The sequence below is a fragment of the Acinetobacter sp. YH12116 genome, assembly GCF_013418895.1.
GTDB classification, from domain to species: Bacteria; Pseudomonadota; Gammaproteobacteria; order Pseudomonadales; family Moraxellaceae; genus Acinetobacter; species Acinetobacter indicus.
Genome location: NZ_VPBE01000022.1, coordinates 1 through 40453, shown reverse-complemented (window position 1 = coordinate 40453; position 40453 = coordinate 1). Strand labels below are relative to the sequence as shown.

At 47.0% G+C, this 40453-nt stretch carries 37 protein-coding genes, 4 tRNA genes and 1 riboswitch; of the genes, 22 read left to right on the top strand and 19 right to left on the bottom strand.

Annotated features, from left to right (window positions below; all coding sequences use genetic code 11):
• Window positions 1-265 precede the first annotated feature (265 nt).
• A complete protein-coding gene (locus FTU54_RS12065) occupies window positions 266-721 on the bottom strand; it encodes a hypothetical protein (protein ID WP_005180018.1) in 456 nt (151 codons plus the stop codon).
• Window positions 722-904: 183 nt separating this feature from the next.
• On the opposite strand from FTU54_RS12065, the gene FTU54_RS12060 reads away from it, so the two are divergent.
• Window positions 905-1330: an RcnB family protein gene (locus FTU54_RS12060; protein WP_005180017.1), complete on the top strand. Its 426-nt coding sequence runs from the start codon at window positions 905-907 to the stop codon at window positions 1328-1330.
• A gap of 147 nt (window positions 1331-1477) precedes the next feature.
• Here the strand turns inward: FTU54_RS12060 and FTU54_RS12055 are convergent, their stop codons facing one another.
• The 4 genes from FTU54_RS12055 to FTU54_RS12040 all read right to left on the bottom strand — a co-directional run bounded on the left by FTU54_RS12055 (window position 1478) and on the right by FTU54_RS12040 (window position 6789).
• A complete protein-coding gene (locus tag FTU54_RS12055; protein ID WP_005180016.1) occupies window positions 1478-1975 on the bottom strand; it encodes a phosphate-starvation-inducible protein PsiE in 498 nt (165 codons plus the stop codon).
• A 148-nt stretch (window positions 1976-2123) separates the two neighbouring features.
• Window positions 2124-3905 carry an acyl-CoA dehydrogenase C-terminal domain-containing protein gene (locus tag FTU54_RS12050; protein ID WP_075168331.1) on the bottom strand — a complete coding sequence of 594 codons (1782 nt, stop codon included), beginning with the start codon at window positions 3903-3905 and terminating at the stop codon, window positions 2124-2126.
• A 173-nt stretch (window positions 3906-4078) separates the two neighbouring features.
• Window positions 4079-5881: an acyl-CoA dehydrogenase C-terminal domain-containing protein gene (locus FTU54_RS12045; protein ID WP_075168330.1), complete on the bottom strand. Its 1803-nt coding sequence runs from the start codon at window positions 5879-5881 to the stop codon at window positions 4079-4081.
• A gap of 296 nt (window positions 5882-6177) precedes the next feature.
• Complete coding sequence (locus tag FTU54_RS12040; RefSeq protein ID WP_168399784.1) at window positions 6178-6789, bottom strand: hypothetical protein; 612 nt, start codon at window positions 6787-6789, stop codon at window positions 6178-6180.
• 134 nt (window positions 6790-6923) lie between these two features.
• On the opposite strand from FTU54_RS12040, the gene baeS reads away from it, so the two are divergent.
• From baeS to FTU54_RS12025, 3 genes are all read left to right on the top strand, one after another.
• Entirely contained in the window at window positions 6924-8594 is a 1671-nt protein-coding gene (gene baeS, locus FTU54_RS12035) for a sensor histidine kinase efflux regulator BaeS (protein ID WP_005180006.1), read from the top strand.
• A gap of 15 nt (window positions 8595-8609) precedes the next feature.
• Entirely contained in the window at window positions 8610-9296 is a 687-nt protein-coding gene (locus FTU54_RS12030; RefSeq protein ID WP_005180005.1) for a response regulator, read from the top strand.
• Window positions 9297-9559: 263 nt separating this feature from the next.
• Window positions 9560-9826 (top strand): hypothetical protein, encoded by a 267-nt coding sequence (locus FTU54_RS12025; RefSeq protein WP_168399783.1) that lies wholly within the window; start codon window positions 9560-9562, stop codon window positions 9824-9826.
• 69 nt (window positions 9827-9895) lie between these two features.
• Here the strand turns inward: FTU54_RS12025 and FTU54_RS12020 are convergent, their stop codons facing one another.
• The 3 genes from FTU54_RS12020 to FTU54_RS12010 form a co-directional block, all read right to left on the bottom strand.
• Complete coding sequence (locus FTU54_RS12020; RefSeq protein WP_016658646.1) at window positions 9896-10276, bottom strand: MmcQ/YjbR family DNA-binding protein; 381 nt, start codon at window positions 10274-10276, stop codon at window positions 9896-9898.
• Between the two features lie 75 nt (window positions 10277-10351).
• Complete coding sequence (locus tag FTU54_RS12015) at window positions 10352-11797, bottom strand: YdiU family protein (protein WP_160242836.1); 1446 nt, start codon at window positions 11795-11797, stop codon at window positions 10352-10354.
• Between the two features lie 114 nt (window positions 11798-11911).
• Entirely contained in the window at window positions 11912-13078 is a 1167-nt protein-coding gene (locus tag FTU54_RS12010; protein ID WP_005179996.1) for an acyl-CoA desaturase, read from the bottom strand.
• Between the two features lie 228 nt (window positions 13079-13306).
• Here FTU54_RS12010 and FTU54_RS12005 point away from each other — a divergent pair, with 228 nt between their 5' ends.
• Window positions 13307-13798, top strand: a complete 492-nt coding sequence (locus tag FTU54_RS12005; protein ID WP_005179993.1) for an META domain-containing protein — start codon at window positions 13307-13309, stop codon at window positions 13796-13798.
• A gap of 62 nt (window positions 13799-13860) precedes the next feature.
• Here FTU54_RS12005 and FTU54_RS12000 read toward each other — a convergent pair whose 3' ends face one another.
• The 3 genes from FTU54_RS12000 to FTU54_RS11990 all read right to left on the bottom strand — a co-directional run bounded on the left by FTU54_RS12000 (window position 13861) and on the right by FTU54_RS11990 (window position 17239).
• Window positions 13861-14574, bottom strand: coding sequence for a glycerophosphodiester phosphodiesterase (locus tag FTU54_RS12000; RefSeq protein WP_005179990.1), 714 nt, complete (start codon window positions 14572-14574; stop codon window positions 13861-13863).
• Between the two features lie 118 nt (window positions 14575-14692).
• Window positions 14693-15301, bottom strand: a complete 609-nt coding sequence (locus FTU54_RS11995) for a cob(I)yrinic acid a,c-diamide adenosyltransferase (RefSeq protein ID WP_180074795.1) — start codon at window positions 15299-15301, stop codon at window positions 14693-14695.
• A 93-nt stretch (window positions 15302-15394) separates the two neighbouring features.
• Window positions 15395-17239 carry a TonB-dependent siderophore receptor gene (locus tag FTU54_RS11990; protein ID WP_180074794.1) on the bottom strand — a complete coding sequence of 615 codons (1845 nt, stop codon included), beginning with the start codon at window positions 17237-17239 and terminating at the stop codon, window positions 15395-15397.
• 37 nt (window positions 17240-17276) lie between these two features.
• A riboswitch (cobalamin riboswitch) is annotated at window positions 17277-17498 on the bottom strand.
• 145 nt (window positions 17499-17643) lie between these two features.
• On the opposite strand from FTU54_RS11990, the gene FTU54_RS11985 reads away from it, so the two are divergent.
• The 4 genes from FTU54_RS11985 (at window position 17644) to FTU54_RS11970 (ending at window position 21564) form a co-directional block, all read left to right on the top strand.
• Window positions 17644-18288 (top strand): phosphoribosylanthranilate isomerase, encoded by a 645-nt coding sequence (locus FTU54_RS11985; protein ID WP_218949503.1) that lies wholly within the window; start codon window positions 17644-17646, stop codon window positions 18286-18288.
• The gene (gene trpB / locus FTU54_RS11980; RefSeq protein WP_005179981.1) at window positions 18269-19513 is read left to right on the top strand and encodes a tryptophan synthase subunit beta; all 1245 of its coding nucleotides are present in this window, start codon (window positions 18269-18271) and stop codon (window positions 19511-19513) included. Before FTU54_RS11985 ends, trpB begins: the two co-directional genes overlap by 20 nt.
• Window positions 19514-19885: 372 nt before the next feature.
• The gene (locus FTU54_RS11975; protein ID WP_168399780.1) at window positions 19886-20404 is read left to right on the top strand and encodes a DUF1543 domain-containing protein; all 519 of its coding nucleotides are present in this window, start codon (window positions 19886-19888) and stop codon (window positions 20402-20404) included.
• 167 nt (window positions 20405-20571) lie between these two features.
• Window positions 20572-21564: a DUF2804 domain-containing protein gene (locus FTU54_RS11970; protein ID WP_005179978.1), complete on the top strand. Its 993-nt coding sequence runs from the start codon at window positions 20572-20574 to the stop codon at window positions 21562-21564.
• Between the two features lie 101 nt (window positions 21565-21665).
• On the opposite strand, the gene FTU54_RS11965 is transcribed toward FTU54_RS11970, so the two are convergent.
• A complete protein-coding gene (locus FTU54_RS11965) occupies window positions 21666-22544 on the bottom strand; it encodes a metal-dependent hydrolase (protein ID WP_016658655.1) in 879 nt (292 codons plus the stop codon).
• A gap of 120 nt (window positions 22545-22664) precedes the next feature.
• On the opposite strand from FTU54_RS11965, the gene FTU54_RS11960 reads away from it, so the two are divergent.
• Window positions 22665-23750 (top strand): AraC family transcriptional regulator, encoded by a 1086-nt coding sequence (locus FTU54_RS11960; RefSeq protein ID WP_160241008.1) that lies wholly within the window; start codon window positions 22665-22667, stop codon window positions 23748-23750.
• An 11-nt stretch (window positions 23751-23761) separates the two neighbouring features.
• Here FTU54_RS11960 and FTU54_RS11955 read toward each other — a convergent pair whose 3' ends face one another.
• Complete coding sequence (locus tag FTU54_RS11955) at window positions 23762-25093, bottom strand: Na+/H+ antiporter NhaC family protein (protein ID WP_160242839.1); 1332 nt, start codon at window positions 25091-25093, stop codon at window positions 23762-23764.
• A 364-nt stretch (window positions 25094-25457) separates the two neighbouring features.
• On the opposite strand from FTU54_RS11955, the gene trpA reads away from it, so the two are divergent.
• The 4 genes from trpA to FTU54_RS11935 are packed head-to-tail and all read left to right on the top strand — an operon-like array spanning window position 25458 to window position 29456.
• Window positions 25458-26261, top strand: coding sequence for a tryptophan synthase subunit alpha (gene trpA / locus FTU54_RS11950; protein ID WP_005179970.1), 804 nt, complete (start codon window positions 25458-25460; stop codon window positions 26259-26261).
• Window positions 26258-27154 carry an acetyl-CoA carboxylase, carboxyltransferase subunit beta gene (gene accD, locus FTU54_RS11945; protein ID WP_005179967.1) on the top strand — a complete coding sequence of 299 codons (897 nt, stop codon included), beginning with the start codon at window positions 26258-26260 and terminating at the stop codon, window positions 27152-27154. The genes trpA and accD overlap by 4 nt, the downstream gene beginning before the upstream one ends.
• Window positions 27151-28434 carry a bifunctional tetrahydrofolate synthase/dihydrofolate synthase gene (gene folC, locus FTU54_RS11940; protein ID WP_127799864.1) on the top strand — a complete coding sequence of 428 codons (1284 nt, stop codon included), beginning with the start codon at window positions 27151-27153 and terminating at the stop codon, window positions 28432-28434. Before accD ends, folC begins: the two co-directional genes overlap by 4 nt.
• The gene (locus FTU54_RS11935) at window positions 28431-29456 is read left to right on the top strand and encodes an SPOR domain-containing protein (RefSeq protein ID WP_104473719.1); all 1026 of its coding nucleotides are present in this window, start codon (window positions 28431-28433) and stop codon (window positions 29454-29456) included. The genes folC and FTU54_RS11935 overlap by 4 nt, the downstream gene beginning before the upstream one ends.
• Before the next feature lie 33 nt (window positions 29457-29489).
• Here FTU54_RS11935 and FTU54_RS11930 read toward each other — a convergent pair whose 3' ends face one another.
• Both FTU54_RS11930 and FTU54_RS11925 read right to left on the bottom strand, forming a co-directional pair.
• The gene (locus tag FTU54_RS11930) at window positions 29490-30071 is read right to left on the bottom strand and encodes a dual specificity protein phosphatase family protein (RefSeq protein ID WP_168399778.1); all 582 of its coding nucleotides are present in this window, start codon (window positions 30069-30071) and stop codon (window positions 29490-29492) included.
• A gap of 121 nt (window positions 30072-30192) precedes the next feature.
• Window positions 30193-30834, bottom strand: coding sequence for a peroxiredoxin (locus tag FTU54_RS11925; RefSeq protein WP_168399777.1), 642 nt, complete (start codon window positions 30832-30834; stop codon window positions 30193-30195).
• Between the two features lie 339 nt (window positions 30835-31173).
• Here FTU54_RS11925 and secA point away from each other — a divergent pair, with 339 nt between their 5' ends.
• From secA to FTU54_RS11885, 8 genes are all read left to right on the top strand, one after another.
• Window positions 31174-33891 (top strand): preprotein translocase subunit SecA, encoded by a 2718-nt coding sequence (gene secA, locus FTU54_RS11920; RefSeq protein WP_168408835.1) that lies wholly within the window; start codon window positions 31174-31176, stop codon window positions 33889-33891.
• Window positions 33892-34048: 157 nt separating this feature from the next.
• Window positions 34049-34402, top strand: coding sequence for a hypothetical protein (locus FTU54_RS11915; protein ID WP_005179954.1), 354 nt, complete (start codon window positions 34049-34051; stop codon window positions 34400-34402).
• 159 nt (window positions 34403-34561) lie between these two features.
• The gene (argJ, locus tag FTU54_RS11910; protein ID WP_016658664.1) at window positions 34562-35782 is read left to right on the top strand and encodes a bifunctional glutamate N-acetyltransferase/amino-acid acetyltransferase ArgJ; all 1221 of its coding nucleotides are present in this window, start codon (window positions 34562-34564) and stop codon (window positions 35780-35782) included.
• Between the two features lie 144 nt (window positions 35783-35926).
• On the top strand, window positions 35927-36994 hold the full coding sequence (nadA, locus tag FTU54_RS11905) for a quinolinate synthase NadA (RefSeq protein ID WP_005179948.1): 1068 nt from the start codon (window positions 35927-35929) through the stop codon (window positions 36992-36994).
• A gap of 154 nt (window positions 36995-37148) precedes the next feature.
• Window positions 37149-37225, top strand: a tRNA-Pro gene (locus tag FTU54_RS11900).
• A 41-nt stretch (window positions 37226-37266) separates the two neighbouring features.
• Window positions 37267-37343 (top strand) — tRNA-Arg (locus FTU54_RS11895).
• 34 nt (window positions 37344-37377) lie between these two features.
• A tRNA-His gene (locus FTU54_RS11890) sits at window positions 37378-37453 on the top strand.
• An 18-nt stretch (window positions 37454-37471) separates the two neighbouring features.
• Window positions 37472-37548 (top strand) — tRNA-Pro (locus tag FTU54_RS11885).
• 133 nt (window positions 37549-37681) lie between these two features.
• Here FTU54_RS11885 and FTU54_RS11880 read toward each other — a convergent pair.
• From FTU54_RS11880 to FTU54_RS11870, 4 genes are read right to left on the bottom strand one after another with little or no spacing between them, the layout of a single operon-like run.
• Window positions 37682-38161 carry an OmpA family protein gene (locus tag FTU54_RS11880; RefSeq protein ID WP_168408834.1) on the bottom strand — a complete coding sequence of 160 codons (480 nt, stop codon included), beginning with the start codon at window positions 38159-38161 and terminating at the stop codon, window positions 37682-37684.
• Between the two features lie 7 nt (window positions 38162-38168).
• Window positions 38169-39257, bottom strand: coding sequence for a sensor domain-containing diguanylate cyclase (locus FTU54_RS11875; protein ID WP_168408833.1), 1089 nt, complete (start codon window positions 39255-39257; stop codon window positions 38169-38171).
• Complete coding sequence (locus tag FTU54_RS15325) at window positions 39254-39397, bottom strand: hypothetical protein (protein WP_160242843.1); 144 nt, start codon at window positions 39395-39397, stop codon at window positions 39254-39256. The genes FTU54_RS11875 and FTU54_RS15325 overlap by 4 nt, the downstream gene beginning before the upstream one ends.
• Window positions 39390-39851, bottom strand: a complete 462-nt coding sequence (locus tag FTU54_RS11870; protein ID WP_257223818.1) for a YfiR family protein — start codon at window positions 39849-39851, stop codon at window positions 39390-39392. The genes FTU54_RS15325 and FTU54_RS11870 overlap by 8 nt, the downstream gene beginning before the upstream one ends.
• Window positions 39852-40453 lie beyond the last annotated feature (602 nt).

The window sequence follows — 40453 nt, the reverse complement described above, 5'->3', positions numbered from 1 at the left end:
ATCGAGTACAAGGCTAGCAGCTTCAACTTTAAACTCTGGAGTAAATGTACGTCTTGGTTTCATAAGCACCTCATTGGTGAATCTATTATCACCTAATTTGGTGTCCAACTTTATTAAACCACTACAGGAGCAATTTCCTTTTTCTTACAAGGGGAGTTAGGAACAATAGCTTTTTCTCCTCCTCGTAAGAGAAGGTTAGGGATATACGCTTTTCCTTAACCTTCTAGGAGAGAGTCAGGGAGAGGTCAGTACTAAGGTTTAACGCTTAGTTTTGCCCCGGATTCGGTGGTACCAGTTCATCCAGATCTTTATCAGACAGCTCATCCAGCTCGCTCAGGTCGGTTTTAATTTTCCACTGGCTTTCATCTTCAACCGGATTCGGCAAACGCGCTTCCAGCCAGTCGCAGACCACATCGGGCGGGAAATCGGCATGATTACACTGGATCACCCAAGACAGGAAGTCTTTGGCTTCACCATTCATATAAGGTGGTGGCGATACCGGTAAAAACTGCGTTGGCAAACGTTCATTCTTGGAAATATAGTTCAGCACATGACCCAGTTCCTGTACGGTTTGCCAGGCCAGTGGGTGTGCTACATTAATCTGAAATTTAAACCACCATGCCTGAGCACCATCTGTGCCATAGGCATCGATCAAGTTTTTTTGAACACTGGGTACTTTGCAGAAATATTCATAAAGACGATCAAAACTTAAATCAGACACAAGCATGAACCTAGTATGAAAAAAAGCGAGTGTAGCATAAAAGTAGGCCATTATTTTCACTGAGAAATACGGCCGATCTACCGCCATTCATCTAAAAAACTTGTATAAAGCATGCATGTTCATTTTTTATCCTTAATCCTGTTTTATAGTAAAATCAATAGGCTGATGTTTGGGAGTCGGGTAGTGAAAAGAATACAAGCAGGTTTATGGTTAGGCATTGGATTGTCTGCCATCTCGACATTATCGCTGGCCGATACCAATCGCTGGGCCAGTTATCAGGGTGTGGAGCGAAAATCGCATGCGCAGCATTATCCACAGCATCGCCCGTCTTATCCGCAGCACAGGCCACCACAATATTATCCGCCCCGTCCGCAATGGGGCCATCAACCGGTACGTCCGGGCATCAGTATTCAATATCAGGCGCCCACCACCATTTACCAGAATTCGCAAAGTTATAGCTGGGTCAATGGTGACCCGAATGTGGCCCGGATTGAAAGCAGCACGCAGACCATCATTACTGACTGGCGCCGTTTAGGTTTGCCGGCTCCGCCAAATGGCAGCTACTGGATTTATGAAAATGGTCGTTATATTTTGGTGCCAAACCGTTAGATCATCCGGAGCGCTCCAGCGCTAAGGAAAACTATTTGAACCAAACTGATGATCCGGTGAATCTTCACTCAAAAATCAGCGCGCCGTAGTGGTATCCAGGCGCGCTTTTTGTTCTTCAGATTTGAATGATGGATGTGATTTTGGTGTTTAGGCCAGTTCATCATCTTCCGGGCGTGGGGTCTTGCCTTGTGGCAACGGTTTTTCACTGTGTTTATCCCGAATTACCGATGGATAATTCCAGGAGGCAAAACGTACCACCAGAATCGCAAAGGCTAGAATCAGAATCGAACCGGTAATAATCACCAGGTCAATATCCGCTTTATGGTCGTGCTGGATATCGGAAATCAGCAGCCGGGTCAGGGCGGTAATGGCAATATAAATCAGGAAGCGTACTGGCATGTGGTTGGTTTTAAAGTAAATACCCACCATGGCACCGAGCTCCAAATAAATGAACAGCAGTAAAATATCATCAATCGTGGCATATTGTTTGACGGTCAGAATATCGACCACAGTATGGCCGGCCGACCAGATCACCATACAGCCAATCACGAACAGGGCAATATAGTGAAAACTTTCAACGGCCAGATTACCCAGCCGGTCGAGGAGGGTTTCTATTTTTTCTACTTTGGGATGCCGTGCTGTCATATGCTCCTCCTGATTCTGCTGAATGAATAAGAAAAACTCATGCAAAAACTGTGCACAACTACAGGAAAAGTGGTGTAAAAACAGCAGGCAAACATGGATGCTATAAAAAAACGCCTGACAGTGCAGGCGTTTTTGAGAGATAAAAAGCTTAAGCCTGATGAGTGAAATAATCTTCCGAGAATTTCATGATCACATCAGAACCGGCTTTGATACGGGTAATTCGCATTTCCAGCTCTGGCAGAATGCGTTGTACAAAGTACAGACCCAGCGCCAGTTTGTTCTGATAGAACTCACCCTGTTTGGCCTGCGCTGCTTGGGCAATACGGGCAAACATATAGGCAAAGCTGAGCAGACCAACCGCGTGTAAATAATCGACCGCTGCTGCATTCGGGAATTCTGCATTTTCAGACGCCGCATTCAGAATGTATTGTGTTACTGATTCGACTTCTGTAGCTGCATCTAAGGTCGCATCTTTAATGAAGTTCAGATCAGCATCTAACTGGTTGGCAAAGTCACGGATTTCAGCAATATATTCTGCAATATAGGCACCCTGACATTTAATGGTTTTACGGCCAATTAAATCTTGTGACTGTACGCCATTGGTACCTTCATAAATTTGCGCAATACGTAAATCACGTACACATTGCTCCATGCCCCATTCACGGATATAGCCATGACCACCGAAGCACATTTGCGCATCTAGGGTTGCCTGGAAGGCGGTATCGGTTAAATAGGCTTTGGCAATAGGCGTTAGCAGCGCCACACGGTCATTGGCTTTTTTCACCGCGTCTGCATCAGTCGAGAATTTGGTGATGTCCAGCTGTTGGCCGACATAGACTGCAAAGGCACGTGATGCTTCGTTGTTGGCGCGCACATTTAAGAGCATACGACGTACATCACCATGTACTAAAATGCTGTCAGCCGGTTTGTTTGGTGATTGTACACCTGAAGCGCTGCGGCCCTGTAAACGGTCAGTCGCATATTGTGCTGCATTCTGGTAAGCAAATTCAGAGGCGCCTAAACCCTGAATACCCATTGACAGACGTTCATAGTTCATCATCACGAACATGGCTGCCAGGCCTTCGTTTTCTTTACCGACCAGATAGCCTTTGGCACCATCAAAGTTCATGACACACGTGGCAGAGGCTTTAATCCCCATTTTGTGTTCGATAGAGCCTGGGCCAACCGGGTTACGTTCACCGAGTGAACCATCGGCATTGACCAGGAATTTCGGTACGATAAACAGCGAAATACCGCGTGAACCGGCAGGTGCATCTGGGGTTTTGGCCAGTACCAGGTGAATGATGTTTTCAGCCAGGTCATGATCACCACCGGTAATAAAGATTTTGGTCCCGGTAATGTTATAGCTGCCATCTTCGTTGCGTTCCGCTTTGGTTTTAATAATCCCCAAATCGGTACCGGCATGTGGTTCAGTCAGACACATGGTGCCAGACCATTCACCTGAATAAATTTTTGGTAAATAGGTTTCTTTTTGTTCCTGAGAAGCATAGCTGCTCAGCGCCATACCCGCACCAACTGACAGCAGTGGATACAGCATGAATGACGGGTTAGTAGCAAAAATCATTTCATCCGACAGAACGGTCAGCATTTTTGGCATGCCTTGACCGCCCCATTCTTCATCGGCACCCAGGCCAATCCAGCCGCCTTCGGCATATTGCTTGAATGCTTCTTTAAAACCGGCCGGTGTAGTTACGCTGCCATTGTTATATTGGGCACCTTCTTCATCACCAGTGCGGTTTAAGGGCAGGGTAACGTTCTGGGTAAATTTGGCCATTTCTTCAAGAATGGCTTCTGCGGTTGCAGCATCGAGGTGGGCGAGATTTTCGTTATTTTGCCAGAATTGTTCTGCTTGGAAGACATCATTCAGGATGAATTTCATATCGGCAAGCGGTGCGTTATAAATTGGCATAGTTCATTTCACCTGTTTCTTGTTTATTCATAGTGATCAGGTCAGTCTAAACGATGAGATTTCAATTGATTAGACGACGAAAGGTTAATATAGCGTGATAAATAGAGAAAAAGGACCGCCAACAGCTGGCCGTCCTTTTTACATCCATTACAAGTTACTACACATCACGTGCATTAGAAGGCGAAGTGTTCAGCATCAAGCGCCATCAATGGATCCAGGCCAGTCGCAATCACGTCAACATGCGAGCGTACACGTGGCAGGATCTTCTTGAAGTAGAAGCGTGCAGTGGTCACTTTGGCATTATAGAAGTCGACATCGGTAGTACCTGCAGCCAAGGCTTCTTGTGCAACCAGTGCCATACGTGCCCATAGGTAAGCCAGTGTCACATAGCCAGAGAAGTAGAGGTAATCGACTGCTGCAGCACCGACTTCTTCAGGGTTTTGCATCGCACGCATACCAATTTGCATGGTCAGGTCGCCCCATTCTTTGTTCAGCGCGGCCAGCGGTTCAACAAACTCTTTCATGCCGGCATTGTCTTTGTTGGCTTCTGCGAATTTGTGAATGATCTTGGTGAAGTCTTTCAGCATCGCGCCTTGCGTACCCAGAACCTTACGGCCAAGCAGGTCAAGTGCCTGAATTTCAGTAGTACCTTCGTACAGGCAAGAAATACGCGTATCACGTACAATCTGCTCCATACCGTGCTCGGAAATAAAGCCGTGACCACCAAACACCTGTACACCGTGTTTTGCAGCTTCTGAACCGGTTTCGGTCAGGAAGGCTTTGGCAATTGGTGTCAATAAAGACAGGATGTTGTCGGCAAATTTACGGTCTTCTTCCTCAGCAGCCTGCTCAACCACGTCTGCATATTGAGCCAATAGATAAACCAGCGCACGGCCACCTTCAGCAAATGCTTTCTGGGTCAACAGCATGTTACGTACTGCTGGATGCACAATGATCGGATCGGCTTCTTTTTCTGGTGCTTTCGGACCAGACAGTGAACGCATGGCCAGACGGTCTTTTGCATACGCCAAAGCGCCCTGGAATGAAGATTCAGATGCAGACAGACCTTGTACTGCAGTACCGATACGCGCCGTGTTCATGAAAGTGAACATACAGTTCAGACCACGGTTTTCAGGTCCAATCAAGTAACCTTTGGCGTTGTCAAAGTTAATCACGCAAGTCGCGTTACCGTGAATCCCCATTTTGTGTTCGATCGAGCCACAACGCACAGCATTACGCTCACCGATTGAACCATCAGCATTCAGGTTGAATTTCGGTACGATGAACAGTGAAATACCTTTGGTGCCTTTCGGTGCACCTGGTAAACGTGCCAGAACGATATGGATGATGTTCTCGGCCATGTCGTGCTCACCAGCAGAGATAAAGATTTTCTCGCCAGAAATTGCATAGCTGCCATCCGCATTTGGTTCCGCTTTGGTACGGATAATGCCGAGGTCAGAACCGGCATGAGATTCGGTCAGACACATGGTCCCGGTCCAGACACCTGATACCAGATTTGGCAGATAGGTATCTTTTTGTTCTTGCGAACCGTGGTGCTCAAGGGTACGTACTGCACCATGAGACAGACCCGGATACATACCCCAAGCCCAGTTTGCGGTACCGACCATTTCAGAAATGGTAATGCCCAGAGAGTTTGGTAAACCCTGACCGCCGTACTGTTCTTCGGCAGATAAAGACGGGAAACCCAGTTCGATATATTTTTGATACGCTTCTTTAAAGCCAGTCGGCGTGGTGACTACACCATCGTTCCAGGTACAGCCTTCGCGGTCGCCCACCTGGTTTAAAGGAGATAGTTCATTTTCACAGAAGTCAGCAGCAGCTTCTAAATATTGGTCAACCAACTCACGGCTTACGTTTCCAGAGAATGCAGGGAGTTTTGCATAATGTTCTTCAGCATTTAATAATTCATGCAAAACAAATTGCATATCACGTAGTGGCGCTTTGTATTGTGGCATATCGGGTTCCTCAATACTGGTTTAACCAGCGGTTATAATCCTAAATCAGTGAGTTCACGCGCCTTCACAGGCGCATCTTGAATGTTTTAATCGTGCAACATCTTCTAATTGGGTACAAGCATTTCAACGGCTTTTCTTGGTGACTGTAAAGTCAAAGATTTTTAACTTGAAATAGCTAAGTGTATTGAGTGTAAACAGATTTATCGGTATAGGAAGTGGACAAATAGTCAAAAACGTAAACAGATATGTCCAATAAAAAAGGCGCACCATGCGCCTTTTTTATTTGCTGACTTCGCTTAAGCCACTTTGGCCGGAATGGTCACAGCGGTATTCGGTTTAAAACGCAGGCTGCATTGACCATTGACCGATTTATCCCCCAGTTTAATCTGGACAGTCTGACCGGCTATTTTACCGTTACAGGCATTGGCCATAGCCTGTTGACGGGCCTGACGCTGTGCTAGGCGCTGATCATACTGTTTCACCAGTTCGGCACGTTTGGCATCGGTTAAGGCACCCGTCTGAGCAGCATACTGTTTAAACTGGCGTACATCGCCACGCATTGGACGATGTTCACGGCTGTGTTTAAGCTGCTGGCGTTCCGGCGTAAATATTAGGGTACAGGTCCCATTCACGGTTTTTTCACCGGCTTTGACCTGAACCACCTGTCCGGCAGCTTTGCCTTCACAGGCCGTTTTGATCTGCTGCATCATCTGGCGGCGTTCAGTACGCAGCTGCTGCCATTGTTCACGCTGTTCCGGGCTTAGGCGTGCATGTTTGCCGTGCATGGAATGAGCCATACGGCCTTCACGTTCCGGCGTTGCTGTACTATTGGTTGACTGACAGGCTGTCAGTGTCCCGACACTGAGTAAACCCACTGAAACAAGCGCAATTTTTGTCATCGTTTTCATGATTATTGTCTCCACACAGAACCGCGATACAGTTATTTTTACCTGCGACAAGAATAAATAATAAAGATGAAGAAACAATGGAGAGTTTTTTCAAACACTGTTCGCTACAATAGTGAAATAAAAGAAAAATTGAGATGAGTGTTTTGAAAATACGCCGGATTCCAATCGCCCTGCGCCTGTTTTTGACTGTGCTATTGACCGCGCTGGTCATTTCCACGGTCAGCCTGTGGGTGCTGCACTGGAATATGCAACGCAATTTCACCAAATACGTGGCCGATGTCGAAATGCAGAAGCTGGATCATGTGATTCATAATCTGGCCGGTGTGTATGGTGTCTATCATGATTGGGGCAATGCCATTCAGGCGCAAATCCTGCAAATTGAAGGACAGGCCGGCCCGGAAGATTATGACCGCCTGTCGCGCTGGTGGTTGCGCCGTCAGTACGATATTGCCTTGCAGCAGCGTTATTTTGAAGAACATACCTTAATGAATGTGGCGCCAACGCTGGCTGAACCAGATCCGCAAAAACGCCAGGCCTCGCAGGAGGAATTGAAATGGCTGGAAATGAATCTGCCTTCCGAGTACCGTCCCTTTGAAGGCCTGAAATTTCCTTTAAGCGCGCAGCAGAATACCACCCGGGTTAATCAGGGCAGTGCCCAGAATCCGCGTCCGAATCAGCCACAATCGGATGGCAAAAAACAGTTTATTTCCATGCCGGACCGTTTGGGTCTTAGCTCGCGTCTGGCTTTATATGATGCCAAACGCCAGTTTGTGGTCGGTGAGCCAGCAGAAGGACAAATGTCGTATCGCCCGATTTTAATGAACAATCAGGTGGTCGGCTATCTGGGTTTAAAACCGGTGCTGGATCAGGATGATGCGCTCAGCATTAATTTCTTTAGCGAACAAAAGCGTTATCTGCTGCTGATTTATGGTCTGTCCTTTATTGCCAGTTTACTGGTGGCCTGGTTATTGGCGACCTATTTTAAAAAGCCGATTCAGCGTCTGCTCAATGGGACCCGTGAACTGACCAAAGGCAATTATCAGTATCAGGTGAAAGTAAACCGTAATGATGAACTCGGTGATTTATCTACAGAGCTGAATCAGCTGGCAGTCATTTTAGATCAGCATGAAACCTCACGCCGGCAGTGGGTGGCTGATACCTCACACGAATTAAAAACCCCGCTGGCAGTGTTACAGGCCCAAATTGAGGCTATGCAGGATGGTATCCGTAAAGCCACACCGGAACACTTAGATGCAATGATGCGTCAGGTCAGCAGCCTGAAAAAACTGACTCAGGACCTGGCTGATCTGGCGCAGGCCGAAGCCATGCAGCTGAAATTCTATCTGGCCTCAATCAACCCTTGGCAGGTGATTGAACAGGAAGTCGAGAATTTCCGGCCGAAGTTTGAACAGGCCGAGTTAAGCGTGCGTCTAGAAGGTGAAGCTGTGCCTTTACAATTAGATATAGACCGCTTTAAACAAATTATGGTGAACTTGATTGCGAACAGTATTCGTTATACTGAGGCCGGTGGGCAGGTTCATATTCATAGTGAGCAGACGGCAACAGAATGGAGTGTCTATGTCGATGACAGTCCATTTGGCCTGACCGATGAACAGCTAGCCCGTTTAGGCGAGCGTTTTTACCGGGTGGATGATTCGCGTACGCGGAGCACTGGCGGTACCGGTTTAGGTCTGGCGCTGTCTGCTAAAATTGCGCAGGCCATGGGTGGCCAGCTGAGTTTTGCGCATTCGCCATTGGGTGGCTTGCGCTGCAAACTGACTTTCCCGATTCCGACCAAACAATAAAAGGAAAAGATATTCATGAAACATGTCATGCTGGTTGAAGATGAAGTTGAACTCGCTCAATTGGTCCGCGACTATCTTGAAGCTGCTGGGTTTGAGGTCAGTATGTTTCATGATGGACAAGAAGCCTATAACAGCTTTTTGCAGCGTAAACCGAGCCTGATGATTCTGGATCTGATGGTGCCACGTATGGATGGGCTGACCATTTGCCGTAAAGTACGTGAGCAGTCTGATTTACCCATTATTATGGTTACGGCGCGTACCGAAGAAATTGACCGGGTATTAGGCCTGAATATGGGTGCAGATGACTATATTTGTAAGCCATTTAGTCCGAAAGAACTGGTGGCACGTGTGCAGGCAGTGCTGCGTCGCTTAGACCGCAAGGCTGAACCGGAAACCAATGATTTATTCCGGATGGATAAAGCCCAGCAACGGATCTGGTATCAGCAAAAAGCACTGAACCTGACCCCGACCGAATTTCGTTTACTGGAACTGTTTTTAGAGCATGTTGGGCAGGTTTATTCCCGTGCCCAGTTGCTGGACCATATTAACCCGGACAGTTTTGATGTTGCAGATCGGGTGATTGACAGTCATATCAAAAACCTGCGCCGCAAGATTTCCGAAGCGGCAGAAACCGGTAATCGTCATGAGTGGATTCAGGCAGTCTATGGGGTTGGCTACCGTTTTGAATATCCGGAAGATTAATTTCATGCGGAGTGAAAAAGCGGATAGGTGCATGCCTATTCGCTTTTTTTATGAAAGTAGGTTGTACGTTTAGTACCAGAACCATGATCAATCAGCAGACTGATCAAGCATAAGACCAAGATAATAAGGGGGGGATTTCTAATATTATAATTTTTAAATGAATTTAATTTTTAACAAGAATATTTTGTAAATTTTAATAAGCCTGAAAATTGAAGTAAATAAAATTCCGGTATAATCCGCAGCCCGCTTTTGGGAATTTTTCTATGCACGTCAATACTGAGCTTGTCGCACGCTTAATTCAGCGCAATATCACCCCCGCGATACACTATTTTGAACAAACCCAGGATAGTTCCCGCCTGGAACATCAGATCAACTTCTGTGTACAGCAGATTATTGTCTGTTTAAATTCCGATACAGTGGCCACCATCAAAGCACTATTGCAGTATTTAATTGCAAAAAGCCAGCACAGCAGTGAACATTCAGGGTGGCGCAAAGCCTTTGAGTTGTTCAATGATAGATATAAAGTTTAATCGCTGATTTTACATACGAGAGACAGGATTAAACTGTGGGCACGATTTATCTCTGTGTTTTTGCCCGAGCTAAACACGCGAGCCTACAGTTTTGAGTAACGCTATACGTTGTCGATCCAGTTTCTTGAGTTTGGACACCACCAACGCATAAGAATTCAGCACTAAATCTTCGATTAAAGCTTCATCCAGCTCTTCATCTTCATACACTGAAATCCAGTGCTGTTTATTCATATGCCAGCCGCTACGAATATACGGATAAATATCACGCAGCATGGCACCATGATCTGGCGCTACTTTTAAATTAATGGCCGCTTGTCCGTGCAGATGAAACTGTAACATAAAGACTTTATCCTGCACTTTAAACACATCACAACCCTCACCAAAAGGCTGGGTCACTGTGACTTCAGGCAGGGTAGTAGCGACTTTTGCCGCAAGTGGATGCAAAGCCATACGCAATTTAGGTTGAAGGGCACTTTGTGGATAATGCTGAAATTATCCACAATTTACCAGGCCAATGTGGATACTTTAAGACGAGCAGCTGACCATCACTTCAGGCACATCGCTTGGCAGCGGCGCTAAATCTTCCGGTTTTTCCAGCGCAGTCTGTCGGGTATAGGGTTGACTGAGCAGGCGAAATAAACGCTCGACTTCAGAAAAATCATCCCGCTCGGCCAGTTCAATTGCTTTTTGCGCCATATGGTTGCGCAGGATGTAATGTGGATTGACGGCGGTCATGGCGGCATCCAGTTCATCGGTATCCTGATGTTCACGAATACGCTCATATTGCGTCAGGAAGGCTTCAAACTGACGACGGTCTAAGCAATCATCTTTAATCGTTTCATAGTCTTTATGTTGCAGGCGAATAAAGCTCTGGGTGTAATCCAGCTGCTCGCTTTGCAAGATTCTTAAAAAAGCCATCGCACAGTCAAAGCTGTCTTTATGGAAGCTGGGTAAGCCCATTTTCTGGTTTAAACCATGCTTGTAGTGTTCCAGGAAGGTCGGTTCAAAATGGGCCAGACATTGAGCCAGATCCGTTTTCCATTGCTCTTGGTCATCGTCTGCGGGACAAAGCGGAATCAGGTTGTTCAGCCAGGTCCACAAGTTCCAGTGCCCAATACTCGGCTGCTGCTGATAGGTATAACGTCCCTGATAATCGGAATGGTTGTTGATCCAGTTCGGACGGAAGCGCTCCATAAAACCGTAAGGGCCAAAATCCAGGGTAGAACCGGTGATATTTAAATTATCGGTATTCATCACCCCATGGGCAAAGCCGACCAGCTGCCATTGGGCAATCATCACTGCGGTACGCTGCACCACCTGTGTGGCAAAAGCTAAAACAGGCTGCTCGGCCTTCAGACATTCCGGATAATGCCATTCGATACATTTCTGGGTAAATTCAGGCAGTAAATCTGGCTGATATTGATTGATCCATTCAAAATGCCCCAGCCGAATATGACAGTCCGAGGTACGTAACATCATTGCACCCGGTTCCAGTTTTTCACGCTGTACCCCTTGGGTGGATGAAGTAAATCCCACGGCATTACTGGAAGGTACGCCCAAGGCATTTAAGGCATGACCGGCCAGATATTCACGAATCACCGAGCGTAACACCGCGCGACCATCGCCCATCCGTGAATAGGGAGTGGCACCGGCACCTTTTAAATGCAGATCAATGGTCTGCTGATGCTGGTCAACAATCTGGGCAATCAGCAAGCCTCGTCCATCACCGAGCTGACCGGCCCATTGCCCGAATTGATGCCCGGCATAAACCATGGCCAACGGCGGAAATTCAGCAAATGTTTTCTGGCCGCTACAGATTTCGACCCACTGTACTTTGTCTTCATCTGACCATTGCAGTTCATCGGCCAGTGCTGCATTGAAATGCCCGGCTTTGGCGCCTTTTAAAGGCAGCGGTTGTTGCTGGTGATACAGACGGGAAGGCAGGGTAGGATAGCGCGAGTTAAATTGCATTGCAGAACAGCCATTCAGAACAGGCCTTCACTATAACAAACTTGGCTGGAGAAAAGTGTCGTGTTTCCGAATAGAAAAAGCCTCCATCAGGAGGCTTTTTGCAGGGCTTTGGTATTATTGTGAAACCGGATTCTTTTTCAGGTTACGCATCAGAATGTTCAGGGTTTCCCGATGATGGGTTAGACGCTGTTCTACCAGCTGGAATTCAACTTTCAGCTTGTCATCCATTTGATGGATTTTTTCTGCCACCGCCGATTTCTTGGCCTGAATTTCCTGCTCTTTTAATTTGGCCCAGTCATTCAAGGTGTGGGTAAAGGCTTCATATTCTTGTGCCAGACGCTGTTTGACGCTGCTGATGTCGTCATTGACATTGTGGCCATATACCGCCAGGTCCTGCTCGGCATATTTGAACTTCATCGCCAGTTCCGCTTTTTTAATATTAAAGCTTGGAATACGGCGCAGGTTCTTTGCCAGACCCAGTTTCGAACAGCTCCAGATTAACCATTTGGTCGGGTCATATTGCCACCATTTCACGCCATTACGGTAATCGTACTGGAAGATATGGTGATAGTTATGATAACCCTCGCCCCAAGTGGCAATAGCCAGCCAGAAGTTGTCACGCGCCGTATTTTCGTCGGTATATGGACGTTTGCCCCACATATGACACAGCGAGTTAATAAAGAAGGTGACGTGGTGGCTCAGAATCAGACGCATTAAGCCGCCTAAAAGTAAAACACCCCAGATGTCGCCCACAGCCCAGCCAATTGGTAGCAAGATGCCAACATGTACCAGAATCACTAACGGTACATAGTATTTATGCTGGAACATCACCAGTTTGTCATTCAGCAAATCTGGCGCATTTTTATAGTTTGGTTCGGCTGCCGGATAGTCACGCAGCATCCAGCCTAAATGGGCGTACCAGAAACCGTTATTGATCGAATACGGATCTTTATCGACATCATCGACATGACGGTGATGGGTACGGTGACCTGAGGCCCAGAACAGGATACTGTTCTGTACGGCAAAGGTGCCCATAATCATTAAAATGATTTTCAAAGGTAAAGTGGCTTCATAGGCACGGTGCGCCCATAAACGGTGATAACCTGCTGTAATACCCAAGCTGCTAACGCCAAGTAAAACAAACATGCTGATCCAAGCTGCGAGGCTAAAATCATGGTGGTAAGCATATAACGGGATGGCAATGATTGCGACAATTGGCAAGAACACCAGAGCAAAAACGGCAACCCAGTTAATTGGGGCTTTGGGTAGGGGAGCATTCATCTCCAACAGTACTCCTGAAAGCTGGGGAGGTGTAAAGAAGTGCTTAATCCATTACTTTTTGTATGGAATAAGATTTGAGCATATTAGCATGCGCGTTTCGGCGTCACTAGCATTATTGTACAGATGTATTGTACTAAACAGTAACAGAATAAGATTGAAGCTTCATTGATTTTATCGAAGGCTGCGGCATGATAAAGATAAATCCTTGATCAATGCGAAATCAATCACATGAGATACCGTAAAATTAGTTTAATTTTGCCGTATTTGATCGCGGTGGTTTTCATTACGGCCTGTCAAAGCACACCGCCGTCTTCTACAGCCTCCAAAGTCCAGTCACAGCCACGTGCGGTAAAAGCACCGGCAGCGGTTAAACGCAGTAGCGATGGTCTGCAGGATATTCGCTGGGAAATTCAAACCATTCAGGGGAAAAAGGCACGTTATTTTCATGCCAGCCCGTATTTAATGCTCAATTCCCGTTTTCAGAATCTGCAGGGCAATACCGGCTGTAATTCTCTTTTCGGCCGCTATCAGCTGCAGTTCAGTCAGGGCCGTTTAAGCCTGAACAGCCGTGCCACGCATAATAGTTGTGATCATGCGCTGGCGCAGGAAGCCGACTTGATGGATGCCTTGCAACGGGTCAAACGCTTCCAGTTACAGGGTAAAACCTTATATTTGCTGGATGAGCGCGGGCTAATGCTGATTCAGGCCAATCAACGCTAAATAGAAGTTCAATCAATATAAAATCAGCCTGTAACATGCAGGCGGATTGAGCATCTATTGTTTTAAATATGTTGCATCATCAGTTTTGGGAAATCGGTAATTAAACCGTTAATGCCTAAATCTTTCAGCTGTTTGGCACGTTCTACTTCATTCACCGTCCAGACACTGACCCCCAGTTGTGCTTGCTGGGTGGCCTGAATCATACGCGGGGTCGCCAGTTCATTCATCCAGCCAATCTGGCAGCAGCCAAAGTGCAATGCCTGTTCAATGGCCTGTTCCTGAATATCTTCTTCAATCAGTAAACCGCGCTTAAAGGTCGATTGCTGCGCCTGTAAGGCCTGATGAATTTTCAGGTCAAAACTGGTAATCACAGCAGAATGTTCAAAGCCTTTGAGCTGCTGATGCAAGGCCAGAGTCAGCTGTTCAGCCTGCGCCTGGGTTTCCACCGCTTTAATTTCAACTTCGATATGTTCAAAGTTCTGGATTAGGGCCAGGGTCTGGTTTAAATACGGGGTGATTTCAAAGTTCGACCAGTTTTTCCAACCATAGGCCTGATTATAATGATGTAAATCTTGCGTGCTGCATTCATACAGCGGACGGTCCTGACCGGTGGTCCGGATCAAATGATCATCATGCATAATGACCAGTTGCTGATCTTTGAGCTGACGTACGTCAAATTCGACAGCGCGTACGCCTAAATCCTGAATATACTGAAAACCGCCCAGGGTATTTTCCGGGGCTTCGCCGCGGGCACCACGATGTCCAATTATACGCATAACAGGCTCAGCGTTTGGAGAGGAAGTTTCATTGTGAGCCTTTAAGATGACCAGGATGTGACAGCGCTATTGTGCGCTGATCTTAAATTTATACAAGTCAGATCAGCGCATATTTTCATCAATTTTTTCTATGAAAATGACGGCTTTTTTCAATCGTTTCGTTAATGTTTTTTTGCCACAGCACTTCAGCGCCACCTTCACTACGTTGCAGGGTGCGTGAAGCCACAAATAACCAGTCAGATAAACGGTTTAGGAGCTGCAAAGACGTAGCCTGAATATTCTGGTCACGGCTATGCACCGACATCAAGCTACGTTCGGCACGGCGGCAGACAGCACGGGCCTGATGGGCATAGCTACACGCCAAGGTACCGGCAGGTAAAATAAAGTCCTTAAGCATGGGCAGGGTTTCATTCATCCGGTCAATGTCGTTTTCCAGAAACTCGATTGATACCGGTTGTACCAGAGTAAAGCCCGGAATGCAGACTTCACCGCCTAAATCAAATAGCCAGTGCTGAATCAGGCTTAAAGATTTATCCCAGCTGGCTTTGTCCTGAATGGTGCTAGCGGTAATCTGTGCGCGCAGTACGCCAATGGTGGCATTCAGTTCATCAACATCGCCGAGTGCAGCAATGCGTAAATCATCTTTGGCAACACGTGAACCATCACCCAGACCGGTGGTGCCTGAGTCGCCAGTACGGGTATAGATTTTACTTAAACGGTGGCCCATAGCTGTTCCTTGAGTTTTTAATCATGTGAATATAAAAAGGATCATGCCACAGTCACGACATGATCCTCAAAATTTATACGTCCTTTGGGGCGTTTAGTATTTAACCGTTACGCCGACAGAGGCGAGGCGGCCGCCGTTGATGTAGTAACTACCACTACCATAGGCTGTACGATATTTACTATCACTAACATTTTGAATATTGGTAAATAATTTGATGGTTGGATGAAGTTGGTAATAGCCACTCATATCTACATTGAAATGGCCTGGAATTCTGACATCATCATAAGCACTGTTATCTGAAGATGAGTTCGCTGTTAAAGTGGTAGATAAGCCAAACTGTTCTTCAGCCCATCCTAGGGTAAGGGTTGCTTTCTGGCGTGGTCTACGGCTTAAGTCTTCACCGGTAGTATCATCTTTGGCCCGTACATAATGGTAGCCTGTTTTAATAAAAGCATGTGGGGCTTGCCAATTCAGATACAGTTCACTACCTTCAAAAATTGCACGATCCAGGTTTCTAAAACTGTAGCCTGTCGCTTCTGTGGCATCAATTAGATGATCTACCTGATTTCGATACAGGGTAATGCCTGTTGTCAAGCCATGATTGAGCTGTTGATCTAGGCCAATTTCGAAAGAAAGACTTTCTTCAGGTTTTAAATTCGGATTGCCGGATGAGCTATAAAGTTCGTTTAGGTTTGGTGATCGGAAAGCCGTTCCAACATTGGTATAAAGGCTGGTTTGAGGCAGAAGTTGGTATCGGGCTGCAGCCTGGCCGATAGTATGTGTACCATATTTTTCATGATCTTCAACACGGATACCTACTTGGGTATTCAGTGTATTGGTCTGATATTGATGCTGGAAATAATAGCCCAGTGAATCTAGATCAGTTTCATATTTTTGACCATAAGACAGCACATTACCCTGAATATTTTGATGTTGTGTACCAATTAGAATTTGCTGGGCAGAGTTAAGCTGTAATTTTGCATATAATTCTGCTTCTCGAGTTTGACTGGAAGCAAAGTCAAACTGTCCCATAAAATTAGGATCATTTTGATATAAGTCATCTTGGAACTGGGAAAGGCGAGCATTCAGTTCAAGTTGTGGCTTTAATTTTACATGACCTTTTAGATTAATAATTTCTGTTTCAAAGTCCTGATTATTTAGAGCACCAAAATTATCATATTTAATATTTCCCTCATTTTGCTGATAATCCAGAGAAACAGCATAGTTTTGTTGATCTACACCAAGTTTGGCGCTATAGCCTTTCTGATCAAAAGCAGCAGTTTCATGACTGGTTTCTTTAATTTTTGTCCCATCTGTTTCTAAACGCTGGCCACGAATTTGAGCATAAAATCCCTGTTCTGCCAGATCAGCACCGATAACGGTTTTATAGGTAGAATTTTCACCCACTTCAGTTGTTAGCAAGGCTTGGTTTTTTTCAGGTGTTTTTGAAACCATTTGAATGACACCACCAATTGCATCTGTGCCGTATAGAACAGATGCAGGGCCTTTTAGAACTTCAATTTGTTGAATATCGGTGGTATCTAAGAAAGATAAAGAGGCCATACCTGAAGAGGCTGTATTTAGACGGATGCCGTCACGAAGTACGAGTGTATGGTTAGAGTTGGTTCCGCGGGTAAAAATTGAAGACACTTGCCCAAAACCGCCCGATTGCACCATATTGATGGATGCATCGGACATTAAAAGATGGGGGAGTTCGGCAATTGGAGATTGCTCTAATATGTGTGGCTCAATAATTGAAATCCGCGCAGGCACATTGCCAATCTTCTCTTCAGAACGAGTAGCTGTAACCACCAAGGTATCCAGGGCCGCATTGACGGCAGGTTGCTCTTGAGACTCCGTAGCAAAGACAGAAGTTGAAAACCCCATCGCAAGAGCGATTGCACCTACCAAGGCAGTAGGTTGAAATTGAATAGACATGATATGTGCTCCATACATTCACCCCACGTGAATGATTGAGTTAAAGGGCACAACAAGCAGGTATCCGGACTTCAATGTGGCGCCAGGCATCTTGATGATGACCTGGACCTATATATCCACCTTCCCATATCTGCATACAGTGGTGTAAATCGCATGATTTAAACTGATATATGTTTCATTGTTACCGTTGCGGGGGCAGTGTCGGATTTTCACCAACTTCCCTAAAGCCAAGGCTTAAACTTGCTGTGAAACGGGCGCAGTATAAGTGCCGTATGCATTTTAAACAACTTGTGCAAGAATTATCAGGCTGAACTTTACTCAAGTGAAAAAATTTGCATTACAATGAGCCGGCCCCATATTTATAGATAGGCTATAAAGCGGGCATTACGAGAGCCAAACAAGTTATGCGAACCCGTGCCAAAATTTGCGGCATCACCCGGGTTGAAGATGTACATGCCGTCGTCAACAGTGGTGCAGATGCAATTGGTTTTGTATTTTATCCTCCAAGTCCGCGCAGTGTGAGCGCAGAACAGGCCAGCGTTCTGCTACAGGCCATTGCGCCTTATGTACAGGTGGTGGGTTTATTTGTAAATAGCTCAGCCGGTGAGATTCAGGCCATTCTCAATACAGTCGCGCTGGACATCCTGCAATTTCATGGTGATGAAAGCCCGGAACAGTGCCAGTCAATTGCACAGCAGGTTGGACGTCGCTGGTACAAGGCGATTCAGGTTAAACCGGGCCTAGATGTAGTGACTGAAATTCAAAAATATCAGCAGGCTGGTGCTAGCGCCGTACTTTTAGATGCCTGGCATCCTGAATTAAAGGGCGGAACCGGGCACAGCTTTGACTGGAGCAGCTTTCCCCAACTGGATATTCCACTGATTTTGGCCGGGGGATTAAACCCTGACAATATTGAAGACGCCATTCACACCACAGCCGCGTTTGCTGTAGATGTGAGCGGAGGCGTAGAATCCGCAAAAGGTATTAAAGACCAACAACTCATAGAACGCTTTATGCAAGGAGTCCATCGTGGATCAGCAAACTGTTAATACAGAAAAACAGGCAATTGACTATACCCAGTTCCCTGATGCAAAAGGGCACTTCGGTATCCATGGCGGACGTTTTGTGTCAGAAACTCTGATGGCGGCTTTAGAAGACTTGGAAAAGCTCTATTTCCGCATGAAGAATGATGAACAGTTTCTGGCAGAATTCGACCGTGATCTCGCTTATTACGTCGGTCGTCCAAGTCCACTGTATTATGCTGAGCGATGGTCGAAAGAGTTGGGTGGTGCACAGATTTACTTAAAACGCGAAGACCTGAACCATACCGGCTCGCATAAAGTGAACAACACCATTGGTCAGGCGTTATTGGCCAAACTTTCAGGTAAAAAACGTATTATTGCCGAAACTGGTGCCGGTCAGCATGGTGTGGCGACAGCAACCATCGCGGCGCGTTTAGGTCTTGAATGTGTAGTGTTCATGGGTGCGGAAGATGTGAAGCGCCAGGCCATGAACGTGTATCGTATGCGTTTGCTGGGTGCCAAAGTCGTCGCGGTAGAAAGTGGCTCTAAAACTTTAAAAGATGCCATGAATGAAGCGATGCGTGACTGGGTCACCAATGTCGATTCAACCTATTATGTGATCGGAACTGTGGCGGGTCCACATCCCTATCCGCAACTGGTGCGTGATTTCCAGTCCATTATTGGCCGTGAAGCACGCCGTCAGATTCAGGAACAAGCCGGCCGTCTGCCAGATGCACTTGTGGCCTGTGTGGGAGGTGGTTCTAATGCTATGGGCCTGTTCTATCCATTCCTGAATGATCAGGAGGTGAAAATGTACGGTGTTGAAGCGGCGGGCTTAGGCATTGAAACGGGGAAACACTCTGCGCCATTGAATGCCGGTCATGTCGGTGTCCTTCACGGCAACCGTACTTACCTGATGTCAGATGAACAAGGTCAGATTATTGAAACCCATTCGATTTCTGCTGGTCTGGATTATCCGGGTGTGGGTCCTGAGCACAGCTTCCTGAAAGATATGCATCGTGTGGATTATGTGCCAATTAATGACCAGGAAGCTTTACAAGGTTTCCGTGACCTGACCAAGATTGAAGGCATCATTCCGGCATTAGAAAGTTCACATGCGATGGCGTACGTGACCAAACTGGCGCCGACCATGTCGAAAGATCAAATTATTATTGCAACGGTTTCAGGCCGTGGTGATAAAGACTTGATGACGGTAGCGCGTATTGATGGCGTGGAAATGGTGGATATGTAAAAAATCTCCCTAACCCTCTTAAAGAAAAAAGGGAATAGCCCTCCTTAGTAAAAGGAGGGTTGGGAGGATTTAAATCGCATTCAAGCAATTGGGTGCGATTTTTTTTATTGTTGTAATGAAAGTTCCCCACTTTTTAAAAGGAGGGGCGAGGGGAGGATTATTATTCAGATCCTATTTTTGACACAAATTCAGACAATCGTAATTCATTTAGACTTTCCCTTAGTTTGGAAAAGCCCAAAGTAAGCAAAGGCTTTTGTTGAGCAGATCTGACGTCCCTGTCATGCTGCTCAACAGGCGACATCCCGATCGCCAACGGGTATCATATTGCTGATTTATCTTCTACCTGGTTAAAACCCTCTTCTGGAGTCTTCCATGCCAAGTCTGTTTATTGTCATGTTGGGCGGTCGTCATGCCCGCGCCAATACCGAAGTGCACGATGTGGTGCTTGCCGTGGGTAACACGCTGGAAGAGACTTTCCCTCAGCTAAGACAGGCCTGGTTTGGTGATCAATCCGGCTTACATATTGATGCCTGGGCGCAAATCAATGGGGTGGAATTTGAAGGTAAACAATATCAGCTGCAATTTAGTAATGCGGCCCCGAATCAGGCGCATGAAAGACTCTGGCTGATTAATTTGGGCGGCTACGATGCGCGTGAATTTGGCGAATTGCATCGCTATGTTCTGGTGGTTGCACAAAATGCCATGGTGGCCAAACAGCGTGGCAAGGCATATTTTGCTGCACACTGGCAAAAGCAGCATACCGACCGGGTGCTGGATGTCGATGACTGCATCGCCATTGATCAGGTGCATGGCCGTTATGTGCAACTGGTGGCCGGGGAATTTGCCGGAAACCGCTGGGAAAATACCTATTTGCCTATTGCCGAGTCCTGACTGTAGCAGACTTAAGCAAGTGGTTTGGCTTGGATATTGTGAAAGAAAGCAATCTATGTTTTTGTTATTGTTTAGATAAAATAATCTTATTTTTATTTTTCTGGCCAGATTTTATAGGCATAATAAAGCGGTAGCTACAGTGTCTCAAACCACATGGAATGTCGTACATGGATTTAATACAACAGAATGGACAGCCACGTTACGGACGTTTTAAGCAATTACCGACCAGTATCCAATACCATCATTATCAATATAAAAGCCCTTATGGTGATGTGCTGTCTGGTTGGCGTAAACGATTAAAATATAAGAAATTTAAATTTTGTTGTATTCAGCATGAGCACTATACCATTGGCTTGGCTATTGTTGATATTGCCTGGGCCGGACATGGTTTTGTTTATATCTACAATCATTTGACCGGTGAAGTGCTGGAATGGGATGCGATCAGTTTTCTGGCCCGGCATACGGTGCTGGACGAGCAGCCGCTGTTTAACCATAGCCATTTTCATAAAGCCGGCTATCAGCTGGATATTCAGCATGCCAATGGGGTGCGTTATATCCGGGTGACTAAATATGGCGAACTGCGCCTGAGTGCGCGAATTTTCTGTGCCGGCACCGATCCATTAAGCATGTGTAGTCCGAATGGGATTAATGGCTGGACCTATACCCAAAAGCTGACCACGCTCGGCTGTGAAGGTTTTTTTATCAACAAGCAGGGACAAACCATCCAGTTTCATGACAAAACTTTTGTTTCTCTGGATGATACCTGTGGTTTTTTACGCCCGGAAACGGCCTGGTTCTGGCTGTCCTGTAATTTCTGGGATGCCCAGAACAAGCGGGTCGGTATTAATCTGGCTTCTGGCGTGAATGAAAGCTTTGGCAATGAAAACTGCCTGTGGGTCAATGGCCGCCTGTATCCGCTGGCAGATGTGTTATTTGAGCAGCAGTCAGATAACCAGTGGAATATTGTCTCGCTGGACCAAAGCCTGAATTTAACCGTGACCACCGGCTGGCGCCGTTATGAAAATCTGAATCTGCGCCTGGTGGGCAGCCAGTTTAGCCAGTGGCAGGCCAAAGTCAGCGGCACCATTGTGCAGGATGATCAGGAAATTGTGTTCCTGAATGAATATGCCTTGCTGGAACAGCATTATGCCAAATGGTAGATCTTCGTCGCTGCTCCTTCTCACCAAAAAGCTACAACTCATCCACTCAATAAAAAAGCTGAACCTGACTTTCAGCTTTTTTAATCCATCATAACTTTTCTTTAATCTTTAGCCGCCTGCCAGAAGGCTTCACCGGCCTGAATCGGATCGTTGGTTTGTTCCAGGGTGTTAATCCAGACTTCATACTGGGCAATAATCGGATGCTGGCTGGGATGAAAATCTTTTTTAAACCAGTCCTTATATAGCCGGCCCATCCGGGTCAAGGTGCCTTTTTTGCCAAAGAACCACGGCAAACCTTTGGCATTCAGTTGCAGACGCTGCCACAGACTAAAGCCATCCTGTTTTAACATGATATTGGCCCGATAAATGGTAAAACCAAACATCAGGAACGTGGTCCAGACCAGGGCAAAATGCCGCATCGCTTCAGAAACTTGGGCCACATCACGCATTACATCAAAGGCCACATCCCGATGTTCCATTTCTTCAATCGCATGCCAGGCAAACAAGGCGCGTACATACGGATGTGCTTCAGCTAACGTCGAGCGATGGGCATAAAAAGTTTCGGCCATGAGGGCGGTCAGGTGCTCGGCTGCTGCCGTGGTGGCAATATTGTATTCCGGTGAGCGTTTTTCCAGTTCAAATTTAAAAATCCGGTTGAGCTGGCGGATAAACTGATCCACCGGCATACCCTGATTTTTCATTAGCTGGTTCATTTTGTCATGCGCGATGCCATGCTGGGCTTCCTGGCGGATAAAGTCGGCCACGCGTTGCTGCAGTTCTGGCTGCTGAATCTGCTCGCGGTACAAGCGTACCGACTGAATAAAATAGCGTTCCCCATCGGGAAAGGTCAGGCTTAAGGCATCAAACATGCGGGTCAGAAAAGGATCTCCACCAAACCAGAAGCGTGGAATCTGTTCCAGCTTAAAGTCGAGATTGCTGCGCACCACCGGTTGCGCCTGATATTGGACTATGGCATTCATCTTGTTTTACTTCATCTAGTCGTTCATATCTGCAGTATGTCGGGCTTTAGCGGCTTTGTTTTGACAAGTCTTGCCAGTTTTTATACATTTTACGCCATAGTGAAAATAAGAAATGTCAGGATGACAACTTACCCGAGTGATATTCAGATTCCAAACGGCTATGTGCATTTGTGGCAGTCCTACCTGCAGGCACAAGGTGTGCAGCCGCAACAGCTCGAGCTGTCAGACAGCTTGCAGCAATATGTGCAGCATGTGCTCAGTTTGCCGATTGATGGCCAATCTTCCTGTCAGGCTTTTATTACGCTGCTGGAACAGACCCGGCAGCAGCTGAACACAGCCTATCTGGTGTTTGAGCTGGCGCGTTTTATCCGTCCGGAACATTTTGGTGTGCTCGGCTATATGGCCTCGCGCAGTAATAGCGTGGCCGAGGCCTTGCAGTATATTGCCCAGTTTAGCCGGCTGGTGATTGATGCTAACGAAGCGGTTCCCATGCAGATTCAGCAGCAGGATGATCTGCTGATTGTCTCCTGGCCGAATCCGCAGGATCAGAGCACGCTGATTCACGAAATCACCTTTGCCTGTATGCTGCAGCTGGCCCGGCAGATGTTTGCGGCCGAACACTTTCCCTTGCGCCGGGTTCATTTTGCCCATGCTCCGCAAACGGCGCTGTATCAATATCAAAAGTTTTATGGCTGCGAAGTGTTGTTTGATCAGCCGGATTATCAGCTGGTGCTGAGCATCGACAGCCTGCAGCTGCAACCACAGCAGCCTGATCCAACTTTAATCGGGATTTTAAAAAAACAGGCTGAAGAAGCGATGGCGGCCAAACCTTTGCTGGAAGGGCTGGACCAGAAGCTGCGTCATTTGATTGCCGATTATTTAAGGCTGCAGCAACAAGCACCCAAGCTGGATGAGCTGGCTGTCGAGCTGTGTATGTCCAGTCGCACTTTGCAGCGTCAACTGAGTGAACTGGGGACCTCATTTAAACAGCTGCTGGACATGGAAAGGATCAAACGCTGTGAGTTGCTATTACCGCAAAAGCTGAGTCTGACCGAGATTGCCAGCCAGCTCGGTTATTCCGATCAGTCGGCTTTGGCGCGTGCCTATAAAGCGCATTGCGGCCAGACCTTAACCGAGCGGCGCCGGGTACTGCGTCAGCAACAGACCACCAATAAAAAGCGGCTGAATAGCCGCTTGGAAAATTAAAAAGTACAGTCTTAAGCCGTGCGCAGTTTAGGGAAACGCAAGGCAATAGCGGCAATCGCAAAAATCGCCAGCACCCAGCAATAATAGACACTGCCAATCAGCTCTACCGGTGACATTTTGGCAATCGAGCAGGCCAGCAATAACTGGGCGCCATAAGGAATTAGGCCCTGTACCACGCAGGAGAAAATATCCAGCAGGGCGGCAGCGCGTTTCGGATCGACGCCATATTCCTGCGCCACTTCCCGTGCCATATCTCCAGACAGGATAATCGCCACAGTATTGTTGGCCACAAACAGGTTGGAAAACACCACCAGAAAGCTAATCCCCAACTCACCAGCACGTTGCGCGCCAACCTTAAACAGGCGAGTCAGCTTGTAGATGCGTTGAATCAGCCATTCCAGGCCGCCTTCTTTTTGCATAATGGCCGATAAGCCACCCAGGAACATCGACAGCAACGCCACTTCAAACATGCCGACAAAACCGTCATAAATAGCACCATTCAGCTTGAGCAGATCAAACTCAGGCAGCATCAACAGTCCCATCAGTGCCGAGAGTAAAATCCCGATGGTTAACACTGCCAGTACATGCAGGCGGGAAAAGGCCAGCACAAACACCGCCACATAAGGCAAGATGAGCCAGGCGTTATACTCCTGATAGGCAATGGCCTGGGTATTCTGGTTAATCAGCATATAAATCAGTACTGTGATCAGTGCAGCCGGTACGGCAATCCAGACATTGACCTTGAACTTGTCACGCAGCTGTACTTTCTGGCTGCTGGTGGCGGCAATGGTGGTGTCAGAAATCATCGACAGGTTATCGCCAAACATGGCACCGCCAACCACCGCACCAATGGTATAGACCGTGGCAATTTGCGTGGCTTCGGAAAAACCAAAGGCAATGGGTGCACAGGCTGCAATGGTGCCCATTGAGGTGCCCATGGCGGTGGCAACAAAGGCTGAAATCAGAAACAGCATCGGCAGTACAAATTCAGGCGGGATGATCGACAGGCCCAGCTGTACCGTGGCATTGACACTGCCAATGGCGCCACTGGTGCTGGCAAAGGCACCGGCCAGCATAAACACCATAAACATCAGGATCAGGTTCGGATGGCTGGCGCCCTGCAAAAATTCTTCAATGGCCCGGTTCAGCTGACCACGATAGAGCAATAATGCCAGGATAATCGCCGGAATGGCCGCCACCGGCGCCTTGACCTGATAGAAGGCAAACTCGGTCCCAATCAGGGAATGGTAAATGCCACTGCCTAAAAAAATGGCTAAAAATACAATAAGTGGCAACAGCGCAAGCCCGCGAGCGTGCACTTTTGCCTGGGAGTCGGAAATCATAGAAATAAGAAAAAGTCTGAAAACGGCGCTAGTATAAAGCAGCTTTTGCTATTTCTGAAAACTTTAAATGTAAATGCTAACTGTCCTATTTTTATCATCTTTTTTGCTCAGTCATTGGGTTTTTCTAACTGCTTGAGATTGCTGGGAATAGCGAAATTAGGCATCTTTGATCATTGAGAAAAAAACCGAAATATCGGTAAATGTAGCTTTCGGGTTGTTCTGGAATTCGCGCTTTGCTGATGAAATCGGGCATCGACCAGCTGTGCTCTGTTCAATGAGCAAAAAATAGCGTTACAATGCGATGTCCTGTATTTCGACAATAGCAACTTATCAGTTTTGAATTATTCAAGGAAAGCACAGCCCTATGTCACGTTTAGCCACCCGATTTGCACAGTTGAAATCTCAACAACGTAAGGCCCTCGTATCTTATGTCATGGCAGGTGACCCACAGCCACAGGTAACGGTACCGCTGTTACATCAAATGGTTGAGGCGGGTGTAGATGTGATTGAGCTTGGACTGCCATTCTCTGACCCGATGGCCGATGGTCCAGTCATTGCCTTGGCTGCAGAACGTGCATTGGCAGGGGGAACCAATACCCTCGATGCACTGAATATGGTCAAGGAATTCCGCCAAAAAGACACGGAAACACCAGTGGTGCTCATGGGTTATTTAAACCCGGTTGAGGTCATTGGCTACCAGAAGTTTGTCGCCTATGCGCATGAATGTGGGGTAGATGGTGTCTTGCTGGTGGATCTGCCGCCAGAAGAAGCTGCCGATTTAGACCAGATCTTACAGCAGTACGATATGGACCAGATTTTCCTGCTGGCACCAACCTCTACCGATGAGCGTATCCAGCATGTAGTGAAACAGGCCAGCGGCTTTATTTACTACGTGTCGCTCAAAGGCGTGACCGGTGCAGCCACTTTAGATGTCTCTGAAGCGGCGCAGCGGATTGAGAAAATCAAGGCAGTCACCGATGTACCGGTTGGTGTCGGTTTCGGTATCAGTGATGCGGCATCTGCCAAAGTCATGGGTGCCGTGGCAGATGCCGTCATCGTCGGCAGTGCTTTCGTAAAACAGTTTGCCAACCTCGAACCAGAACAAGCCGTGGTTGAAACGGTTAATAAAGTCAAGGAGCTTCGAGCCGCGCTCGATGAGTTAGTATGAGTCAAGAAGTCAAGCCAGGGAAAATCTTAAGCCCAACTACGCCGTGGACAGAACGCGGCGTACCGGGAATTCATGTACCGGATGAGCAGCAAGCCTTAAAGGCGACATTCACCGAACCAACTATCGAATGTCCGGAATGTCATGCACTGGTGACTCGTACAGCCATGTCTTTCAATGCCTATGTCTGCCCGCAATGTGACGAGCATTTACGCATGAAAGCGCGTGACCGTTTAACCTGGTTCCTCGATCAGGTCGATGCCGAATTGGGTCAGGAATTCTCTGCCAAAGATCCACTGAAATTTGTGGACAGCAAGCCGTATCCGGACCGTATGGCCGAAGCGCAAAAGAAAACCGGTGAAACTGAAGCTTTACTGGTCATGCAAGGTTTATTAAAAGGCGTGCCGGTAACCACCTGTGCCTTTGAATTTGACTTTATGGGCGGCTCTATGGGCACGGTGGTCGGTGACCGTTTTGTGCTTGCAGCGGAACGTGCCATTCAGCAACGTCAGCCGTTAATCTGCTTTGCCGCCTCAGGCGGTGCGCGTATGCAGGAAGGCATGCTGTCTTTAATGCAGATGGCGCGTACTTCAGCAGCCATCCAGCGTTTAAAAGAAGCGGGCTTACCATATATCGTGGTCTTAACCCATCCGGTATATGGTGGCGTAACGGCATCGTTGGCAATGTTGGGTGATGTTCATCTGGCAGAACCAAAAGCCATGATTGGCTTTGCCGGTAAGCGTGTAATTGAGCAAACCGTACGTGAAAAACTGGATGAACCGTTCCAGCGCGCGGAATACCTGCTTGATCATGGTGTGGTCGATCAGATTGTTCATCGTCATGCATTACGTGATACTGTATATCGCATTGTCACGAAACTGATGAATTTGTCTTGAATACAGCACCACTTGCAACCGACTCTTTAGAAACATGGCTCAATTATTGGAGCCATGTTCACGTTACAGGGATTGATTTAGGTCTGGAACGGGTGATTCCTGTGGCTGAAAAGCTGGGCGTCACTCACCCGGACGCAAAAGTGTTTACCGTCGCGGGCACCAATGGCAAAGGTTCCACCACCACCACCTTGGCCGCGATTTTAAATGCTCAGGGTTATCAGGTGGGGCTGTATCAGTCGCCGCATATTTACCGTTTTAATGAACGGGTCAAACTGGGCGGCGTCGAGGTCGATGACCAGCAACTGATTGAGGCCTTTGTACAGGTTGATCAGGCGCGTCGTGACTGTAATTTAAGTTTATCGTTTTTTGAAGCCACCACGCTGGCGGCTTTTGTCATTTTTAAACAGCAGGCCTGTGATGTCTGGGTGCTGGAAGTTGGCCTAGGTGGCCGTCTGGATGTGGTTAATGTGGTACATCCCGATATGGCCGTGATTACCAATATCGGGCTGGATCATACCGACTGGCTGGGCGATACCATTGAAAAAATTGCCTTTGAAAAAGCCGGCATCATCCGCCCGAATATTCCGGTGATCTTTGGCGGCGTGCAGGAATTACCGCAAGCCATTCAGGACAAGGCAGCACAGTGTCAGGCCCCGCTGTATGTCGCCAATCGTGATTATTTTTATCGCACCGCTGCAGATGGCCAGTCCTGGTTATTTGCCAGCAGTGGCAGCACCTTGAAATTACCGCTTGGCACGCTGGCGCTGGAAAATATATCGACCGCAGTTGCCGCCGTGTTACTTAGCGGTCTGAACATCCAGCAGCAGGCGATTGCCGAAGGCATCCAACAGGCCCAGCTCCCGGGCCGTTTTGAAATTCGCCAGATTGCCGGCAAGACCGTAATCTTTGACGCCGGGCACAATCCGCACGGTGTAGAGTTTTTGTTAAAGCAATTGCGAAATTATTTAAATTACAATAAACAGTACACCGAAGTGATCAGTGTGTTTTCCATGCTGGCCGATAAAGATGTGAATTCTGTCGTTGCCTTATTGAAAGAACATGTTTTAATGTGGAAAATTGCACAATTAAATGTTCCTCGTGCGGCAGACATCACACAACTGGATGCGGCTCTCGAGGGCGAAACAGTACAGCACTTTGATAGTGTTCAATTAGCTTTTAAATCAGCGCTGGATGAAACGAACAATAATCAGCTGATTTTGGTATGTGGATCATTTCATACCTTAGAAGCGGTATGGGAGTATTTGGAAGAATGTCAATGAATAACAAACAGCGCTGGATGGGCGGCGTTGTTTTATTGGGTGGTGGTGTGTTATTGGCAGCATTACTCCTGAAAGGCCAAGAAGAAATACATCAAAATAATGTCAAAACGCCAGAACGGGTCGAACAGTTACAGCAAAATACTGTGCCTGAAGCCGAAATGATTCAGCTACAACCTTTAACGGTAGATGTAGAAACTGAAAAACGTCTGCTGGAAGAGCAGCGCCGTGCCCGTGAAAAAGCCGTGGCTGAACAGGAAGCGCGTGCAGCTGAATTCCTGGCCATGCAGCAGCAGGCAGAAGCTGAAGCCGCCCGTAAGGCTGCAGAAGAATATGCGGCCTTAAATGCACTACGTAATGGCCAGCAGCAAAGTTCCGACAATATTCCGCCAGAGCTGGTTGAAGATGAGCAGGCCAAACAAAAACGTCTGGCTGAAGAAAAACTGGCTGCCCAGAAAAAGCTGGAACAGCAAAAAGCAGCTGAAGCCAAAAAAGCCGCTGAACAGAAAGCGGCCCAGGAACGTACTGCTGCCGAGAAAAAAGCAGCAGAACAAAAAGCTGCGGAAGAAAAACGCTTAGCCGAAGAAAAGCGTCAGGCAGAAGCCAAACGCAAGGCCGAGCAGGAACGCAAGGCTGCTGAACAGAAAGCTGCAGAAGAGAAGCGCAAAGCTGAGGAAAAACGTCAGGCAGAAGCCAAACGTAAAGCCGAAGAAGAAGCCAAAAAGAAAGCTGAAGCCGAGAAAGCACGTAAACTGCTGGAAGGCGAAGATGATGGCAAGCAGTGGATGGTGCAGGTGGCACTGGCTGCCAATGAGGCCAATGCCGATGCACTGGCCGCGCGCTTAAAAGCCAAAGGCTATAAAGTCACCAAGAGTCCAACCTCTAAAGGGATCCGGATTATGGTGGGGCCATCCAAAGACCGTGAAAGTGCCGATGCAGCACGCAAGAAAATTGCGGCGGATGCCAGCCTGAACATGAAATCGGCCTGGGTGATTGACTGGGTGCCGTTAGACAAGCGGAACTAGTTGTAAGTATCCTTTGGCATTTTGCCCTTAGTTTTAATCTGATGGATTTGACAGTTGCTGTCGAATCCATTTTATATTTTCAGGACGAAATAAGGCGTCAATATTGACCCAGATCGGATGAAAGCCAAAGCCACCATATTTCATTTCTGCCAGCGCCTGTTCCACCGGCCAGTGTTCAAATATAATCCGGTACATGGCCACACTGGCCCCGGTCCGGTCTGCACCATGATAACAATGAATCAGCACTTTTTGCTGTTGGGCTTGGGCGGTTTGAATCTGCTGCATCACCTGCAATAAATCTTCCCGGTCAATGGCCCAGGTATGAATCGGTAGATGCACCGATTGTAGTCCATGCTGCTGTAGCGGTTCAGCCTCTGTCGCTTTGGGACGCAAGTTGATGACCACATCAATCTCATGCTGTTGTAACAATGCTGCCAGCTGTTGATCGGGCTGTTCGCTGCGAAACAGCATCGGGCTGACCTGATAAAAATTGTGCTGCGCATCCAGCGGTTGAGCCCAGGCACTCGGGCGTTGCTGTTCAGGCAAGGCCGGTGTGGTCATGCAGCCCGTGCAACAAATACAGGTCAGGACCAGGGCAAGCAGATTTTTGGGCATAGTGTTTTAATTGGTTGTGCTGGGTCATTCCAGTGTAGCACGGCTGAGGTGCTGACCTTGTACCATGAAAAAATGCCCGTCTGAAGACAGGCATACAGGAAGATGAACGGACCTTGATTATTTAGTCACGATTCGGCTGCGGGGTTAAACGCAGGTATGGTTTTACTGCGGTATAGCCTTTCGGGAAGCGCTGTTTTAATTCGGCTTCATCTTGCAGTGAAGGCACAATCACCACATCTTCACCCTCTTGCCAGTTGGCCGGGGTGGCCACTTTATAGTTGTCGGTCAGTTGCAGGGAATCGATCACGCGTAAAATTTCATGGAAATTACGCCCGGTAGAGGCCGGATAGGTAATAATTAAACGCACTTTTTTATTCGGGTCGATAATCACCAGGGAGCGTACCGTCAGGGTTTCGTTGGCATTGGGATGAATAAAATCATATAGCGTCGATACTTTACGGTCCTGATCGGCAATAATCGGAAAATTCACGCTGGTGTTCTGGGTTTCGTTAATGTCATTAATCCAGCCTTTGTGTGACTCGACATCATCGACCGACAGGGCAATGGCCTTGACGCCACGTTTTTCAAATTCCTGTTTGAGTTTTGCGGTATAGCCCAGTTCGGTGGTACAGACCGGGGTGTAGTCGGCAGGATGTGAAAACAGGATGCCCCAGCTGTCGCCCAGAAATTCATAAAAGTTCAGGGTGCCTTCGCTTGATTCCTGAGTAAAGTCGGGTGCGGTATCGCCTAATCGTAAACTCATTTTAACTGCCTCATATCGTTGTTGTATTGGGGGATGGAATTGACTATGGCGCAATTCTTTTAGCATTGAAAATACTTTTTTTGTAATTCTTTATGAATATATGGAATAAGTAGTTGCATGAAATGCTGAAAAAACATGCAGTCATATTGTCATGCTTTGACTATATCATCCGATTAAAATTTGCTACATTATTTTGCCTTAGCTTCGCTGTACGGATAGAAATCATCAGAATTTTTTGATGGGTTGTGTGCAAAACCCTTGTACTTCAAATTTCTAGCACCATAATAACGACTGAGAACAAATTATTCTTTTGACAAGCAAGATTTAGAGAGTCTATTCATGTTGGCAAGTCTGATCGGAGGAATCTTCGGTACCAAAAATGAGCGCGAACTCAAACGCATGCGTAAAATCGTAGACAAGATTAATGCGCTCGAGCCGACGATATCAGCCTTAAGCGATGCAGACTTATCTGCAAAAACCGAAGAATTCAAACAACGATATAACAAGGGCGAAAGTCTAGATAAGTTATTGCCAGAAGCGTTTGCAGTCTGCCGTGAAGCCGGGAAACGGGTCATGGGCATGCGCCATTATGATGTACAGCTGATTGGTGGTATTACCCTGCACGAAGGTAAAATTGCAGAAATGCGTACCGGTGAAGGTAAAACCTTAATGGGGACTTTGGCCTGTTACCTGAATGCCTTAAGTGGTGAAGGCGTACACGTGATTACCGTGAACGACTACCTGGCACAGCGTGATGCCGAGCTCAACCGTCCACTCTTTGAATTTCTGGGTTTAAGCATCGGCATTATTTATTCGATGCAGGACCCGACCGAAAAAGCGCAAGCTTACCGTGCCGATATTACTTACGGGACCAACAACGAATTTGGTTTCGACTATTTGCGTGACAACATGGTGTTCTCGCTGGCAGAGAAAAAGCAGCGTGGCCTGACCTATGCCATTATCGATGAAGTCGACTCGATCCTGATTGATGAAGCACGTACCCCACTGATTATCTCGGGTCAGAGCGAAGACTCATCACAGCTGTATGCGGCGATTAATACCATTCCGCCTAAACTGCATCCGCAAAAAGAAGAGAAAGTGCCAGATGGCGGTCACTTCTGGATTGATGAAAAACAGCGTTCGGTTGAAATGACCGAAGTCGGTTATGAAACCGTAGAAAATGAGCTGATTCAGATGGGGCTGCTGGCAGAAGGGGAAAGCCTGTATTCTGCTTCCAACCTGAATCTGGTACATCACGTGTCTGCGGCCATTCGTGCCCATTTCCTGTATCAGCGCAATGTGCATTACATCATCCATGATGGTGAAGTGATTATTGTCGATGAAAACACCGGCCGTACCATGCCGGGTCGTCGCTGGTCTGAAGGTCTGCATCAGGCAGTTGAAGCCAAAGAAGGTCTGGAAATCCAGCCTGAAAACCAGACTCTGGCCACCACCACCTTCCAGAACTACTTCCGTCTGTACAAAAAACTGTCCGGTATGACCGGTACTGCCGATACTGAAGCGGCAGAAATGAAAGAAATTTATGGTCTGGATGTGGTAATTATTCCAACCCACCGTCCAATGATCCGTCAGGACCATAACGATTTAATCTATTTAAATCGTGAAGGCAAATACAATGCGATTATTCAGGAAATCCTGCGCGTGCAGGAATCCGGTGTCGCGCCGATCCTGATTGGTACTGCCACCATTGAAGCCTCAGAAATCCTCTCGGACAAACTGAAAGAGGCCGGTATTCATCACGAAGTTCTGAACGCCAAACAGCACGAACGTGAAGCCGATATTATTGCCCAAGCCGGTGCACCACGTGCGGTGACCATTGCCACCAACATGGCGGGTCGTGGTACCGATATTCTGCTCGGTGGTAACTGGAAAGCTCTGCTGGCCAAAATTGAAAACCCGATACCTGAAGATGAACAACGTCTGAAAGAAGAATGGGACCAGAACCACGAAGCGGTACTGGCCTCAGGCGGTTTGCATATTATTGGTTCTGAACGCCATGAATCACGCCGTATTGATAACCAGCTGCGTGGTCGTGCCGGTCGTCAGGGTGACCCGGGTGTGTCGCGTTTCTATCTGTCACTTGAAGATGACCTGATGCGTATTTTCGCCGGTGATCGTGTGGTGGCCATGATGCGTGCCATGGGCCTGAAAGAAGATGAAGCCATTGAACACAAAATGGTGTCGCGTTCGATTGAAAATGCCCAGCGCAAAGTTGAAGCACGTAACTTTGATATCCGTAAGAACCTGTTGAAATACGATGACGTCAACAATGAACAGCGTAAGATTATTTACTCACAGCGTGATGAAATTCTTGCCGCAAACTCATTGCAAGATTACATCGAAGAAATGCACCGTGAAGTAATTCAGGGCGTGATTGCCAACTATGTACCGCCAGAGTCCATTCATGACCAGTGGGATATTGACGGTCTGGAGCAGGCGTTACGTGAAGATCTGGCTTTAGATCTGCCAATTAACCAATGGTTAGAAGAAGATCGCCGTCTGGATGAAGAAGGTCTGGTCGAACGTATTTCTGATGAGCTGGTGGCTCGTTATAACAGCCGCCGTCAGCAAATGGGTGATGAATCTGCAGCCATGCTGGAGCGTCACTTTATGCTCAACTCGCTGGATCGTCACTGGAAAGACCATCTGGCGGCAATGGATTACTTGCGTCAAGGCATTCATTTACGTGGTTATGCGCAAAAGAATCCGGAGCAGGAATACAAGAAAGAAGCCTTTAACCTGTTTGTGAACATGCTCGCTGTGATCAAGTCTGATGTGGTGACAGACTTGTCCCGCGTACACGTACCAACAGCTGAGGAACTGGCTGAACTTGAAGCACAGAAACAGGCACAAGCCGAGGCGATGCAGCTGAATCTGTCTCATGCCGATGTGGACAGTCTGACCGGTGAAACTTTCGAAGCCGATGCGCAGCAGACAACCCCAACCGAAACGGTGTTTACGCCACCGGCAAGCCGTAATTCACCATGTCCATGTGGTTCAGGTCTGAAATACAAACAGTGCCACGGCAAAATCTAAGCCATTCAAAACATCTCGCAAAAAGCAGAATTTCGATTCTGCTTTTTTTTATTCCGCTAAGTGTTTGAATAGTTTTGCAAGATGTGAATACAGATTGCAGTGCAGGAAATTAAATGGTATTTAGTTGCACATTGCACACCGAAAAGTGGAAAACACAATGAAAAAAGTATTACAACCTTTACTGATTGTTGCTTTAGCAACGCCTGCTTTGGCTTTTGCCAATACCCAAACCACCACGCCGGCAAAAGTTCAGGCCGCAGTCGGTGTAAGCACCACCCAAGCAGTGGTCAATAATGACCAGGTGACGGTTGCAAGCCCACGTACCGGTATCCGTTATACCTTTGCCAACCCGAATAAACGTCCGATTGTGCTCCAGACTGCAGCCATTGCTCCGGCCAATGCTGCCAATGCCGACCGCATTGTTGCTTCTAACCCGGCCCTGTCTGCAGAAAGCCAGCAAAAAGCCAAACAGGCTTTATTAAACGAAGCTGCGCAACTGGCCAAAAACTAAGGATCAAGCACACAACACTAACCAGCCTGCGAGCTGGTTTTTTATTGCACGGCAGTTGAGTCTGGCCACAATTTTGTGGATGATGGGTTCTGCTCGATTTTTTCCTGATTTTGTTCTAAGCTGTGCACACTGAATTATTAACTGGTTGGACGTTTAAAAATGGCAGTAGGTGACGTTTCTATGCCACAGATGCATGTGGTCAAAGGGGTGAGAATTGGGACAGCAGAAGCCTATGTTCGTTATAAGAACCGACGTGACCTTGTTATTTTTGAACTGGCCGAAGGCGCCAATGTCGCCGGTGTGTTTACCCAAAACGCCTTTTGTGCAGCACCTGTGCATATCTGTAAAGCACATCTGCAGGCGGGTAATCCACGCTATTTAGTGATTAACACCGGCAATGCTAATGCCGGAACCGGTAAAACCGGTATGCAAAATGCAGCAGCAACCTGTGCCAAGCTGGCTGAACTGGCAGGTGTACAGACCGCCGAAGTATTGCCATTTTCTACCGGTGTGATTGGCGAGCAGTTACCAATTGAGCGTTTAACTGCGGGTTTACAACCGGCCCTAGACAGCTTGCGTGCTGATGCCTGGGACGACGCTGCCCGCGGTATTATGACCACAGATACCACACCGAAAGGTGCATCTGAGCAGTTTGAACTGGATGGCATCACTTATACCATGACCGGTATTTCTAAAGGTGCCGGCATGATTCGCCCGAATATGGCGACCATGCTTGGTTATGTGGCCACTGATGCTCCAATCAGCCGTGAACTGGTACAGCAACTGTTGAGTAGTACGGTTAATGTCTCGTTTAACCGCATCACTGTCGATGGCGATACCTCAACCAATGACTCCTGTATCTTCATTGCAACTGGCCAAGCCGGTGGTACAGAAATCAGCTCGACCGAAGATCCGCGTTATGCCGTAGTATTAGAGGTTTTAACCCGGGTGATGACACGTCTGGCGCAGCTGATTGTGCGTGATGGTGAAGGCGCGACCAAATTTATTACCGTTGCAGTCGAAGGTGGACAAAATACCCAGGAATGTTGCGATATTGCTTACAGTATTGCTCATTCACCGCTAGTAAAAACCGCTATTTTTGCCTCAGATCCAAACTGGGGCCGTATTCTGGCGGCCATTGGTTATGCGGGCGTGCCAAATTTAGACGTTGAAAAAATTCAGGTTTGGTTAGATGATGTACAAATCTGTAAAGATGGCGGCGCCGCAGCGGACTATACCGAAGAAGCCGGCGCACGTGTCATGGCGCAGCAGGAAATGACCATTCGTGTAGATTTAGGTCGTGGCCAGGCTCAAGATACCGTCTATACCTGCGATTTATCTTATGATTATGTCAAGATTAATGCAGACTACCGTTCTTAAGTCCCTGATGTATTTCTGAAAAAGCCTCCGTTGTGAGGCTTTTTTACAACGCTGTATTTTTAATGATTGGTCAAGCACTGACACTGACCAATTGCTGATGTAACTGCTTGTGCAAACAAGCATTTCGATAGAGAAGACGCTGTTATGAATGATGCGACCAATTTAATTGCCAATGAAGCAAAGTCGATTGTGCAGGCGCATTTAGACCGTTTGGGTGAACCGAAAGAAAATCATTTAACTGAAGAAGCCAAGCAGGCCAAATTTGCCTTAATTCAGGCCGAACTTAAAAAACGTGATGCAGTACTGGTGGCACACTATTATTGCGATCCTGAAGTGCAAGAGCTGGCAGAGCTGACGGGTGGTTGTGTATCGGATTCACTGGAAATGGCACGTTTTGGTCGTGATCATGCAGCGTCAACCTTGGTGGTGGCCGGGGTGAAATTTATGGGCGAAACCGCCAAAATCCTGTCACCTGAGAAAACAGTGCTGATGCCGACGCTGGAAGCCACCTGTTCACTCGACCTGGGCTGCCCGGTAGATGAATTTACCCAATTCTGCGATGCCCATCCTGATCATACCGTAGTGGTGTATGCCAACACCTCGGCTGCTGTGAAAGCCCGTGCCGACTGGGTGGTAACCTCAAGCTGTGCGGTTGAAATTGTCGAGCATCTCGATAGCCTGGGTGAAAAAATTATCTGGGCACCGGATCAGCATTTGGGGCGTTATATCCAGAAAAAAACGGGCGCAGATATGCTACTCTGGGATGGTGCCTGTATCGTGCATGAAGAATTCCGTGCCCGCGGGATTGCACAAATGAAAGCGCTTTATCCGGATGCAGCGGTGCTGGTGCATCCAGAATCACCAGAATCGGTGGTGGATATTGCTGATGCAGTCGGCAGTACCTCACAACTAATCAAGGCTGCCCAGACTTTGCCACATGAGCGTTTAATTGTGGCAACCGACCGCGGGATTTTCTACAAAATGCAGCAGGCGGTACCGAACAAGATTCTGGTAGAAGCGCCGACCGCCGGTGAAGGCGCGACCTGTCGCTCATGCGCGCATTGCCCGTGGATGGCCATGAACGAACTGGATGGCATTTTGCAGGTTTTACAGCAGGGGGATCAGGAAATTTTTGTTGATCCGGCGCTGGCAGAACGCGCTAAATTACCGCTTGATCGCATGTTAAACTTCAGTGCGCAGCTAAAACGCTAAAAATTGATTGAAAAATGTCTAAAATGCTTGATAAATAAGCGGTTGAAGAGATTTTTCATATTTTTTTAAAGATAGGTGTTGACGTCCACGGGCGTCGCGCCTAGAATGCACACCGTACCGCACGATGTGCGATACACGAAAAGCTGAGATGAAACGGAGCATAGCACAGCCTGGTAGTGCACCTGGTTTGGGACCAGGGGGTCGTAGGTTCGAATCCTACTGCTCCGACCAATTTCTCAAGGCAACGATGTGTTTTTGGTATCATCGGTTAAGCGCTTGTAGCTCAGTTGGATAGAGCATCCGCCTTCTAAGCGGATGGTCACAGGTTCGAATCCTGTCAGGCGCGCCATTTTGGTGGCTTGGTATTGTAGAACTAATTGATGGTGGATGTAGCTCAGTTGGTAGAGCCCTGGATTGTGATTCCAGTTGTCGCGGGTTCGAATCCCGTCATTCACCCCAACTTTTAAAGTTGAAAATCGGAGCATAGCACAGCCTGGTAGTGCACCTGGTTTGGGACCAGGGGGTCGTAGGTTCGAATCCTACTGCTCCGACCAATTTCCCTAAAGTTGAAAGATAAAAGATGCCGCGTTAAGCGGTTTTTTTATGCCTGAAATTTAAGTCTGCTGATAAAATCTCTCCATAAAAAAAGCCTCTGCAAGAGGCTAGTTCTACAAAGTAGCAAAATACTTAAGGCACAATTACCACATTTACACGACGGTTCATCGCCCGGTTTTCAGGAGAGGTGTTTGGTACCAGTGGTTGTTCTGCACCGCGAGGAATCACCTGTAAATTTACTGGTCGAAAGCCTTGTTGCATAAAAATCTGTGCGACATTTTCAGCGCGTTCTCCGGACAACTTCAGGTTATAGGCCAGGTCACCGACATTATCGCTATGTCCAATAATTTTGACTTTATCTAGTTTATATTTCAGTAACTTGCTCGAGAGTTGCTGTAAGGCTTGCTGGTTATGCGCCTGGATCTCGGCCTGATCAAAACCGAACAGCAGTTTTTCTGGTAGGCCTAAGCTCCAGCCCTCGCTGGTCAGGCTAAAACCTTCCTGCTTGAGCATGCGGGCCTGTTTGTAATTGAGCTCCCCCAGACTCATGCAGGCACTGAGGGTAGTCAGTGCAAGCAGCAGACAAGCAGTTTTAAAAATATGTTTTAACATGAATAAACTAACCTTTGGCCATGCGCCCGTGCTCTGCAAAAATGTACCAGTGTTGTGCGAGCTGCTTGGCCTTATACATGGCCATATCTGCATTATTGATCAGCATTTCAGGAGATGATGCTGACTGCGCGAGTGCGATACCAATACTAAAACTGAAATAAATAGGATGATGATTAAAAATTAAAGGCTGGCGACAGCAGTGGAGTAAATTTTCACTTATTCTAATTAAATCATGATGATCTTCAATATTTTTTACAATAATTGCGAACTCATCACCACCGAGGCGGGACACAAAATCATGCTGGTTTAACGCTTGGCGCAAGCGTTTGGCCATTTCCAGCAGCACGGCATCACCGGCGGCATGGCCGTGGCGATCATTAATTTCTTTAAAGTTATCGTTATCAATAAACAGCAGGGCAATGCTGTCTTGCGTACCTTGGGCAAAACTCTGTGCCAGCATTTGATGGAAATATTCACGATTAGGAAGTTGGGTCAGTCCATCATGACGGGCCTGATGCGACAATTGATGATTTTCATGTTGCAGGGCCCGGGTTGAGGCTTCAATTTTGTCCAGCAGTTCATTTACCACGCGATTAATTTCCTGAAACTCAGAAATTTCAGACGAGGGCAGGCGTAGCTGATAATTTTTATTGGTGCTGATGGTCTGGGTGGTCTGTACCAGTGGATTGACCGCTTTCATCAAATGTCGGTAAACCGCATTTGCCGACCAGAACAGTAAGGCCAGCAGTAAAATAAAGCTAATGGTCAGCGCCAGTAGAATGGTATAGAAAAAACTGACATGGGTGGAGGCATTGCCATAGACCACCAGTTGTCCAAAGTTTTGCTGCTGATGCTGAATCTCGACTGTCACTGGCTCACGAAAATACAGCCAGTCCAGTAAATACTGAATAAACGGTAACGCATTTTGATGATGATGAATGGTCGACAGGACCTCACCATTGGTTGCGATGACTTGAATCGAATGAATCGGATATTGCTCGGCATATTCAGCCAGAATCTTCTGAATTGTATAGGTGTCATGAAAGACCACAGCGGGCTGAATCCGCTCTGCCCGAGAACCGGATAAAATACTCAAACTCTGTTTGGCATGACTTCCAGGGTGTAATTAGACACCACACAAAAAATACCTAGGCATAAACCAAAGGTCAGAATAAAAATCACCAGCTGGTAGGAACGGAAAATACGTCGTAGCGATACTGCTTTGGGCTTATTCATGCTTTAGGCCCCCGTTTTTACCCAGTAATAATACCCGGGGGTCAATATGTACCTGCGATTGCGTCAGACTTTGCATATTCACCCTAAATGAATACTGCGGATTTTTCTTCTGGTAAAGGCAAAAGACGCTGCCCAGCTCACAGGCTGAATTGATGGTGCTAATGCTTAAGGCGGGATAACGCACTGTACTGTTCAGAATATTCTGTTCTTCACGCGGGCTTAAGTTAGAAAAGACAATGGCCTGACAACTGGTCTGTTTTAAATCGTCTAATTGTAGTGGGCTGATTTTATAAACATGCTGTGCGCTACGCTGGCTTTTAAATTGTTGTGCCAGTACAGGATTATTCACAATACAAATATTCGGCGTGTTTTGCTCCCATTTGGCATAACTTAAAATGGCATACACCATTTGGGGTGCACCAGCGGTTGGGCTATTGGCATGGGCAGGGTGCAAACATAAACACAGCAAAAAACACAGTGTTTTGTGTAAGGAGAGAGAAGGCATTTTTATAAAAAATTAAAAATAAAATTATGGCCGCAGTCTAACTAAAATAAAAATGAAAGAAAAGGATAAAAAATAAACTAAAAAACCTGAAATTGATCATAAAAAATACAGTTAAAATATATTTCCCAGAATAATTAAAAATAGGGGTTGCGTCAGGTTTTATTTGCTCTATAATGCACATCCATCGGCGGTGATGTTGATAAAAACTTGTTGATAAACAAGGATTTAGCTAAAATGGTTGGGTTCTGGTTTAGGTGGTAAGTTTAGAAATAAAATCAACATTTCGTGTTGACTTTCTAAAAATAGAGAGTAATATAGCCGACCTAGCTTGATGCTGACGAAGCATCGAGAAGATCATTAAGAGATTATGAAGAACAACTTGTGTGGATTTTTACTGGTTGATTAATCGAAATTATTTTCATTGATTGATTGGTTTAAATTACTCGAAGTTTATTTGAGCGAAATTTAAGTCAGAAAATTGATGAGCCAAGTTTAAGAACTTTACTTATAAAGTTCGAAATGATTTTAACTGAAGAGTTTGATCATGGCTC

Bases quoted from the DNA above. Each gene is read 5' to 3' on its own strand.
- accD (WP_005179967.1), top strand. From the start codon at position 26,258: ATGAGTCAAGAAGTCAAGCCAGGGAAAATCTTAAGCCCAACTACGCCG.
- FTU54_RS11970 (WP_005179978.1), top strand. From the start codon at position 20,572: ATGGATTTAATACAACAGAATGGACAGCCACGTTACGGACGTTTTAAG.
- FTU54_RS12010 (WP_005179996.1), bottom strand. From the start codon at position 13,078: ATGAATGCTCCCCTACCCAAAGCCCCAATTAACTGGGTTGCCGTTTTT.
- FTU54_RS12020 (WP_016658646.1), bottom strand. From the start codon at position 10,276: ATGGCTTTGCATCCACTTGCGGCAAAAGTCGCTACTACCCTGCCTGAA.
- FTU54_RS11925 (WP_168399777.1), bottom strand. From the start codon at position 30,834: ATGAGTTTACGATTAGGCGATACCGCACCCGACTTTACTCAGGAATCA.
- FTU54_RS11995 (WP_180074795.1), bottom strand. From the start codon at position 15,301: ATGGGCCACCGTTTAAGTAAAATCTATACCCGTACTGGCGACTCAGGC.
- FTU54_RS11975 (WP_168399780.1), top strand. From the start codon at position 19,886: ATGCCAAGTCTGTTTATTGTCATGTTGGGCGGTCGTCATGCCCGCGCC.
- trpA (WP_005179970.1), top strand. From the start codon at position 25,458: ATGTCACGTTTAGCCACCCGATTTGCACAGTTGAAATCTCAACAACGT.
- FTU54_RS12040 (WP_168399784.1), bottom strand. From the start codon at position 6,789: ATGAAAACGATGACAAAAATTGCGCTTGTTTCAGTGGGTTTACTCAGT.
- FTU54_RS11965 (WP_016658655.1), bottom strand. From the start codon at position 22,544: ATGAATGCCATAGTCCAATATCAGGCGCAACCGGTGGTGCGCAGCAAT.
- FTU54_RS11960 (WP_160241008.1), top strand. From the start codon at position 22,665: ATGACAACTTACCCGAGTGATATTCAGATTCCAAACGGCTATGTGCAT.
- FTU54_RS11985 (WP_218949503.1), top strand. From the start codon at position 17,644: ATGCGAACCCGTGCCAAAATTTGCGGCATCACCCGGGTTGAAGATGTA.
- baeS (WP_005180006.1), top strand. From the start codon at position 6,924: ATGAGTGTTTTGAAAATACGCCGGATTCCAATCGCCCTGCGCCTGTTT.
- FTU54_RS12000 (WP_005179990.1), bottom strand. From the start codon at position 14,574: ATGCGTATAATTGGACATCGTGGTGCCCGCGGCGAAGCCCCGGAAAAT.
- FTU54_RS12015 (WP_160242836.1), bottom strand. From the start codon at position 11,797: ATGCAATTTAACTCGCGCTATCCTACCCTGCCTTCCCGTCTGTATCAC.
- FTU54_RS11935 (WP_104473719.1), top strand. From the start codon at position 28,431: ATGAATAACAAACAGCGCTGGATGGGCGGCGTTGTTTTATTGGGTGGT.
- FTU54_RS11955 (WP_160242839.1), bottom strand. From the start codon at position 25,093: ATGATTTCCGACTCCCAGGCAAAAGTGCACGCTCGCGGGCTTGCGCTG.
- FTU54_RS12025 (WP_168399783.1), top strand. From the start codon at position 9,560: ATGCACGTCAATACTGAGCTTGTCGCACGCTTAATTCAGCGCAATATC.
- FTU54_RS11930 (WP_168399778.1), bottom strand. From the start codon at position 30,071: ATGCCCAAAAATCTGCTTGCCCTGGTCCTGACCTGTATTTGTTGCACG.
- FTU54_RS12050 (WP_075168331.1), bottom strand. From the start codon at position 3,905: ATGCCAATTTATAACGCACCGCTTGCCGATATGAAATTCATCCTGAAT.
- FTU54_RS11990 (WP_180074794.1), bottom strand. From the start codon at position 17,239: ATGTCTATTCAATTTCAACCTACTGCCTTGGTAGGTGCAATCGCTCTT.
- argJ (WP_016658664.1), top strand. From the start codon at position 34,562: ATGGCAGTAGGTGACGTTTCTATGCCACAGATGCATGTGGTCAAAGGG.
- FTU54_RS11915 (WP_005179954.1), top strand. From the start codon at position 34,049: ATGAAAAAAGTATTACAACCTTTACTGATTGTTGCTTTAGCAACGCCT.
- secA (WP_168408835.1), top strand. From the start codon at position 31,174: ATGTTGGCAAGTCTGATCGGAGGAATCTTCGGTACCAAAAATGAGCGC.
- FTU54_RS12030 (WP_005180005.1), top strand. From the start codon at position 8,610: ATGAAACATGTCATGCTGGTTGAAGATGAAGTTGAACTCGCTCAATTG.
- FTU54_RS11880 (WP_168408834.1), bottom strand. From the start codon at position 38,161: ATGTTAAAACATATTTTTAAAACTGCTTGTCTGCTGCTTGCACTGACT.
- FTU54_RS12055 (WP_005180016.1), bottom strand. From the start codon at position 1,975: ATGACAGCACGGCATCCCAAAGTAGAAAAAATAGAAACCCTCCTCGAC.
- FTU54_RS15325 (WP_160242843.1), bottom strand. From the start codon at position 39,397: ATGAATAAGCCCAAAGCAGTATCGCTACGACGTATTTTCCGTTCCTAC.
- FTU54_RS12005 (WP_005179993.1), top strand. From the start codon at position 13,307: ATGAGATACCGTAAAATTAGTTTAATTTTGCCGTATTTGATCGCGGTG.
- nadA (WP_005179948.1), top strand. From the start codon at position 35,927: ATGAATGATGCGACCAATTTAATTGCCAATGAAGCAAAGTCGATTGTG.
- FTU54_RS12045 (WP_075168330.1), bottom strand. From the start codon at position 5,881: ATGCCACAATACAAAGCGCCACTACGTGATATGCAATTTGTTTTGCAT.